This is a genomic window from Winkia sp. UMB3158 (assembly GCF_030217145.1).
Taxonomy (GTDB): Bacteria; Actinomycetota; Actinomycetes; order Actinomycetales; family Actinomycetaceae; genus Winkia; species Winkia anitrata.
Map to the genome: position 1 here is coordinate 56,705 of NZ_JASONH010000003.1, position 57,671 is coordinate 114,375.

Annotated in this window: 48 protein-coding genes and 1 pseudogene (2 of these 49 running past the window's edge); 24 read left to right on the forward strand and 25 right to left on the reverse strand. The window is 59.4% G+C overall.

The window, feature by feature from the left end; all coding sequences use genetic code 11:
- The 6 genes from QP400_RS03815 to QP400_RS03840 all read right to left on the reverse strand — a co-directional run.
- Positions 1-917 carry the 5' portion of an ABC transporter permease gene (locus QP400_RS03815; protein ID WP_004807252.1) on the reverse strand. 298 nt of this gene lie to the left of the window's left edge, so 917 of the gene's 1,215 nt are visible here — the first part of the coding sequence; its start codon is at positions 915-917; its stop codon lies beyond the left edge, outside the window.
- A gap of 3 nt (positions 918-920) precedes the next feature.
- Complete coding sequence (locus QP400_RS03820) at positions 921-2,195, reverse strand: ABC transporter permease (protein WP_285462537.1); 1,275 nt, start codon at positions 2,193-2,195, stop codon at positions 921-923.
- A 10-nt stretch (positions 2,196-2,205) separates the two neighbouring features.
- Complete coding sequence (locus QP400_RS03825) at positions 2,206-3,504, reverse strand: Fe-S-containing protein (RefSeq protein ID WP_004807255.1); 1,299 nt, start codon at positions 3,502-3,504, stop codon at positions 2,206-2,208.
- Positions 3,505-3,530: 26 nt separating this feature from the next.
- Entirely contained in the window at positions 3,531-4,181 is a 651-nt protein-coding gene (locus QP400_RS03830) for an iron transporter (protein ID WP_004807257.1), read from the reverse strand.
- A 29-nt stretch (positions 4,182-4,210) separates the two neighbouring features.
- A complete protein-coding gene (locus tag QP400_RS03835) occupies positions 4,211-5,797 on the reverse strand; it encodes an FTR1 family iron permease (RefSeq protein WP_004807258.1) in 1,587 nt (528 codons plus the stop codon).
- 195 nt (positions 5,798-5,992) lie between these two features.
- A complete protein-coding gene (locus QP400_RS03840) occupies positions 5,993-6,925 on the reverse strand; it encodes a DUF3152 domain-containing protein (protein ID WP_004807260.1) in 933 nt (310 codons plus the stop codon).
- A gap of 249 nt (positions 6,926-7,174) precedes the next feature.
- On the opposite strand from QP400_RS03840, the gene ppdK reads away from it, so the two are divergent.
- The 4 genes from ppdK (at position 7,175) to QP400_RS03860 (ending at position 17,566) form a co-directional block, all read left to right on the forward strand.
- Positions 7,175-9,880 carry a pyruvate, phosphate dikinase gene (ppdK, locus tag QP400_RS03845; protein ID WP_004807262.1) on the forward strand — a complete coding sequence of 902 codons (2,706 nt, stop codon included), beginning with the start codon at positions 7,175-7,177 and terminating at the stop codon, positions 9,878-9,880.
- 255 nt (positions 9,881-10,135) lie between these two features.
- Complete coding sequence (locus QP400_RS03850) at positions 10,136-13,288, forward strand: FG-GAP repeat protein (RefSeq protein ID WP_070425062.1); 3,153 nt, start codon at positions 10,136-10,138, stop codon at positions 13,286-13,288.
- 136 nt (positions 13,289-13,424) lie between these two features.
- The gene (locus tag QP400_RS03855; RefSeq protein WP_004807266.1) at positions 13,425-16,313 is read left to right on the forward strand and encodes an FAD-binding and (Fe-S)-binding domain-containing protein; all 2,889 of its coding nucleotides are present in this window, start codon (positions 13,425-13,427) and stop codon (positions 16,311-16,313) included.
- Between the two features lie 53 nt (positions 16,314-16,366).
- Positions 16,367-17,566, forward strand: coding sequence for a hypothetical protein (locus QP400_RS03860; protein WP_004807269.1), 1,200 nt, complete (start codon positions 16,367-16,369; stop codon positions 17,564-17,566).
- Here QP400_RS03860 and QP400_RS03865 read toward each other — a convergent pair.
- From QP400_RS03865 to QP400_RS03875, 3 genes are all read right to left on the reverse strand, one after another.
- Positions 17,563-18,699, reverse strand: coding sequence for an alpha/beta fold hydrolase (locus QP400_RS03865; protein ID WP_004807272.1), 1,137 nt, complete (start codon positions 18,697-18,699; stop codon positions 17,563-17,565). The two genes, QP400_RS03860 and QP400_RS03865, sit on opposite strands and share 4 nt — an antisense overlap.
- Positions 18,696-19,808, reverse strand: coding sequence for a homoserine O-acetyltransferase MetX (metX, locus tag QP400_RS03870; RefSeq protein WP_040315323.1), 1,113 nt, complete (start codon positions 19,806-19,808; stop codon positions 18,696-18,698). The genes QP400_RS03865 and metX overlap by 4 nt, the downstream gene beginning before the upstream one ends.
- 212 nt (positions 19,809-20,020) lie before the next feature.
- On the reverse strand, positions 20,021-21,319 hold the full coding sequence (locus QP400_RS03875) for an O-acetylhomoserine aminocarboxypropyltransferase/cysteine synthase family protein (protein ID WP_004807275.1): 1,299 nt from the start codon (positions 21,317-21,319) through the stop codon (positions 20,021-20,023).
- A gap of 454 nt (positions 21,320-21,773) precedes the next feature.
- Here QP400_RS03875 and QP400_RS03880 point away from each other — a divergent pair, with 454 nt between their 5' ends.
- A complete protein-coding gene (locus QP400_RS03880) occupies positions 21,774-23,153 on the forward strand; it encodes a C40 family peptidase (RefSeq protein WP_004807277.1) in 1,380 nt (459 codons plus the stop codon).
- 35 nt (positions 23,154-23,188) lie between these two features.
- On the forward strand, positions 23,189-24,142 hold the full coding sequence (locus QP400_RS03885) for a PfkB family carbohydrate kinase (RefSeq protein ID WP_004807278.1): 954 nt from the start codon (positions 23,189-23,191) through the stop codon (positions 24,140-24,142).
- Positions 24,143-24,316: 174 nt separating this feature from the next.
- Here QP400_RS03885 and QP400_RS03890 read toward each other — a convergent pair whose 3' ends face one another.
- The gene (locus QP400_RS03890) at positions 24,317-24,853 is read right to left on the reverse strand and encodes an inorganic diphosphatase (protein WP_004807280.1); all 537 of its coding nucleotides are present in this window, start codon (positions 24,851-24,853) and stop codon (positions 24,317-24,319) included.
- Positions 24,854-24,954: 101 nt separating this feature from the next.
- Between QP400_RS03890 and dacB the strand changes: the two genes are divergently transcribed.
- The 5 genes from dacB (at position 24,955) to folE (ending at position 30,801) form a co-directional block, all read left to right on the forward strand.
- Positions 24,955-26,430 carry a D-alanyl-D-alanine carboxypeptidase/D-alanyl-D-alanine endopeptidase gene (gene dacB / locus QP400_RS03895; protein ID WP_004807281.1) on the forward strand — a complete coding sequence of 492 codons (1,476 nt, stop codon included), beginning with the start codon at positions 24,955-24,957 and terminating at the stop codon, positions 26,428-26,430.
- Positions 26,431-26,435: 5 nt separating this feature from the next.
- Positions 26,436-27,506 carry a tRNA lysidine(34) synthetase TilS gene (tilS, locus tag QP400_RS03900; protein WP_004807284.1) on the forward strand — a complete coding sequence of 357 codons (1,071 nt, stop codon included), beginning with the start codon at positions 26,436-26,438 and terminating at the stop codon, positions 27,504-27,506.
- 62 nt (positions 27,507-27,568) lie between these two features.
- On the forward strand, positions 27,569-28,120 hold the full coding sequence (gene hpt, locus QP400_RS03905; RefSeq protein ID WP_040315281.1) for a hypoxanthine phosphoribosyltransferase: 552 nt from the start codon (positions 27,569-27,571) through the stop codon (positions 28,118-28,120).
- Positions 28,121-28,207: 87 nt separating this feature from the next.
- Positions 28,208-30,226, forward strand: coding sequence for an ATP-dependent zinc metalloprotease FtsH (gene ftsH / locus QP400_RS03910; RefSeq protein WP_004807287.1), 2,019 nt, complete (start codon positions 28,208-28,210; stop codon positions 30,224-30,226).
- A 5-nt stretch (positions 30,227-30,231) separates the two neighbouring features.
- Positions 30,232-30,801: a GTP cyclohydrolase I FolE gene (gene folE / locus QP400_RS03915; RefSeq protein WP_004807290.1), complete on the forward strand. Its 570-nt coding sequence runs from the start codon at positions 30,232-30,234 to the stop codon at positions 30,799-30,801.
- On the opposite strand, the gene QP400_RS03920 is transcribed toward folE, so the two are convergent.
- The 3 genes from QP400_RS03920 to speC all read right to left on the reverse strand — a co-directional run bounded on the left by QP400_RS03920 (position 30,791) and on the right by speC (position 35,520).
- Entirely contained in the window at positions 30,791-31,699 is a 909-nt protein-coding gene (locus QP400_RS03920; protein WP_048706778.1) for a DMT family transporter, read from the reverse strand. The two genes, folE and QP400_RS03920, sit on opposite strands and share 11 nt — an antisense overlap.
- Positions 31,700-31,823: 124 nt before the next feature.
- Positions 31,824-33,275 (reverse strand): putrescine-ornithine antiporter, encoded by a 1,452-nt coding sequence (potE, locus tag QP400_RS03925; protein WP_004807294.1) that lies wholly within the window; start codon positions 33,273-33,275, stop codon positions 31,824-31,826.
- 43 nt (positions 33,276-33,318) lie between these two features.
- Positions 33,319-35,520 (reverse strand): ornithine decarboxylase, encoded by a 2,202-nt coding sequence (speC, locus tag QP400_RS03930; RefSeq protein WP_048706779.1) that lies wholly within the window; start codon positions 35,518-35,520, stop codon positions 33,319-33,321.
- 518 nt (positions 35,521-36,038) lie between these two features.
- Here speC and folP point away from each other — a divergent pair.
- The 4 genes from folP (at position 36,039) to QP400_RS03950 (ending at position 39,365) form a co-directional block, all read left to right on the forward strand.
- Positions 36,039-36,890, forward strand: coding sequence for a dihydropteroate synthase (gene folP / locus QP400_RS03935; protein ID WP_004807297.1), 852 nt, complete (start codon positions 36,039-36,041; stop codon positions 36,888-36,890).
- Positions 36,887-38,146, forward strand: a complete 1,260-nt coding sequence (gene folK, locus QP400_RS03940; RefSeq protein WP_004807299.1) for a 2-amino-4-hydroxy-6-hydroxymethyldihydropteridine diphosphokinase — start codon at positions 36,887-36,889, stop codon at positions 38,144-38,146. Before folP ends, folK begins: the two co-directional genes overlap by 4 nt.
- Complete coding sequence (locus QP400_RS03945) at positions 38,146-38,622, forward strand: DUF3180 family protein (RefSeq protein ID WP_004807302.1); 477 nt, start codon at positions 38,146-38,148, stop codon at positions 38,620-38,622. Before folK ends, QP400_RS03945 begins: the two co-directional genes overlap by 1 nt.
- A 170-nt stretch (positions 38,623-38,792) precedes the next feature.
- A complete protein-coding gene (locus QP400_RS03950; RefSeq protein ID WP_004807304.1) occupies positions 38,793-39,365 on the forward strand; it encodes a DUF4232 domain-containing protein in 573 nt (190 codons plus the stop codon).
- On the opposite strand, the gene radA is transcribed toward QP400_RS03950, so the two are convergent.
- From radA to QP400_RS03965, 3 genes and pseudogenes are all read right to left on the reverse strand, one after another.
- Complete coding sequence (gene radA / locus QP400_RS03955; protein ID WP_004807305.1) at positions 39,362-40,753, reverse strand: DNA repair protein RadA; 1,392 nt, start codon at positions 40,751-40,753, stop codon at positions 39,362-39,364. The two genes, QP400_RS03950 and radA, sit on opposite strands and share 4 nt — an antisense overlap.
- Positions 40,754-40,788: 35 nt before the next feature.
- Positions 40,789-41,460, reverse strand: coding sequence for a potassium channel family protein (locus tag QP400_RS03960; RefSeq protein WP_004807307.1), 672 nt, complete (start codon positions 41,458-41,460; stop codon positions 40,789-40,791).
- A 33-nt stretch (positions 41,461-41,493) separates the two neighbouring features.
- Positions 41,494-42,981 (reverse strand): annotated as a pseudogene (locus tag QP400_RS03965) (TrkH family potassium uptake protein).
- Positions 42,982-43,171: 190 nt separating this feature from the next.
- Between QP400_RS03965 and QP400_RS03970 the strand changes: the two are divergent.
- Together QP400_RS03970 and QP400_RS03975 are read left to right on the forward strand one after the other, a co-directional pair.
- Positions 43,172-43,387, forward strand: a complete 216-nt coding sequence (locus QP400_RS03970) for a helix-turn-helix domain-containing protein (RefSeq protein WP_004807312.1) — start codon at positions 43,172-43,174, stop codon at positions 43,385-43,387.
- A 66-nt stretch (positions 43,388-43,453) separates the two neighbouring features.
- A complete protein-coding gene (locus QP400_RS03975) occupies positions 43,454-43,552 on the forward strand; it encodes a 30S ribosomal protein bS22 (protein ID WP_003792170.1) in 99 nt (32 codons plus the stop codon).
- 63 nt (positions 43,553-43,615) lie between these two features.
- On the opposite strand, the gene QP400_RS03980 is transcribed toward QP400_RS03975, so the two are convergent.
- Positions 43,616-44,449, reverse strand: coding sequence for an HAD family hydrolase (locus QP400_RS03980; RefSeq protein WP_004807314.1), 834 nt, complete (start codon positions 44,447-44,449; stop codon positions 43,616-43,618).
- A gap of 34 nt (positions 44,450-44,483) precedes the next feature.
- On the opposite strand from QP400_RS03980, the gene QP400_RS03985 reads away from it, so the two are divergent.
- On the forward strand, positions 44,484-45,149 hold the full coding sequence (locus QP400_RS03985) for a histidine phosphatase family protein (RefSeq protein ID WP_004807316.1): 666 nt from the start codon (positions 44,484-44,486) through the stop codon (positions 45,147-45,149).
- Here the strand turns inward: QP400_RS03985 and QP400_RS03990 are convergent.
- The 4 genes from QP400_RS03990 to QP400_RS04005 all read right to left on the reverse strand — a co-directional run bounded on the left by QP400_RS03990 (position 45,146) and on the right by QP400_RS04005 (position 47,036).
- Positions 45,146-45,514: a PLDc N-terminal domain-containing protein gene (locus QP400_RS03990; RefSeq protein WP_004807318.1), complete on the reverse strand. Its 369-nt coding sequence runs from the start codon at positions 45,512-45,514 to the stop codon at positions 45,146-45,148. The genes QP400_RS03985 and QP400_RS03990 overlap by 4 nt on opposite strands.
- Before the next feature lie 40 nt (positions 45,515-45,554).
- Positions 45,555-45,701, reverse strand: coding sequence for a hypothetical protein (locus tag QP400_RS03995; protein ID WP_155855899.1), 147 nt, complete (start codon positions 45,699-45,701; stop codon positions 45,555-45,557).
- 64 nt (positions 45,702-45,765) lie between these two features.
- Positions 45,766-46,071, reverse strand: coding sequence for a hypothetical protein (locus tag QP400_RS04000; RefSeq protein ID WP_004807323.1), 306 nt, complete (start codon positions 46,069-46,071; stop codon positions 45,766-45,768).
- Entirely contained in the window at positions 46,071-47,036 is a 966-nt protein-coding gene (locus QP400_RS04005; protein WP_004807325.1) for a hypothetical protein, read from the reverse strand. Before QP400_RS04005 ends, QP400_RS04000 begins: the two co-directional genes overlap by 1 nt.
- Before the next feature lie 277 nt (positions 47,037-47,313).
- On the opposite strand from QP400_RS04005, the gene QP400_RS04010 reads away from it, so the two are divergent.
- Together QP400_RS04010 and QP400_RS04015 are read left to right on the forward strand one after the other, a co-directional pair.
- Entirely contained in the window at positions 47,314-49,686 is a 2,373-nt protein-coding gene (locus QP400_RS04010; protein WP_004807328.1) for a carbon starvation CstA family protein, read from the forward strand.
- 5 nt (positions 49,687-49,691) lie between these two features.
- A complete protein-coding gene (locus tag QP400_RS04015; RefSeq protein ID WP_004807330.1) occupies positions 49,692-49,880 on the forward strand; it encodes a YbdD/YjiX family protein in 189 nt (62 codons plus the stop codon).
- 74 nt (positions 49,881-49,954) lie between these two features.
- On the opposite strand, the gene QP400_RS04020 is transcribed toward QP400_RS04015, so the two are convergent.
- From QP400_RS04020 to QP400_RS04035, 4 genes are all read right to left on the reverse strand, one after another.
- Entirely contained in the window at positions 49,955-50,830 is an 876-nt protein-coding gene (locus tag QP400_RS04020) for a 1,4-dihydroxy-2-naphthoate polyprenyltransferase (protein WP_004807332.1), read from the reverse strand.
- 53 nt (positions 50,831-50,883) lie between these two features.
- Positions 50,884-52,020: an AMP-binding protein gene (locus tag QP400_RS04025; RefSeq protein WP_004807334.1), complete on the reverse strand. Its 1,137-nt coding sequence runs from the start codon at positions 52,018-52,020 to the stop codon at positions 50,884-50,886.
- The gene (locus QP400_RS04030; RefSeq protein WP_004807336.1) at positions 52,017-53,312 is read right to left on the reverse strand and encodes a YkvI family membrane protein; all 1,296 of its coding nucleotides are present in this window, start codon (positions 53,310-53,312) and stop codon (positions 52,017-52,019) included. The genes QP400_RS04025 and QP400_RS04030 overlap by 4 nt, the downstream gene beginning before the upstream one ends.
- 151 nt (positions 53,313-53,463) lie before the next feature.
- Complete coding sequence (locus QP400_RS04035; RefSeq protein ID WP_004807339.1) at positions 53,464-54,444, reverse strand: 1,4-dihydroxy-2-naphthoyl-CoA synthase; 981 nt, start codon at positions 54,442-54,444, stop codon at positions 53,464-53,466.
- A 69-nt stretch (positions 54,445-54,513) separates the two neighbouring features.
- On the opposite strand from QP400_RS04035, the gene QP400_RS04040 reads away from it, so the two are divergent.
- The 4 genes from QP400_RS04040 to QP400_RS04055 all read left to right on the forward strand — a co-directional run.
- Positions 54,514-54,846 carry a hypothetical protein gene (locus tag QP400_RS04040; protein ID WP_040315282.1) on the forward strand — a complete coding sequence of 111 codons (333 nt, stop codon included), beginning with the start codon at positions 54,514-54,516 and terminating at the stop codon, positions 54,844-54,846.
- Positions 54,836-55,819, forward strand: a complete 984-nt coding sequence (locus QP400_RS04045) for an o-succinylbenzoate synthase (protein ID WP_004807342.1) — start codon at positions 54,836-54,838, stop codon at positions 55,817-55,819. Before QP400_RS04040 ends, QP400_RS04045 begins: the two co-directional genes overlap by 11 nt.
- Complete coding sequence (menD, locus tag QP400_RS04050; protein ID WP_004807344.1) at positions 55,819-57,537, forward strand: 2-succinyl-5-enolpyruvyl-6-hydroxy-3-cyclohexene-1-carboxylic-acid synthase; 1,719 nt, start codon at positions 55,819-55,821, stop codon at positions 57,535-57,537. Before QP400_RS04045 ends, menD begins: the two co-directional genes overlap by 1 nt.
- A gap of 78 nt (positions 57,538-57,615) precedes the next feature.
- Positions 57,616-57,671: the 5' end (the start) of a S1C family serine protease gene (locus QP400_RS04055; protein ID WP_004807346.1), read on the forward strand. 1,429 nt of this gene lie beyond the right edge of the window; 56 of the gene's 1,485 nt are visible here — the first part of the coding sequence; the start codon lies at positions 57,616-57,618; its stop codon lies beyond the right edge, outside the window.

Here is a 57,671-nt window from a genome sequence, read left to right on the forward strand (position 1 = left end):
TCAGTCACTACCGCCATCATGGTGGTGGACACGCCGATCATGATCAGTGCCAGCACGATCACCGTGATGATGACCATCAGCGAGCGCAGCATGTCCAGCACGGATGCATCCGAGTGGGCCAGTCGCGCTACCGGGGTGGCGGTGTAGTCGGCGTTCTTGGACACCTTCTCCGACAGGCTTTGCAGCGAATCCGAAGAAGCCGCAATCGAGAATTCGGCTACGGTAAGCGCAAACGGGTGCCCGGTCAACTGTTGCATGTCCTGCGGGAACATGTAGACGAAGCCGTCTTCGGGGCCACCAGTTTCGACGATGCCGGCCACCTCAACTGTTAGCTTTTGCGTCTTCCCGCCAGCTCCCGGGGCAGACTTCGAATAGTCGATGCTGCCGTCCTTCGCGGTGGGGGAGGGCTGCTTGGGCTGCGAGCTTTGCTTTTCAGCCAGCTTGGTCAGTTCGATCTGCGAGCCGCGCTTTGCCTCTGTTGCGTTCGCAATCTGCTTGCCAAGAAGGACGCTACCGGCCTTCTTCGGCCAGGCACCATCTACGTACCAGTACGGGGACATTTTGCGGACCGCGTTCAGGTCTGCGCCCACCGACACGTAGGGGAGGTCGTTGATGGTGATGGGCTGGTATTCGTAGCCCACAGCGCCTACCAGCGAGCCGTCCGGCACCTGCTTGGACACGTCCTGGACGACTTTCTTGTCCAGCGTCTTGCCTTCGCCTTGTGGCAGCACCACCATGTTCGCGCCGTAAGAGCGCATCTCCCGGGCCATCTGCCGGGGCACGTCCACCGCAATCGTGGCGAGGGCGGACAGGGTAGTAGCGCCAATTGCTACAGCCAGCATCGCTACCAGCACGCGCGAGCGGCGGCGCACGATGGAGGCCATGACCATGCGCAGAAACATTTTGCGTTTGTTCACGATTTACCTCCCGTGGAGCACTTCGGTCGGACGCAGCTTCAGCAGGAAGCGCACTGCTGGGATGGACCCGCCTACCACTACCAGTAGGGCGAGGGCGGCTACGATGCCTGCCACTGCGGGGATTACCGTGATGGACGAGCCGAAGACCAGGTGGCCGATCAGCTGGGCGAGTCCGATTCCCGCCCCATAGCCGACGAGCCCGCCGACTAAGCCGATCAGAACGATTTCGGTAAGTAGCAGCCCGGCCACGGCGCGGTCGCGTGCGCCCAGGGCCTTTAGGAGCCCAATTTCGCGGGCGCGTTCCATTACGTTAGCGGTCACTAGGTTGGCAATGGCGAGGGCGGATCCTGCCATTGACAGGACCGTCACCAAGACCATCAACAACTGGGTCTTTTCTAGTATTGTGCCTTCCGACTGGGCCACCGCGCGCACCGGCCTGGCTACCGAGTCGGGGATCGCCTCTTCAATCTGGTAGGCGATGGAAGAGACGTAGGCGGTGCAGTACCAGGTTTCCTTCTCGGAAATTGACAGGGACTTGGGGTCCTTCGCTGCCTTGCGGGCCAGTTCGTTGTCAGGGGTAGTAAGCGCCGAAACTTCTACCTGCCCCACGGCGCCGGGCTTCTTCAGCAACTGTTGTGGCACCGAAATGTCGGCGTACACCTGCCGGTCCTCTTCGCCTCCGGTATTTACGATCGCGCGAGCGGTCACGGCAGCGGAAGCGCCTTCCTCGGAAATGGTGAAAGTATCACCCACCTTGATGTTCGCATCCTTGGCCACCTTCGCACCTACGATGGCGCCCCTGGTGTCTCCCTTCACCGGCCAGTTGCCCTGCAGCTTCCACCAGCCCCGCAGATTTTCCAGGCCCGTGTCATACTTTTCGCCCGACGGTAGATCCATGTGCTTGTTGAACCAGGTGCCAACCACGCGCACAGTGTTACCGCCAACCTGCGCGTCAGTGTCCAGCAGGGGAGCGAAATCCAAAATGTTGTAGGTCCAGAAGATCGTCTTGATGTTGCCCAGAGAATCTTCCTTCAAGTAGGACTGCTGGCGTTGACTCTGCTTGAAGTTGTACAAGTCCTGAATCACCGCGGCGCCCTTGGGGCGAACCACAATATTTGCGCCGTAAGCCTTCAGTTCCTGGGAGACCTTGTCGCCAACGCCGAACATGACAGACAGCATTGCGGTAGCCACCGAGGCGCCCAGAGCTACCGTTGCCATGATCATGAGCCTTCGCCCACGTTGGCGGAATAGGGCTCCTTTTATCATTCGCAAAAACATATATTCCGCCTTACTTGAAAATCTTTACCGAACCTTCGAGGGCGGACTTGGGGACGGTAAGTTTGCCCTCAGTCACCGAGTACTCCAGTGGGATGGGGTTACATCCGCCCTTGAACCCGATGGTCGCAATGTTCATTGCTACTTCGCAAAGCTTGCAAATGACATGCCCATCTTTTTCGTAGTAGCCGGAGGCGCCGCAAATGTCGCAGGCATCCAAGCCTACGCCGTAGGCGCTGCCGGCCTTCTTGATGACGATGAAGCGTACCTTGGTGCCATCCTTGGTCGGGTACTCGAAGCGGTGCAGGTGTCCGTCGTCAATCTGCTTTAGCGGGATCACCACGTTGGTGCCCTCTTCCTGGAATGCCTCCGGAGGGGACAGCTGGATCTCGCCGCTAGCAAAGTGAGCGCCCACAGTCAGCACGATCAGCGAGATGACCATGGCAATTACGTTGGTCCAGCCTGCCCTGCGCATCGAGCGCGAGCGGGCCCTCTTGAGCCTCTTCGCAGCCGGGTTCGGCCCGGAAATCTTTAGTGCCCGTCCTCGTACGTATAGGTAGATGGCGGCGCAAACGGTAATAGCCACGGCTGCGAAAGTGAGCATCGGTTCGTGGTTTACCAGGAAAGTCAAAAATGCTACGCCGGCAGGAACCAGGTAGATCGCCCTGATCGAGTACAACAGGCGCAGCAGCAAAAACACGTGCCCGGAGCTAACGAGCAGCATGAACAGGGTAGTAATGATTAGCGCGAAGGTGGGACGCACGCGGCACATGCGGGCGACCCCCAGTCCGGCCACCAGCACCAGCGCTAGTCCCAGGCAGTAGCCCACAATGTTCAAGAAAGTGGGAGTGGAAAAGAAAGTGGCACCCACGGGAACGAAGGTGCGTGCCTGCATGTAAACCTGCTGGCTGGCCCTGAACACTGTTAGGACAACCCACAGGGAACCGCACAGCTGGGCTGCCAGCGCCCACGGGCGGCGGACCGGCCTATCAGAGGGCGAAAGCGGCATCGCCTTCAGCGTTTTCCGCCCATTGATCCAGATGAGCACCAGCGTTACCAGCCCCAAGCCAATAGTCGGCTCCAAGGTAGTCAGCGTTAGGTGCTGCCGGTCAAAACGAATAATGGAATACAGGTGCACAATGACCATCGCCAGCCCCAACAGGGCCCCCAGCACCGTGCCCCACAAGACAGGGCGGGAACCCGGACGAACCGGGTCCCCGCCACTTGCCAGTGCAAGGGTAGGCGACAGTGCTCCCAACGTTAGGGACACGAGTAGCAGTGAAGCGACTACTTGTACCAGTTGTTCGAGCACTATCTTTCCTACCTATCTAGATTGATTTACCACCACGGGGAGGTCGCGGGATCCCAGTGCCAATTCTTGAACTCAGCAACGATCGGCTTGGTCCAGAACCTGCCCGGAACGCCAGTTTCCTTGTCGGTGTGCAGCATCCAGCCGTTGGCCTCAGGCGATTCTACGCTGACGCGCAGGGTGTAGTCGCCGGCCTCCAGCTTAGGCAGGTTTAGGCCGTAGTGCGGGCCGTCGGAGGCGTTCATGGGCATGAAAGTGCCGTCCTGAACCTTGTTGCCGTCCTTGCCGAGGATCTCGTACTTGACGGTCAGGCCAGGAATGAAGTCACCTGCGCCGTAGCCAAGCTTGTTGTCCTTGACTGCTGCGATGTCTGCTTCAAGGTGCATGGAAGCTTCAGCAGCAGAGACACCCATCTTGGGTTCCATTTCGACGGGCTGGAAGTAGACGGCCGAGATCTTGATGGGGCCTTCGTAGACGTCATCGCCGATCGGCTGTTCCTTGAAGCCGCCCTCGTCGCCTCCATCCTTCTCCTCGTCAGCCTTGTCGTCAGCCTTCTGCGAGGTAGAGGAATCCTTAGCGGAGTCGGCACCCTTGTCATGGCCTGCCGAGCAAGCGGTCATCGAGCCCGCCAGAGCAAGCCCCGCCACCAGCGCGGTCAGACGCTTCAGAGAGGTTTTCATTTATATCTCCATGTTGTATTGAGACGGTACTATTTTGTTTCATCTAGCGCGCGTGCACGCCTCTGCTTGAGGTAGGCATACACGAACAGGCCGCCAATGATCACGAGAACTATAGCTTGTGCAAGCAGGTTCTCGACTCTGGGGTAAATTCCCAAGAGGTCTACGGTGGGCCAGCCATCAAGCGGGGTAGCAGGCAAGGCGTCTGCCTCCTGCAGTTCCTTGATGCCCGAGCCGGTGAAGGTGAACGCCATGATCGCAAGGAAAATGGAGGTCACGATGAAGAACGGGCGCAACGGGATGCGCACGCTGAAGATGCGGATGAGGGCGTAGATGATGACTAGGCAGACAACGCCCACTGCCAAGCCGATCCACACCAGGTGCATGTCGTCGCCTGCCATGGCGATAACGGGCTGGTAGAACAGGATGGTTTCTGCGCCCTCGCGGAGCACTGCCAAGAAGGCAACGAATGCCAGCGATATGAGCGAGCCGCGGGTAAGGGAAGTGTCCGTCTTGTCTTTGATGAACTTGTCCCACGCCTTCTGGTTGGATTTGCCCAACATCCAGTTAGAGACCCAGATCAGCATTGCCACGGCAACCAGTGCGGTTAGACCTTCCAGCAGCTCCTGGTTCTTGCCTGCCAGCGAGGCGAGTTCTGAGAAGGCTACTGCTAGGCCAATGGACATCAAAAGCGCGATAGCCGCGCCCATCCACACGTACTTGGTCTTGTTGGCGTGACCGGCCTTCACCAGATAGGCGATGACGGCAGCTACCACCAGGATTGCTTCCATGCCTTCGCGCAGGATCACTAGGAACGAGCCAAGGAAGATGGAAGTTGATCCGCCGGCGGACTTGCCAGAACCATCGAAGCCGTCAAGCTTGTTGGCATCTTCGATCAGCTGGGGCTTCAGCTGATCGATACGCTGGGCTACCTCGTCGGTCTTCTTTTCGGAAATAGCCTTCTTGATCAGCGAGAATTCAAGCTCGATAGAGGAAACGCGGGCGCCGTTGACGCGGGCGCCGGTCATTTTTTCAAAGCCGGTGGTCTCGTAGTGGCCGTAGTAGGCCTCGTTCACCTTGTCTTTAGCGGTGTCGGCATTGCCCTTCTTGGACTCCTTTACCGCCTGATCCAAGATGCCGTTCATGGTGGTGGCCACCTGGCCCCACTTGCCGTTGCTGACGCGCAGGTCCTTGGTCTTGACAGTGCCGCCGTCTAGCACCCTCGCGTTGTCGCTGATGTGGGATTTTAGACCGTCGATAATCCTCTTGGCCTCGGCGGTGTCGCCCTTCTTGATGGCCTGGCTGAGGGCGCCGAACTCCATGTCCGAATGGGACGCGTCTCCACCCGAGATCTTGCCGTTTACGGCAGACTCAAAGCCGGTGCGAACAAATTCGCCGTAGCGGGCCTCCTGCATGGCCTCTTTGGCGCCGTCCTTGTCGCCCTTGTCCAGGGCTTTCTGGGCCTTGTCTAGGTTGGTTCCTATTCGCTCTGCTACCTGGGTCCACTTTCCGCCCTCGTCGGCTAACGAGTTAGGAGCTAATGAGAATACTAGTAAAGCAACAAAAACTAGCAGTAGAAGACCGCGCAGTTGCGTCTTCGATGACCGCGTAGGGCTCACAGGATTTCACCTCTTATTAGATAGGATCAACAGTGCTCCATAAGGTAAGGCAACACTATCTAAGGGTGATCATAGGCATTTCAAATTACAGATCGCAAGAAAGCAAATTAGCGCAGTTTAACGTATTTTTGCGGAAAATAAGCTGTCTGTGCGCCGGCGCCCCTAAATTTTCAGATTAGGTTAGGTGGACCTAGTTTACGGCTTCGCGGTGGGGTTTACCCACCCGTTCGGAGTGCACTGGGTGACCATGCCGCCGGTCTGCTGCATCATCACTTTGGCAAGCCCGTCCTCGCGGCATTCAAAATCGTGCCCATGACCCAAAAAGTGGCCTACTTCATGCGAGACTAGATAGATTCTGTAATCGTCGTCGCTCTTACCCGCATTGCGCCACAGGTCAGCGGAGGCAGTCCACCGTTTCGCGTTGAGGGCGACGAAGTTGCCGTTGTTGCAGCTGTATTCGCCATCTGTATCTAGCGGGGCACAAATGGAATCGATCAGGGTGGGCGAGCCGAGCACAATCCGCATCTGCGGGTTCTTGTCAGTGCGCGTAAACGATACTTGCCCTCCTTGGGACCAACCGCGCGGGTCGTTCAAGATCTGAAAAATCGAGTCGGCCGCCACCTGCTTGTCAATGGGGAGTCCGTCTTCGACCTCGACGCTAAAAGTGATCTGGCGGTCGGCGCTGAGGCCGGCGATAGTACCCGTTACCGCTGGGTGGGCGCCCGTACCCGACGCGGGGATGGCCTTGCCGTTCCAACCCGTGGGGACCTTATTTCCCTGTAAGTGATCCGAGGGCGTGAGGCTCATTTTGGGTCCGTCCTGAGCTTCCTTCTTCACGCTCTTCGAAATAGTGGTCGGAGGGTTGACGGAGGCTGCCCTCTTTTGCGCCGCCCCGGAATGGTTGCCCGCCAGCGCGCCAATGCCAACGCCCGCCACCAGTGTCAGCACGGCCGCAATTGGGAGGAGGCGGGGAATCGAGTGAGCGCGAGGAGCGCGGCCCGGGCGCGGGGGCGCTTTATGGGAAGTCGGCTTAGGCTTCGGCGAAGTGGCGCTACGCCGTAGACCGCTGTAAGGAGCGGGAGGAGTTCGCCGCTGCGGGGAGTGCCTTATTTCTACCTCTTCCGACATGCCCTCAGTATAGGGCTGTTATGTAAACGTGACCTAAATTCGCGACTGCGTAGCATGCCATACTACCGTTCGGTAAGGAATCGAGTGGGACGAACATCACAGAGTGGATGTGTTTGGGATGGGATGTTTATGCAGGTGAGACTGTTTGTTTTCAAAAATAGTGTCTTACGTCCCAAAGTTGCTAGAATCTACCCGGAAGAAGCGAATTGCATTTTTCATCAAAATTGAACCAATGGAGGCCAATTAACGATGGTCAAGTACGTCTACGACTTCTCTGAAGGCGACAAAGACATGAAAGACCTGCTGGGTGGCAAGGGCGCTAACCTGGCAGAAATGACGCGGCTAGGCTTGCCCGTTCCCCCGGGATTCACTATCACCACCGACGCTTGCCGCGCCTACCTGAAGGACGGCGAAGTCCCCGAATCTTTGGGTACTGAAGTAACCCGCTACCTGCGTGCAGTAGAAGACAAGCTGGGGCGCAAGCTGGGCGATGCCAAGGATCCGTTGCTGGTATCGGTCCGTTCCGGCGCAAAATTCTCGATGCCCGGCATGATGGAGACCGTCCTGGACGTTGGCCTAAACGACAAGTCGGTAGAAGGACTCGCCGAGGTAGCAGGGGATGCCCACTTCGCTTGGGATTCCTACCGCCGACTAGTGCAGATGTTCGGCAAGACAGTGCTGGACCTAGACGGGGACCTGTTCTCTGACGCCCTCGAGGCAATGAAGGAAAAGCGCGGCGTCAAGCTGGACATGGACCTCAGCACCGACGATCTGAAGGAACTGACCGAACAGTTTAAGGAGATCGTCAAGGAACAGACTGGCAAGCCCTTCCCGCAGGATCCGCGCGAACAGGTAGATCAGTGTATTGAGGCCGTGTTCCGTTCCTGGAACACCGAGCGCGCCCACATTTACCGCCGCCGCGAGCGCATCCCGCACACGCTGGGCACGGCGGTAAATATTTGCACCATGGTGTTTGGCAACATGGGCGAGACTTCCGGTACTGGTGTTTGCTTTACTCGCGACCCCTCTTCGGGGCACTCGGGCGTGTACGGCGACTACCTGATGAACGCTCAAGGCGAGGACGTGGTTGCCGGTATCCGCAATACGCACCCGCTGTCCGACCTCGAAACGCAGGACAAGAAGTCTTACGACGAGCTGCTGGGCATCATGCGTACGCTGGAGACGCACTACAAGGACATGTGTGACATCGAGTTCACCATCGAGCGCGGCAAGCTGTGGATGCTGCAGACCCGCGTGGGCAAGCGTACTGCTGCGGCGGCATTCCGGATTGCTACCCAGCTGGTAGACGAGAAGCTGATTACTAAGGACGAGGCGCTCGAGCGCGTCACCGGTGCGCAGCTGACTCAGCTGATGTTCCCGCAGTTCGACGTCAGTGCTGATCGCACCATGATCGCTAAGGGCATGGCTGCTTCGCCGGGTGCTGCCGTTGGCGGTGTCGTCTTTGATAATGACGAGGCCGAGGCATTTGCCGCCGAGGGTAAGAAGGCGATTTTGGTGCGCCGCGAGACTAACCCCGACGATCTGCCGGGCATGGTGGCGGCCGAGGGCGTACTCACCGCTCGTGGCGGAAAGACTTCGCACGCGGCAGTGGTTGCGCGCGGCATGGGCAAGACCTGTGTTTGTGGCGCCGAAGCCCTGCACATTGATGCCAAGGCGCGGGAGCTGCGCATTGGCGATAAGGTCTTCCACTCTGGCGACACCATTGCGATCGACGGCACTACCGGCGAAGTGTTTGAAGGGGAAGTGGCAGTCGAGGATTCCCCGGTTACCACTTACCTGACCCACGGTCTTGATGCCGGTCTGGAAGCTTGCAAGGGCAAGAAGGAAGACGAAGACCTGGTGCACGCGGTAGCACGCATCATGGAACATGCTGATTCGCGGCGCGCCCTGGATGTGCGTGCCAACGCGGATACTCCCGAGGACGCGCAGCGAAGCGTAGACTTCGGCGCACAGGGAATCGGCCTGTGCCGTACCGAGCACATGTTCCTTGGCAAGCGGCGCAAGCTGATTGAGCGCGCTATTCTTTCCGAGCCCAATTCGCAGGCACGCCAGGATGCCCTGGACGAACTGGAAAAGTTGCAGACTGGCGACTTTGAGCAGATGCTGCCGATCATGGATGGCAAGGCTATGACCGTGCGTCTGATTGACCCGCCGCTCCATGAATTCCTGCCTGACCTGGTCGACCTCGAAGTGAAGGTGGCCGTGGCAGAAGCGAAGGGTGAACAGTGCGAAGAAGATAAGAAGATGCTGCTGGCAGTGCGGCGCATGCACGAAGCTAACCCGATGCTGGGACTTCGTGGCGTCCGCCTCGGCCTCTACTTCGACGGCCTATTCGAACTGCAGATCCGCGCGCTCATCGGCGCTGCCGCCAGGCTAAAGAAGGAAGGCAAGGATCCGCGTCCAGAAATCATGGTGCCGCTAGTCGGGTCCGTGAACGAACTGCGCTATGTACGCGAGGAAGCCGAGAAGATCATCGCTTCCATCGAGGAGGAATACGATGTGAAACTCGATATTCCAATCGGTGCCATGATCGAGCTGCCGCGCGCCGCCCTCACTGCGGAAGCGCTTGCCGAAGAGGCCGACTTCTTCAGCTTCGGCACTAACGATCTGACCCAGACCACTTGGGGCTTCAGCCGTGACGACGTCGAGGGCGTGTTCTTCCCCGAGTATCTAGAAAAGGGCATTTTGGGTGTCTCCCCGTTCGAAACGATCGACCGCCGCGGTGTTGGCCGCATGGTCGAAATGGGTGCGCAGAACGCCCGCTCTACAAAGCCGAACATCAAGCTTGGGGTTTGTGGCGAGCACGGCGGCGACCCCGAATCGGTGCGCTTCTTCGACGAACTGGGCATGGCTTACGTGTCCTGTTCGCCGTTCCGTGTTCCGGTAGCCCGGCTCGAAGCGGGCCGCGCCACCGCAATGCGTGAACACGCCTAAATAAAAGCGCTAAAGGAGGGCGGTCCTTGCCGGGGCCGCCCTCCTTTTTGCTTTCGGCAGCTTTCGCGAGCCTTGGTCTAGTTTCGTAAACCTTGGTCGACAATGCCATGTTTCGCGTGTTCGACTTGGTTTCGTGAAGAAGCGCCAAGCCTAGCGGCACAACACCAAACATTGCGGCAGGTGCCCCAAATGCAAATAAGTAGTAGCTTAGGCTACCCTAAGTAGGTCTTATTTGTTTCTTGGAAAGGACCTTGCGTGGAATTTGCAAGATTCCGCAGGGGAAGCGCAGGCATCGCTGCCGCACTCCTTTGCGCAACCATTATCCCTGCGGCAAATGCTGCAGAGAAACCTGCAACCGGAGCAGACTCAAACCTGCCTAAGTGGTCAGCCGTAGACGGCACCCGCTTCAACGACGTGGCTCGCCGCACCGATAGGGTTACCTACCCCGACGCTGGTCACGTGCCCGCGGTAGGGTGCGATATTACCGGTGACGACCTGGCAGACATGATTTTCACCAACCCGCAAAAGCGTAAAACCTACGCGGTTCCATATATTCCGTACGGGTCTGACAATGACGAAGTAACTCGTAGTATCGAAGAACAGAATGCGGTGAAGACTGTCTCAGAAGAGGCGGAAGGGTACGGCCTTGCAGCAGCCTGCCTACCAGATTCGACTCGTCTTGCCGTGGCAGCGAAAAATAAAATCTTCATCTACAGTGCCGGACTGAAGAAGGCCGCAGAAGTCGAGGTCGCGGGCATCCGCGCCATGGCCAGCAGTGGAAATAGGTTGGCAGTAGCATCCGGACACAAGCTCTACTTCTACGATGCCACCGGCGAGCGCCAAGGAAAGCCCCTCGATCTGGGCGCAAATATTGAAGTGGTAGTTGCACTAAGTGACGGCACGTTCGCGCTCGGAATGTCTGAGGTGGGAAAAGTACAAATTGTAGAACCGCGCTCAGGCGCGATCACCATGACCGCAACTGGGGACGCAGACGCTCGTTTCGGGGCCGCCATCACCTCTACCGGTGACCTAAATGGGGACGAAGACGACGACTTGGCAATTGGCGCACCCCTGGCCAACAATGAAACCGGGGCGGTAGCACTAATTACTGACCTAAATAACGATGTCAAGGTAGACGTCACCTCGACTGATGACAGCCCGGTCACGGCAGATGGGAAATCAGTAGGGTACCTGCTGCGGGCACCATTGCGCGCTCACCTTGGGGCATCCCTCGCCTGGGTGGACGGCGGCGACAAACCCGGTGCGCTGGTGGTAGGCAAACCGGTGGACGAAGAACACACGGGCGCCCTCGTTATATCTGCGCAAGCCCTAAACAAGAACTACAACAACGGGCTCGGTATCGACGGCATTGGCGAAAAATACAAGCTGTGGCTGGCCGGTGGTGACGAAAAAGATGATGCAGGAGTGGAAGTGGGCGTGATGCCCCGCCGCGGAGAAGACACTCTAAACGGTATCTTCACAGTGAACTCCACTGGCAAAGTGGACGTGTGGACCATCGATCTGACTCATCAGGGCGAACCGAAGAAACAAAAGATAGACCCGCCATATCCGGCGCCGGAGCCCGAAAAGCGCGAATCGGCCGTGCAATCGCTAGATACGCCAGAGAAGAAAATCTGGAAGGGAGAGTTCTCTTCCGGTCTTGGCTCGTCGCTGGTCAAGGGCCAATGCGACGTGACCGGTGACGGCAAGGCAGACATTATCGCTGGCATGCCTACCCGTTCGGAATGGAAATTTGACCCCTTCTATCTGGACTCGACCTCGACCCATGGATGGCTTCCCAATGTAACTGGCGGAGTGCAAATCATTCCCGGTGGCACCAAGGGCAAAGACGTGCCGGCAGCAGACACGATCGCGCTTAACGGTCCGAAAGAGACAACCGACCCCGGCACGGATTCTTCTGTTGGATTGTCGGTAGCCTGCCTTGGCGACACGAATGGTGATGGTATCGCCGACCTGGCGGTCAACTCGCACACGATGGCACGAGCCTGGGTCATCTACGGCGGGCCTCACCTTGCCAAAGTGGACCTGAACAACCTGCATCCGGATCAGGGGTGGTGGATTGATCTGCCCGAATATGGTTCCTCTCCGGTGCAAATATCCAGGGCCGGCGATGTGAACGAGGACGGATTGGCCGACATTGCCGTAACGCTAGGCGACGCCAATCTAGCCAGGGGCGAGAAGGGGCACAAGGGCGCCCTCTACATTTTTGCGGGCAAGAAGCATGCGGCCAATGTGGATATGAAAAAGATGACCCCGCCCGAGGGCGCGGTAGTGAGAACCGTCTTTGCTCCCGAAGGGCATTTCCTTAGCCAGTCCGTTCCCGTCGGCGACGTAAACGGTGACGGTGTGGTCGACTGGGTGTTGACGGACTTCCAAGCTGAGCAAGGCGGTGGCATATATCCGGGCAAAGCTTGGTTGGTCTACGGGTCTACCGAGAAGGAGGTGCAAGTTGCCCCCGGTAATTCCTTTGAGCTGACCATGTCTCCTGATGCGTCGCACCGGCTAGGCGCGGGAGCCTCGGTGGCGCCCGTTGGCGATGTGAACTCCGATGGTTACAACGATTTTGTCATTGGCTACGATGGCGGCCAGATTATGCACCAAAGCGAGGGCGGGCTGCTACTTGTTTACGGGCACAAGGGACAACGCACGAAGGTGAGCGTTTCCGTTGCAGATGGTGCTCGAAATGAGGGCGTACGAGTGGTGCGCGGTCCGGCAAAAAACAGCGGTTTCGGCTGGGCAGTAGATGCCCTCCCGGGGAAGAAGAAGGCGCTCATTGCGGTCGGTGCCCCCACCATGGAAAAGGATGGACGCGTTTTCCTCTTTGACACTTCGGTGTTTAAAGAGACTCCGACCACTCTGCCGGAATCGGTGAGCGTGATTCGCTCCCCCGGCGAGCAGGCACGCTTCGGGCGCGCCCTCGCCTTTGTAGGCAACGTGCTAGAGGGGCCAACCCTTGCCATTGGTGCGGACGGGGTCATTTCGGAAGAGGGCGAAGGCCGCGAAGGGTTTGCCAATTCAGCGCATGTGCTGGCAATGCGCATAAACCCGTGGGAGGAAGAGGAGTCCTCTGACTCTTCGGAAAGCTCGGAGCCGGCAGATGCCGAAAAACCTGCAGAAACCGATCAGGAAGGTAAGGGCCATCTTCCCGCCGGTGCAGAGCAGGCAGACGAAAGTAAGAATGATGCTGCTCCCAAGCAAACCGGCGGCAACAAGCTAGGTGCTGTGAACACTCATGCGCAGGAGAGAAGGCCAGGCGTGGGGAGTACTGTCATAGTAAAACAGGGGCAGCTAGCTCATTCGGGCAGTGTCGCGTTACTGGCTGGTGCGATGGCGCTAACGCTGCTTGCTGTAGGGACGGGAATATACATGCTAAGGCGAGAGCACTGATTTGGCCTGTGTGGGTGTAGTCGAGGGCGGCTTAAGCCGCCCTCGACTACATTCTCGAAGAATACGGGTGATGCAGGTGGAACAAAACTGGTTGGTAGTGCAACATTGGGGCCACAAACAGTGAGAGCATTGAAACATGGGATCATCGGGGACGGCGCAGGCAATGGCACAGCATCTGCCAGTCCAAATGCGCTCGCAATTGGACACTAGTCGGCTTACGCGCGGCATGTACTCGACCGATGCCGGCATCTACCGGGTTATTCCCGCAGCCGTCTATTTTCCCCGCAACAAGCAAGAAGCCATCGCTGGAATAAAAGCCGCCCTGAAAGCAAAACTGCCATTGACCAGCAGGGGAGCGGGCACTTCCTGTGCCGGCAACGCCATAGGGCCCGGAGTGGTAATCGACTTTAACAAGCACATGAACCAGGTGCTGGATATTGATCCGCAACGGTGCACCGCCCGCGTGCAACCAGGATGTGTAGAAGCAACGTTGCAGGCGCGTGCCGCCCAATACGGATTGCGTTTTGGGCCTGATCCCTCTAGCCAGAACCGGTGCACTATCGGCGGAATGGTAGGAAATAACGCCTGCGGGCCGCATGCAACAGCGTGGGGCAGGACGGCGGTAAACATTGTGTCGCTAGAGTGCGTGGACGGGGTTGGCAATATCTTTACTGCCCGAAACGACTCGCTCGCCCCGCGAGAAGACTTGCAAGCGCTGATTGACCAGAACCTGGCCACCATCCGCAAGGAATTCGGTAAATTCTCTAGGCAAGTCTCGGGTTACCAATTGGATATGGCCCTACCAGAATCGGGGCGGAATCTGGCCGGGTTTTTGGCGGGTAGCGAGGGCACTCTGGTGACTGTACTCGAAATAGAAGTAAAACTTGTGCCCATACCTGCTTCTCCGGTGCTCATGGCGTTGGGCTATGCGGACATGATCGAAGCGGCCAGGGACGTTCCCACCGTGTTGGCGTTTCGGCCTCTTTCTGTCGAGGGGCTCGACCGCAACCTGGTAGAGGTAGTCAAACAAAACCGCGGCCAGGTTCCCGCACTGCCCAAGGGCGGCGGCTGGCTAATGTGCGAAGTGTCGGCAGCAGATGAGCCGCAATCTTTAGCACTGGCGAAAAAAATAGCCGGCGCCGCGCACACGGATCAGGTAGCCATCTATCCTCCCGGCGAGGACGCAGCCGCCCTCTGGCGCATCAGGGCCGACGGGGCCGGCCTGGGCGGGCGCACCCCAATTGTCCGAGACGAGCATGGCAACGTAACTGGCGGCGAGCAGGCGTGGGCAGGTTTTGAAGATGCTGCCGTCCCTCCGCAAAAATTAGCCGACTACTTAGAAGACTTCACCACCTGTATGAACAGGCGCGGCATCAACGGCCTCCTCTACGGGCACTTCGGGGACGGCTGCGTGCACGTGCGCCTAGACTTTCCCCTGACCGAGCCGCAAGGCGTCGCCCGTACCCGCGCCTTCTTAGAAGAAGCAGCGGACATCGTTGCCCGACACGGCGGTTCCATCTCGGGCGAGCACGGGGACGGGAGGGCCCGCTCAGAACTGCTCGCCCGCATGTATTCGCCCTCGGCGCTAGCACTATTTAGCCAGGTAAAAGGCATCTTTGACCCGGATGGGTTACTAAATCCCGGCGTGCTGGTAGATCCCGAACCGATAGATGCACACCTACGCCGCCCAGCAGCAAAAGCCATTCCTGCTCGCGGCGGATATGCTTTCGGCGCCGACCACGGCGACTTCACCACCGCAGTGCACCGCTGCACCGGCATTGGCAAATGTCGAGCCCAAAGCAAAGGCGTATTCATGTGCCCGTCCTATGCTGCTACCGGCAACGAAAAGGACTCCACTCGCGGGCGGGCTCGCATCCTAGAAGAAGCGGCAAACGGAAACCTGATTGAATCCTTCGCTTCCCCAGAAGTACTGGAAGTGCTCGACCTGTGTCTGGCCTGCAAAGCCTGCAGCGCCGACTGCCCAGCCGGGGTGGACATGGCAAAATATCGCAGCGAGGCCTACTACCGCATTTACCGAGGGCGACTTCGCCCACCCAGCCACTACCTGCTGGGCGCCCTCCCAAGGTGGGTGGGGCTGGCAACGCGCCTGCCCGGCCTCGCTAAAGTCATAAACGCCGCGATGGCCACCCCGCTACGTAAAATCGCCTTCAAAGTTGCCGGCCTAGATACGCGCCGGCAAGCACCCCGCCTAGTCACTGAACGATTCAGCAAATGGGCAAAGCGGGTAGGAATAGAGCAGGCGCTCGCGGGAGCGCGCCCGCAGGATAGGTACGTCGCACTCTGGGCAGACTCCTTCAGTGAAACACTCGATTCGGTGGGCGCAAAGGCCACTGTGAAGGTTCTGCACGAGGCCGGATACAAGGTGCTGCTCGCGCCCCCTAGCTGCTGCGGGCTGACTTGGATTTCCACGGGGCAGCTTCCCGCTGCAAAGAAGCGCCTCCGCCAGCTGCTAGAAAACCTGGCCCCACTGGCCGCAGCGGGGATCCCGATCGTAGGGGTGGAACCGTCCTGCAGTGCCGTCCTCCGCGACGATCTTCCAGAACTACTGCACCAGGACAGGCGGGCGCACCTGGTGGCGAAGAACGTTTACACATTGGCAGAACTGCTTAGCACTCCCGCGCCCATAGGCCCAACTAACTGGAAGCTACCTGACTTGCACGGCCTAAAGGTGGTTGCTCAGCCACACTGCCACCACTATTCGGTGATGGGGTGGCAGCGGGATCGGCAGCTGCTGCGCCGCGCTGGAGCCCAGGTGATAGAGGTTTCTGGCTGCTGCGGGCTGGCAGGAAACTTCGGCATGGAAAAGGGTCACTACGACGTGTCGGTAAAGGTGGCAGAAAACGACCTGCTGCCCTCGCTGAGGGCGAACCCCGATGCGGTGTTGTTAGCCGACGGATTCTCTTGCCGCACGCAGGCGCTGCAACTGGCGGGACGCAAAGGTATACACCTGGCTACGCTGCTTGCAAACGGAAGCGCACACCCCGAAACAACTGCACTAAACTGAGCTGATCCGTGGAAGAATAGAAGACACGTGTGCCAGCAGCAGGAGGAACGATAATGCCACTTTTTGAACTTGATCAGGGCCGGCTAGTCCCAGCACAGTTCGGTCGTCCCGTGGAACGCGGATTTAGTGCAGATGTTCTGGAGTCCGTGCGGGCACAAGTCCTAGAAGTGATATCCCGTCCCCTGTTTCCCGTTGCCTGGGATCATGACGAGGCCGACGAGGTTTCCGGCCCGCACCGCCTTACCGCCCTGGACGCGTCCGGGCAGGTAGTGGCCGTGGAAGTGCTGGGCCGTCTGGATGCCATTTCTCTTATTGCGGCACTGTCTAGGTTGGGCGACATCTCCTCGATGGGGTGGCTGGACCTTGCCCACATGTATCCCGGTGGGGCCGAACGTTTCCGTTCCGGTTGGACCGAGTTCCGCGAATCCATGCCCCCGGATGCCAAGCCGGGCCCACGCATGATCATTGTTGCTGCGGACATCGACCCCTCTGTGCGCCCCTCCCTGGACGTACTCTTCTCCTCGGGCCTAGAGGTACACGAGATCGCAATGCGCGCCATGGCGAACGGGCGCCGCTTCCTAGACGTGCAACCGGTTGGGCCTAGCTACTGGTCGCCGAACCCGGCACTGATGCGCGCCCGGCATTCGCGCCGCCCTCGACTGTCGCAGTATTCAACAGACGATGGTCGTATCGAAGGCCCATCCGCTCCCGGGTCCACGGCCCCCGAGCCGCAGCAGGACGAATCGGATGTACCCGCGCAGCCGGCCGCCCCCAAGGTGGAAGAACAGCAGATGCGTTCCCCGAAACAGGAGGATCGCATTGTTGGTGGCATCCATTACCCGCAGGTCTACGCGGTGGGTGACACGGTGGTGGCCCAGGGCTTCGACAAGAAGCAAGAAGAGGAACCGCCGGCTACTACCGGCGAACACGAGGCCGTGCAAAAAGAGGTCCCGGCGGTGCTTGGACACGACGCCGAAGGGCTGGCAGCTATTGCTTCCGTGCTGGGTTCTGACACCCCAATCGTGGCGGTGGGAGCCGATTCGTTCAAGGAAGCTACTTTGCTGGCAGGTGGGCAGATCAGCTACAACGGCGGCCAGCAGACCACCGATGCTGATCAGGCAATTGAAGAACTGCTGGGTATCAGCGCCGACGGCTGGGTACACTTCCGCCTAGGCCACGCGGAAGGCCCGTCTTTGGCCGAAGCAATCCTCGAGATAAATGAGGAGATTGACCGCGAATCCAAGGCCCGCTAGGGGCAAATCTGGGTGCAGGCCGCCTCGCCTAATATCGAGGGCGGGTTGGCGGCCTGCGGCAGAGCCATAGGCAGCCAGGCGTGGAAGGAAGCCCACGCGCTCTGGCGCACGTCCGGGTCAGACAAGATTACGTCGTGCAGCGATTCAAACCGGCGCAAGGTTACGTTGGTAGAAAGCTTGTGCGCGGTAGCAGCTACCTTGTCCGCATCCAAGACGGCATCGCGGCGGCGGGCCAGTAGGTTCCATTTGCCGCCAAAAGATCCCACAGATGCCCACACCAGGGTCGGGCAAGTAAGCTGCAATCCCTTAGCTATCTCCGTGTGCCCAGCTAGGATGGCCTGGAGCCAGCCCGGCCTGATGGGGGCAGATTTAGACGTCTTCCACTGCGGGATCAGATTCCAGCCGCGCACGGAAGGATCCTCCCTCCACGGACGCAAGTAGTCCGGAAGAGGCCCGTCCTCGCTGTCCCAACCCGCCAGCGAGCGGGCGTAGATGTTTTCGCCCTCGGGCATGGGCACCACCTGGCGGGGGGCCCGCCAAGACCACGCGCGCACCAGTGGGGTAACCACCGTTTTCGAAGTGTTGTCGTACTGCCAGGTGATCCAAGGCGAATTTAGGAGCAGGGCAGAAACCTGGTCGCGGTGCCGGTTCGCCCACAGCGCCGCCGACAATCCGCCGGTGGAGTGGCCCATCAGGAGTAAAGGCAGGTGGGGGTGTTCCGAGCGAATCAGCCGCAGCGCCGCATCCAAATCCTCGTCGTAAGTGTCTAGCGAATCGACATACCCGAAGGACTGGTACAGCCGCCACGACCTGCCGTACTTGCGCAGGTCGATCGCGTAGAAAGCGCCCCCCGCAGCGGCCACGTGGCGGGCCTGCTCGCGCTGGAAAAAGTAGTCATTCCACCCGTGAATGTAGAGCGCCACGAACCCCGGTTCTTTAGGAGTACCCGCGATGGCCTGGGGATCGGCCTCGGCGCGGTGCGCGACCAGGGTAGCCATGACGGGCCCCTCGGAATCGGCATGCAAAGAGAGCGTTTGCGCCTCGAATCCGGGCCCTAAAATGTCGGGGCCCCACTTGCCTTGCGGCGGTGCCTCATCGGGGACTTCCGTGGGCAGAGGGCGAAAATCGGTCATTCTAGTTCTTCCATAAACTCCGCGAGGATGGCATTGACTTGGGCAAATTCTATCAAGAAGCCGTCGTGGCCAAAGGGGGTGTGAATCTGGGCGAAGCGGCCACCCGGAAGTGCCTTCGCCATCTTTTCGCAGTCGCGGGCGTAGAACAGCCGATCCGAATTTACTCCAACCACTAAGGCTGGTCCGGAAAAACGAGCGAGCGCTTCGGCCACGCCGCCCCGTCCTCGGCCCACGTCGTGGGTGATCATTGCCTTAGAGAGGATCCGGTAGCTGCCCGCATCAAAGCGGGCCGCCAATTTGCGGGCGTGGTAGTCCAAATAGGACTGCACCGCTAATCTACCGCCGGCCAGTGGTTCCTCGTCGCCCTGGCGGTTTCGCCCGAATCGCTCGTCCAGTTCCAGTGGGGTGCGGTAGGTGGTATGGGCGATCTCGCGCGCAAGCCCTAACCCGCGCACCGGTCCTTCGTCGCTGTGGTAGTAGTCGCCACCGTTGAAATGCGGATCCAGCTCGATGGCGGCAATCTGCGCGTGGGCCCATGCCGCCTGCTCGGCGGTGGTGCATGCTGCCGTTGCCACCAAGATCAGCGTGCGGGTCCGTTCCGGGTAGGTGACAGCCCATTCGACTGCCCGATGCCCGCCCGCAGAAGGGCCCACGATAGCTGCGAACTGGTCAATGCCCAGCAGATCTGCCAAGCGGGCCTCCGCCCTGACCATGTCGCGCGTGGACAGCTGCGGGAAACGCGACCCCCACTCGCGCCCATCCGGGGCTAGCGAGGAAGGACCGGTAGAACCCATGCACCCGCCCAGCACGTTTGGTGCCACGATGAAGTACTTGTCGGTATCGAGCGGGAGCTTCGGCCCCACCGCCTGCGCCCACCAGCCGGGAGTGGGTTGACCCGGCCCGGCTGGGCCGGCGACGTGGGAATCCCCAGTCAGAGCGTGAAGGATCAAAATGGCGTTGTTCCTGGCCGGGTTTAACTTGCCCCACGTTTCATAGGCAAGACGAACCGCGGGCAGCTTCCCGCCGCCCTCTAAAGGCAGCGGCCCTAATTCGGCGTACATGCGGGGGCCGCGAGCCTCGTCCTCGCGCCAAGCCCCGGTTACAGGCAGAGCGTCGCCCTTGGCAACGGCGGAAGCATCAGTTGCTGGTGCGCTGGCCCAGTCACCTTTGGGGGGTTTCAGTAAAGAAGCAAAGGGGAGGGGAGTGTTGGTTCTGGAAATGCCGGGAGCTGCCCGGTCGGATGCACCGTGCCGGGCAGCTCTTTGGGCAAGCACCGTAAGGGGTGGAAGGTCATCCCACCCCTTACAACACGCCTCGTTGCTCACAGGCCCACAGCCTTGAACGCGGTTTCGAGGGCGTCGATCAGGTCTTCGACGTTTTCGATGCCAACCGCAAGTCGGATCGTGCCGCCGGTGATGCCGGCCTTCTTCAGCCCTTCCTCTTCCAACTGCGAGTGGGTGGTGGAGGCAGGGTGGGCTACTAGCGAACGCACGTCGCCGATGTTTGCCAGGTTCGAGAAGAGCGGCAGGTTGTCGACGAACTTCTCGCCTACCTCGCGGCCACCGGTGATGTCGAAGCTGACCAGGGCGCCCGCACCGCGCGGGGTGTACTTCTTGGCGAGCTCGTAGTAGGGGCTCGACTCCAGGCCGGAGTAGCTGATCGCGTCCACGCCGCGGCCCTCGTTCTTGCGCTTTTCTAGGTACTGCGCGATCTTGAGGGCGTTGTCCACGTGCCGTTCAATGCGCAGCGAGAGCGTTTCGATGCCCTGTTCAATTAGGAAGGCATTGAACGGGGAGGCGCTGAAGCCTAGATCTCGCAACCCCTGGGCGCGTGCCTTCAGGATGAAGGCCTGATTGCCCAGGTCGGGGCCGTAGGTGAGGCCGTGGTATGACGGGTCGGGCTGGTTGAACTGGACGAAGCGTTCCGGTTCCTTGGTCCAATCGAAGTTGCCCGAATCGACGATGACGCCTAGCACGGAGGTGCCGTGTCCGCCCAGGTACTTCGTGGCCGAGTGCACCACAATGTCTGCACCCCATTCGATCGGACGCAGCAGGTACGGGGTCGGCACGGTGTTGTCGACGATTAGCGGTACGCCAACTTCGTGCGCCGCCTTGGCTAGCGGTTCTAGATCCAGAATGTCTCCGGCCGGGTTGGGAATGGTTTCCCCATAGAAAGCCACGGTGCGTTCGTCAGCGAGGGCCTTCCACGATTCGATGTCGTGGGGATCTTCGACCAGGCGGGTCTCGATACCGTACTTGGGCAGGGTGTGTACGAACAGGTTCGTGGTGCCGCCATATAGCGAGGGCGAAGCCACAATGTTGTCTCCGGCCTGGGCGATCGTCAGAATCGACAGGCTGATTGCGCCCGCGCCAGAAGACGTGAGCAGGGCGCCGACGCCGCCCTCCAGAGTTGCCAGTCGTGCCTCGACCACATCCCAGGTGGGGTTCGTCAGGCGCGAGTAGATGGGGCCTTGATCTTTGAGGGCGAAGCGGTCAGCCGCCTGCTGGGCGGACTCGAACACGTAAGAGGTGGTCTGGTAGATCGGCAACGCCCTCGCCCCGGTGGTGGGGTCGGGCTGCTGGCCGGCGTGGATCTGGTTAGTTTCAAAATTCCAAGACATGAGGGTTCCTTATAGGTTCAGATGGTATTAGGGGCCCCATGAAAATACAGAAAAGCCGTGCAAGGCCCCTTGAGGACTGCACGGCAGACACGATGTATGGCTTCTTGAGCTTTGGCTGACGCGCAGTCAGCTGAACATTCGTGTAAACATGCCAAAACCATACACCGACCGTGATCGGGGATGGCAAGTCCAATTCGGAAAATGTCCGAGCTGTGGGATTTACGCATGAATTTTTGGGGTGATGCTGCGGAAGAGGTGTCTGTGCAAATTAAGGAAGAGTTCCCCCTCCTCGGCGTGTTGAGTGGAAGTTGACTTATAAAAGCTAGCCAAAGCTTGGCCAGCCAGTGTATGTTGTTACTGTGAAAATTGTTGTTGCTGTGTAACGTGTGGCTAGTGTGTCTAATGAGTCGCACCATTCTGGGCTGCAACAACACCCTTTTTCAGGAGACGAAACGTGAGTTCAAAGAAATTCTCTTTGCGCGGGCGCGCACTTGTAAGCAGCCTGATCATAGGCGGAATCGCGCTGTCCGGACTAGGCGGTACCTTCGCCCTGGCTGCGCCCTCGGATGACGACATTGCCCGGGCAAAGCAGGCCGAAAAGGCGGCGGCAGGATCGGTCGCTGACATCGAAGTAAAGCTGGCACAGAACACTGCCAAGTCAGAAGAGGCACTAACTGCGGCTCAGCGTGCAGGCGAACGCTTCGCCCAGGCGTCTGTGAAGGCGGATGCGGCTTCAAGGGCGGCAGATAAGGCCCGCAAGGACGCCGACCAAGCCAAGAAGAAGGTAGAAGAAGCCCGCAAGTCCCTAGGGGATGTGGCCACCACCGTTTACCGGCAGTCCGGTTCACTCTCGTCTGCGGTGCCCTACCTAAATGCCGACGGGCTCGAAACTATTGAAATGCGCCGCGTTGCCATCGAACTATTCGGTGGTAAGGCCGATCAGAAGATGCAGACCTTCTCGGCCATGCAGCAGGTCGCCAACGTCATTGAAGAGCGCGCTACGAAGGCGGAAGCCACCCAGAAGGCCGCCGCCTCCGCAATGGAATCGCGCGCGAGTGCTGCCCAGCAGGCTGCAAGTGCCGCCGAAGCTGCCCAGCGTTCCACCGCGCAGCGCCGCAGTGAGCTCATTGCTCAGCTGGCTGCTGCCCGCGGTACTACCAAGGAACTGGAAACCAAGAGGCAGGAAGAGCTAGAACGCCAGCGGCGCGCCCGCGAGGCAGAAGCCGCCCGCCGCGCCCTGGCCACTCAACGGGCGCAAGAGGAAGCGCGTCGCAAGGCTGCCGAAGCGGCGGCCGCTCAGCAGGCGGAAGCGCAGCGACAGGCAGCAGCCCAGGCGCAGGCCCAAGCTCAGGCGCAGGCTCAGGCGAACGATTCCAGTGCCGAGGACGAAACTCCCGCACCCGCACCCGCTCCCGCACCTGCTCCCGCACCGGCCCCGGCCCCAGCTCCCGCTCCCTCGGGTGGCGGCGGCAATGCCGTGGTAGCTGCAGCAGCTAGCCAGATTGGCGTTCCCTACGTGTGGGGTGGTGCGGCACGGTATGCGGGCCTGGATTGCTCTGGCCTGTCCATGACTTCGTGGGCTCAAGTGGGTGTCGACCTGCCGCGTACTGCCGAGCAGCAGTACCTGTGGGGCGTAAATTCCGGACGCGGTGTCTCAATCAATAACCTTCGCGCTGGTGACTTGGTATTCTGGGGCGATGCAAGCGGCGTCTACCACGTGGCGGTTTATGCCGGGGGCGGGGAAATTATTGAAGCCCCTTATCCCGGAGCTACAGTGAGGCGAACCGGCCTGTACTATGGCAACTTGATGGCGCTTGGGGTTCGCCCAGCGTAGTCGCCACAAATCGTCTTGCCCGCTAAGGAGGAAAAATGACTGCAAGTCCGCGCGTGCTGTGCGTCGGAGAGGCCCTGATGGACCGCATCGAACGCGACGGTTCCGCAAAGGAATACGTGGGCGGATCGCTGCTGAATGTGGCCCGCGGAATCGCCCAGCTGGGCCATGACACGACCTTGGCCTCGTGGTGGGGCGAGGACGAGCGGGGCCAGCAGCTGGCCAAGGCGCTAGCCGAGGGCGACGTGCATGTCTTGCCAGGTACTTCGGGTGCAGATCACACCACCGTGGCCTACGCGCACGTCGATTCTGAGGGGCGCGCTACCTACGAGTTCGATCTGTTGTGGGACCTGCCGGAACAGGCTCGTACCGACACTTACGATCACCTGCACACCGGCTCGTTTGCGGCAACGGTGGAACCGGGTGGCAAGAAGGTGCTGCGGCTGGTGAAGGAAGCGGCTCTTACCGGGACTGTTTCCTACGATCCGAACATTAGGCCGTCCGTGATGGGTAGCCCGGAACAGGTGCGCAGCCGGATTGAAGAGATCATTTCCTTCTGCGACATTGTGAAGGCCTCCGACGAGGATATTTCCTGGCTATACCCTGACCGCGCGGTGGAAGATGTCATGCGCTCCTGGCTGGCCATGGGGCCCGCCATGGTCATTACGACTCGTGGCCCGTGGGGTGCTTACGCACGGCTAGCCGGCGAACGCGACATGCTGGTCATTGACCCGTTGAATGTGGAACTGGGTGACACCGTGGGCGCCGGTGATTCCTTCATGGCCGGGCTGATCTCGGCACTGCTGGATGCCGGTCTTGCCGGTAGTGGGCAGGCTCGCAGGAAGCTGCGCGAGGCAAAGTGGGCGGATGTGCTTTCCGCGCTGCACCGCGCCACCGTCACCTCGGGCCTGACCGTTTCCAAGCTTGGCGCTTTCTCTCCGAACCGCGCCGACGTAGCTCGGGTAACTGACGGGCATCCGGAATTGAAGTAGGACTTTCCCATCTCATGCCCCTTTGGCGGCCACTCGGCCCCAAAGGGGCTCCCCATTTAAGACGCCTCTTCCCTTGACACCAGCTCGAAGACGCCAGCTTGAGGGCGGCCGGTGGGCGGGGAAAAGAAATGGTCCACGCCGGCGGCGTGGACCAAAACTCTTTTTAGGTGAAGCTTACTGCTCGGGCTCGATCACCGGAACCGGATTTACTGCGTGCCCGCCGGCAGCAATGCGATCCTGTTCGCGCTTGATAGAGACGCGAATTTCTTCTTCCGCCTCTTCGCGGCCAACCCAGTGTGCGCCCTCGACCGATTTGCCGGGTTCTAGATCCTTGTACACCTCGAAGAAGTGCTGGATTTCCAGGCGGTGGAACTCAGAGACGTCCTCGAGCTCGGTACGCCATGCCATGCGCTGATCAGCGGTGGGAACTGCAACAACCTTGTCGTCGCCGCCCTTCTCGTCGCGCATGCGGAACATTCCCAAGGCACGGCAGCGGATGACGCAGCCGGGGAAAGTTGGCTCTTCAAGAAGCACCAGAACGTCGAGCGGGTCGCCGTCCTCGCCTAGCGTGCCGTCGATAAACCCGTAATCGTCTGGGTAACGGGTAGAAGTGAACAGCATACGGTCCAAGCGGATGCGACCAGTTTCGTGGTCGACCTCGTACTTGTTCCTATTCCCTTTCGGGATTTCGATGGTTACATCAAACTCCATTTAAGAGCCCTTTCAACAGTTGGGTCGATGCGATAATAACCCAATGGTACCGGTACAGTTAGACTGGTCGTTACACAAAACAGGACTGTGAGGCGGAATAGATGCGAAAGACAGTAGCGGCAGCCACTATTGGCACGCTTCTGCTAGTGGGCGGTTCAATCACCTACGGCGCCCTGGACGCTTACGACGTAGTTCCGGGCGTGTTTACGCTTTCACCAGCGCCGCCATCGCCGCAACCAGTTCCTACCGCTGCCGCCGTGGCTGCCGAACCGACGCCGGCTCAGGCCGATGCGGCCAAGGGGGAGTTACCGAACTCGGAGCAGGTCCAACAGATCGCAGCTTCCCTGTCGGGAAAGATCAAGAAGGCGGCTACCGACGCGCGGGCCGCGGCTAAAGCGCAGGCCGATGCCGAGGACGCCCAAGAGAAGCCGAATGCGGACCAGGACAAGGGCGAGGTCGAGCCCTCCCTGCGCGTGGGCGTGTCTGTTCTGGACGTGGCCACTGGCAAGGAATTGGCAAATGTGGCCGCAGGTACTCCGCTCACCCCTGCTTCTTCAACGAAGGTGCTTTCGGCGGTGGCTGCTCTGCAGACGTTGCCGGCAGACACCACGTTCAAAACTAAGGCGGTCTTTGCCGGGGACACGGTGACCTTGGTAGCGGGCGGCGACGAAATGCTCGCGGCGGGCTCATCGAATCCCGCCGTCGTCAACGGGCGGGCTGGACTGGCAGATTTGGCGGCCCAGACCGCGCAGGCGCTGAATAAACAGGGCATCGGCTCTGTGAAGCTGACCTATGACACTTCTGCTTTCGGTACCGATCAGGTCAACGCGGACTGGGACGGGTACATGCAGTTTGTTACCAAGATCCAAGGTCTTGGCATGAACGCGGGCCAGGATTCCTCCAAGAATGACTTGCAGACTGATCCGGCGCAACGGGCAGCAGCGGCCTTCAAAGAAAAATTAGCCGCCCAGGGCATCAGCGTGAACGGGCCTACCCCTGGCAAGGCCGCCAAAGCGGCCACGGTCGTGGGCCAGGTAAGCAGCGCTCCCGTTACCGATGTGCTGCGCCACACCTTGAAGCCTTCCGACAACACGATGGCTGAAACGGTTTGCCGAGCAGCGCTGGTATACGCGGGCAAGGAACCCAGCTTCGAAAGCGCCGTCACCATGGTGCGCGAGGCGGTGGGCAAGCTGGGAGTGGATCCCTCCGAGGTCCTCCTGCGGGATTGCTCCGGACTGTCAGACAAGGGGAAGATCTCCCCGCACGCCCTGGCCAAGGTGCTCCAGCAGGCGGCCGTATCAAAGAACCCCACCTTGCGGTCACTGCCGTCGATGCTGCCCGTGGCTGGGCTGGACGGCACCCTGCACAATCGGATGGTTTCGGGTGCGGGCACCGGAAATGTGCGCTCCAAGACTGGCACGCTCGATTCGGCCCGCTCCCTTAGCGGCTACGTACACACCGCTTCGGGGCGTCCACTGGCATTTTCGATCATTGTAAACGGCTACGACGACGAGGCAGCCGGCGGGGTAGTTGAGGCCATCGATTCGGTAGCTACCGAATTCGCAGAACTGAAGTGAGGGGAATGAAGAAGGCAAGCGAACTTGTAGGAGCCACTCCGTCCGCCCAGGTGCGGCCTGTGTCATTGGCGCTGCGGCGGGCAGTAGCTACCTTCGACGCGCTCGCCCCCTCGCTACCCATTGTCGTGGGCTGTTCCGGAGGCGCCGACTCGCTAGCGCTTGCCACCTGCCTGATTGACGCCGGTTCACGAGCCGGGCACGACGTGTACACGATCACCGTCGACCACGGTATCCGCCCCGAATCCACCGCCGAGGCCGAAGAAGTAGTACGCAAACTTACCTGGTTGGGAGCCGACAAGGCAGTGCGCGAGCAGGTGCAGGTCGGCTCTGCCGGAGGCCCCGAAGCTGCCGCCCGCGACGCCCGCTACGAAGGACTAGCCCGAGCGGCAGCCGAACTTTCTGCCGCGGGCGCGCCCATCTGGCTCGGCCACACCCTAGACGACCAGGCCGAGGGCGTCCTCCTCTCGTTAGCGCGCGGCTCCGGCACCCATTCGTTGGCGGGCATGCGCCAGGGCTTCGAGGGCGGCCACGTGCACTCGCGGATTCGCCCCCTTCTAGGGTTGCGGCGGGCAGACACGGAAGCCTGCTGCAACGGGCTTGGGCTCCAATACGTCGTGGATCCGTCCAACAAGGCGGACGGGCCGTGGAAAACTGCCGACGGGCAGGCGCTGCGCCGGGCTGCCTTGCGAGAGCGCGCCCTGCCCGCCCTAGCCCAAGCGCTGGGCAAAGACGCCGCGCCCGCACTAGCCAAATCCGCCCTCCTGGCCCGGCAAGACGACGAGGCCCTGGAAGCGATGGCCCAGACCATCCTCGCCGAGGTAGCGACCGACGAGGACGGGCAGATACTTCTACAAGCAAACGCGCTGGCCAGCCACCTACCAGCCCTGCGCAGACGCGTGCTTCGCCTAGCGGGCGCCCGGGTGGGTCTTACGGAACTTACCGCCACGCACCTGCAGGCGCTCGACGCCCTCGTCAGCAACTGGCACGGCCAGGGCCCGGTAGATCTGCCGGCAGGGCAGGCATTGCGCGAGGCAAAGACGGGCCGGATGTGGCTGCGGGCCACTTCAGAAAGGTGATCTTGTTCTAGTCCGGTACTGCTCGGGCCCACTGGTAGGTATTTATGCCTATTATTAGGAGAGTGGATGCAAAAGATATGGGCACGGACCTAGAAGAAATTCTTATCTCCGAAGAACAGATGCAGGCTCGGCTAGCCGAAATGGCAGCGGAAATCGACAAGGATTACCAGGGCAAGCGCCCGATCGTGGTGGGAGTCCTGAAGGGCGCCGTCATGGTGGTAGCTGATCTGCTGCGCAAGATGCACACCGAAACTCTGATGGATTGGATGGCCGTATCCTCTTACGGTTCCGGCACTAAGTCTTCTGGCGTGGTGCGTATTCTGAAGGACCTGGATTCTGACATTCAGGGTAGGGACGTGCTCATTGTCGAGGACATTATCGATTCCGGTCTTACCCTGTCGTGGCTGGTCACGAACCTGAAGGCAAGGGGTGCGGCTACCGTGCAGATCGCGGCTGCGCTGCGCAAGAAGGAAGCCATGAAGGCTGACCTGGACGTGCGCTACGTCGGCTTCGACATTCCAAATAAGTTTGTGGTCGGGTATGGGCTCGATTTTGCGGAGCAGTACCGCAACCTCCCCTTTGTGGCCACTTTGGCCCCGCACGTATACGCTTAGTGTTCACCGCTAGCGCATAACCGGTAGGGGCAGTTCTACTTCCCGCTAGGCTTTTGTTCATAGTCTCAACTTGAAGGGATCCCATTAATGGCGACGGCTAAGAAAAAGGCGCCCAAGCGTAACTATCTCGCATGGTTTTTGCCGTTTTTGATTATTGCGTTGATTATTTGGGCGGCGACGCGTCTTTTTGCTCCTGCCGAGGTCGACACGTCCGAGGGCGTGGACCTGCTGAAGGGGGACACGGTTGCTCGCGCCGTGGTCAATGATGGATCGCATCTGGTTACCCTGAATCTGAAGAAGGAATACAAGCCGAAGGTTCGCACTGAAGAGAAGTCGTTCTTGGCGTCTGCTCCGAAGCCGACTAAGAAGGTGCAGTTCCAGTACACCGATGGGCAGGCCAAGGATTTGGCGAAGCTCATTTCCGATGCGAAGCTCGACAAGGGCTACAACTCGCTGTACCCGGTGCCGTCTTGGTGGCAGGGCATCGTGCAGATGTTGCTGATGATTGCCGTGTTTGTGGGCATTTTCTGGTTCCTCACCTCGCGGATGCAGGGCGGGGCCGGCAAGATCATGAACTTTGGCAAGTCCAAGGCTCGCATGAAGGATGCCGATGCGCCGAAGGTGCGTTTCACTGACGTGGCGGGGGTCGACGAGGCCGTTGAGGAACTGCAAGAGATCCGCGAATTCTTGTCCACTCCGGGCAAGTTCCACCAGCTGGGTGCCAAGATTCCGAAGGGCGTGCTGCTGTATGGCCCTCCGGGCACCGGTAAGACTCTACTTGCTAAGGCTGTTGCTGGCGAGGCCGGGGTGCCCTTCTACACCATGTCCGGTTCCGAGTTCGTAGAAATGTACGTGGGCGTGGGCGCTTCGCGTGTGCGTGACCTGTTTGATCAGGCTAAGCAGAACGCTCCGGCGATTATCTTTGTTGACGAGATCGACGCGGTGGGCCGTCACCGCGGCACCGGTATGGGCGGCGGCAATGACGAACGCGAACAGACTTTGAACCAGCTGCTCGTCGAGATGGATGGTTTTGACGAGAACACGAACGTAATCATGATCGCCGCTACTAACCGTCCGGACGTGCTGGATCCGGCGCTGCTGCGGCCGGGCAGGTTCGACCGGCAGATTTCCGTTGAGGCTCCCGACATCAATGGCCGCTTCGAAATCTTGAAGGTACATGCCAAGAACAAGCCCATGGTGGATTCCGTGGATCTGCGCCAGATTGCTAAGCGCACCCCGGGCTTTGCCGGTGCTGATCTGGCGAACGTTCTGAACGAGGCCGCGCTGCTGACGGCCCGTTCTAATGCGGACCTAATCGACGAGCGCGCCCTCGACGAAGCTATCGACAGGGTGATCGCGGGACCGCAGAAGCGCACGCGCGTAATGCTGGCGCACGACAAGCTGGTCACTGCGTATCACGAGGGCGGGCACGCGGTTGCGGCCGCTGCGTTGCGGTACACCGATCCGGTCACCAAGGTGACTATCTTGCCGCGTGGGCGCGCATTGGGATACACGATGGTGATGCCGAACGAGGACCGCTATTCGAAGACCCGCAACCAGCTGCTCGACGAACTTGTCTACGCGATGGGCGGGCGAGTCGCCGAGGAATTAATCTTCCAGGATCCGTCTACGGGCGCCTCTAACGACATTGATAAGGCCACCCAGACGGCACGCAAGATGGTTACCGACTACGGCATGTCCGACAAAGTGGGCACCATCAAGCTGGGCTCAGAGGACACCCAGCCGTTCCTGGGCCGCGAGATGGCTTCGGGCTCGGGCATGTCCGGCGAGTTCGCCGCCCTCGTCGACCACGAGGTGCAGGCACTGCTAGAACGCGCCAACAGGGAAGCGTGGCAGGTGCTGTCCGCTAACCGGCACGTGCTGGACCGGCTCGCCGAACGGCTGCTGGCAAAGGAAACGGTACTCGAAAACGAGCTAAACGAGATCTTTGCCGACGTGCACAAGCAGCCAGAGCGGGCCGTGTGGGCTTACAACGCGGACGCCGCGGTGGAGGGTACTACCTTTGGTGACCCAATCGGTAACGACGCGGATGCGCAGACTCCGTCCCAACCCGTTCCCCCGCAGATTGATTCCGCTACCGAATAAAATCCATGAGTAACAATTTCGATTACGAGCGCGCCCGCCAGGCCGCTTATGACCTGCTGTGTGCCATTGGCGAGGACCCGTCCCGGCCGGGACTCGAGGAAACCCCTGACAGGGTGGCGCGCGCCTGGCGCGAACTGTCGGTGGGTCTGCACGAAGATCCGGGCGCCCATTTGGAAAAGCAGTTCGAGGTCGGCACTGACGAGATCGTGCTGATCCGCGATATCCCGTTCTATTCAGTGTGCGAACACCACCTGCTGCCGTTCTTTGGCATGGCGAACGTGGCGTATTTGCCCTCGCACGGCAAGGTCACTGGGCTGTCGAAGATCGCCCGTTGCGTCGAGGGCTTTGCCCGCAAGCCGCAGGTGCAGGAACGCCTTACGGCTCAGATTGCAGACGCCATTGCGGACAAACTGCATGCCGCTGGGGTGGCAGTAGTTCTAGAGGGCGAGCACCTGTGCATGACGATGCGGGGCATCAAGAAGCCGGGGGCAAAAACGGTTACCTCGGCACTGCGCGGGCAGATGCGAAGGAATCAGGCTACTCGTGCCGAGGTATTGCGCCTAATTACGCACTAGGCGTCGAGCTAACCGAGTACTTCTTTGCCTTGCGGGCCGAGGATAATTCCGAGGCGATAATCGCCGCTACGATCAGCCCGCCGCCCAGAAGCAGACGCATCGTTACTGATTCGCCGCCGAATATGACTGCGGTGATCGCTGCGAAGACCGGTTCGGTGGTCATGATGATGGCCACCCTGGTCTGACTAATACGTGATTGTGCCCAGGTTTGCAGCAGCATTGCCAGCGAGCCGCCCAGTAGCGCCATGTAGAACAGGGCGAACCAGGAAAAGGCGGTGTGGGGGATAGTGATGCCGCCCGGCGCCGCTAGCCCCAGCGACAGCAGCCCCATCATGATGAGCTGGGTAGATGCCAGTGTCGAGGAGTCGGCCCGCTTCGAAAAACGGCCGAGCATTACGATATGCAGCGAATAGCAGATGGAGCCCGCAAGGGTGTAGATCTCGCCGATGCCAAAAGAGAATCCGCGCAGCGAGAGGATCGCCAGTCCCAGCGTTGCAACCACAGAGGCGTATATGACGGTTGGGCGGGGAGGCTGTCGGTAGATGACCAGCAGCAAAATTGGGGTCATCACCGCGTACATGCCGGTAATAAAGCCCGAAATGGAAGCATCTACGGTAGCTAGACCGATCGATTCAAGGTATTGCGCGCCCACGTATAGGATCGCCAGAATAAAGCCGTAGAACCAGGCTTTTTTGCTCGCCCTCAATACCTGCTTGTGGAAGATGAGCGCCGTGAAGATGGCGGTGAGCCCGAACCGCCACCCCAGAAAGTCCAGTACCGGGATCTCGGTGGTGACTTTCTTGATCATGAAGAACATGGACCCCCAGATAGTCGTAGCCAGTATCAGGCCCAGGCTGGGGAGCAGAGTGCCGACTGACTTGGTGGGGGAGGAAAACATGGCTAAGAGCTTTCGTTGACTGTTAGAAGAGGGGAACTTTAGTAGTTATTTGTGCTGGTCGCACATAGAAGTGTGGCGCAGCAGCCGAAGCTGCCACGCCACACCTTTTTGGTTCAGGAGCATCCTATAGGGCTTCTGCGCCACCTTCTACCTTGGAAGAACCTTCTGTGAGTAGATCGTCCTTCTTGGGGTCGTAGTGGTCAGAGAGCCTGGAGTTCTCGTCTACCTCGTGCTTGTAGCCCTTCAGGTCCATGACCTTGGGAGCTGCAAGACCGAACAGCAAGAAGCTGAAGAAGAAGACGAGGGCGCCGCCCATCATCGCAGATTCGCCTGCAGTGTAGAGCGCGTAGCACGAGTAAATACCAGCAATAATTGCGACGATATTGGTGATGCGCGCTTCGCGACGAGGAACGTTGGAGACCTTCTGCATTACCATCAACGAGCCCATGCAGAGGATGTACGGGACCACGTTGGTGATAACCGCCAGGTTGACCAACACCTCGAACTGCTCGGACAAACTTGGGCTGATTGTCATCAGCGACAGCAGCGTCTGAGCGATGGTAATGATTACCATGCCAACGATAGGTGCGTTTGCCTTGGTGACCTTGGTGAAGGCCTTCGGCATCATGCCTTCCAGAGCCAGCGAACGGGCCACCTGGGCGATGGTGAACTGCCAGCCCAGCAGGGAGCCGAAGCAGGAGATAACCATCATTGCCAGCACGATCTTGCCGATGGTCGGGTTGAACATCTGCGAGAACGCTAGGCCGAACGGGCCGTTGGAGTTAGCAAGGGCCTTGTAATCGACAATACCGAACATGACGTTAGTGGAAACGATGTACATGGCAGCTGCACCCAAGCAGCCACCCATAACCGCTAGCGGTACGTTCTTCTCGGGGTTCTCGACGGAGTCCGAGTTTGCGGACGCCGACTCGATGCCCAGGAAGCCCCACAGGGTCATTGCAATAGATGCGCTGATAGCGGGGAAAGTACCCATGTGGTGCGGGTTCCATGCGTTTACCCACATGTGGCCGCTGAACCAGAACCAGCCGATGATCGAGATACCTGCGACGGGAATGATCACGCCCCAGATAGTGAAGGTCGACAGCTGGCCGGTAATGCGAGCGCCACCGAAGTTGAGCACGGTAGCTAGCCACAGGGTCACAATGGTAAGAACGCCAACCAACAGCGGGCCGTTGCTCATCTTGTCGGTGTCAACCTGGAAAAGGCTGAGGGCGTAGCCAACCGCCGAGATCGCAATTGCGATGTTAGCGATAACCAACGAGATGAAGTAGGCGAAGTTGGTTAGGAAGTTACCGGACTTGCCGAATGTGTATTCTGCATAGCCGCCCATGCCGCCCGGCTTCTTGGTGTAACGTCCGGCTTTTGCGAATGCGTACGCCAACAAAGTCGCGCCACCAGCGGTGATGATCCACGACAGAATCGAGATCGTACCGACTTGGGCTAGCTTGGTGGGGAGCATAATGATGCCCGAGCCCATCATGTTAACCATGGTGAGCACCGTGAGCTGCACTACGCTCATGCGCTTCTTATCAGGAGCGCTCTTAGTGTCTGACATATCTTTCCTTGTATCTGCGAGATGAGATTACTAAGGGGCTACCTTAGTTTTCCTTGAGCGCTTCTTCCTTCAGCACGTAGCCGTAGGCGCGCTGGCGGCCGTCTTCCTCGGTGACCATGTGGACACCCTGGAGCTCGGGAGCGAATCCGGGCAGAACGTTGATGCCTTCCTCAAGTGCCATGAAGTACTTGAGCTGGGAGTCTCCCCAAACCTCGCCCGGAGCAACACAGATGATGCCCGGAGGGTAGGGCAGAGCGCCCTCGGCAGCGACGCGGCCTTCGGCCTCTTCGATCGGAATGAAGTCGATCTGGCCACGCAGGAAGGCGAAGTTTGCCTTCTGCGGGGAGGTAGCTGCCTTCGGGAAGTGCTCCTCGCGGAACATGTCCTTCTGCAGCTGGGCCACGGTGCGGTCCTTGTAGAAGTCGTGCATCTCCTGGCACAGCTGACGGATGGTGTAGCCCTCGTAACGGTCGCGGTTGGCGGCGTAAATGTCGGGCAGAACCTCCGAAAGCGGAGCGTCCTCTTCCACGAGCTTTTCGAAGCGAACCAGAGCAGCAACCAAGTCCTCCATCTTAGAGAGGGTCTCGGCCGGAGTCATCAGGAACAGAATCGAGTTGAGGTCGTTCTTCTCCGGGATGAAGTTCTGGGTGCGCAGGTAGTAGCAGAGGATATTGGCAGGAATGCCGAAGTCCTCGTACTCGAAGCCGCCGGTCTTGTTGATCAGGCCGGGAGTGGTCAGCAGCAGCTTCATCGGGTCAACGAAGTACTGGCCCTCTTCATAGGAATCGAAGCCGTGCCAGGACTCGCCGGGAACGAACTCGAAGTACTTGCGTTCCTTCGCGATCTCCTCGGTATCTGCATCTTCCCAAGCCTTGCCGTCCACAGTCGGCGGCACGAACGGCTTTATCAGGTGGCAGTTCCGCAAAATCATCTTGCGGGTCTCGATACCGACGCGAATAGCGTCTGCCCAGAGCTTCTCGCCGTTGCCGTTGGCGTGCATCTGAGCGTTCACGTCCAAGGAGGCGAAGAGCGGGTAGTAGGGGCTGGTCGAGGCGTGCATCATGTAGGACGCGTTGAACTGGTCGAAGTTGACGTAACGATCCTGGTCCTTGATGTGCGAATCCTTCTTGTGGATCTGCGAGGCCTGCGAGAAGCCGGCCTGCTGCTTGTGCACAGACTGGGTGACGATGATGCCCGGATCCTCCGGTCCAAGCTCCAGTTTCATCGGTGAGCACGGAGCCATCATTGGGATCCACTGCTCGTATCCGACCCATGCGGAGTCGAACAGGATGTAATCGCACAGGTGACCAATGCGGTCAACTACCTGACGTGCGTTGTAGATGGTGCCGTCGTAGGTGCCTAGCTGGATGACAGCGAGGCGGAACGGACGCTTCGCATCCTTCTTTTCGGGGTTAACCTTGGCGATGCGCTCGCGCAGGTAATCCTCTTCGAAGCAGTGCGAATCGATGCCACCGATCAGGCCGAAGGCGTTACGGCCGGTCTCTAGGTAAACGGGGTCTGCGCCAGCCTGGGTCAGTGCACCAAGGTGAACCGACTTGTGGTTGTTGCGGTCGAACAGTACCAGATCACCGGGGGTGAGCAGGGCGTTCAGCACAACCTGGTTAGAAGCAGAAGTACCGTTCAGAATGAACCAAGTATTGTCAGCGTTGAAAATCTTGGCAGCATTCTGGGTTGCAGCAGCCGGCGGGCCATCGTGGATCAGCAGGTCACCCATTGAAACGTCAGCGTTGCAAAGGTCGGTGCGGAACACGTTGTCGCCGTAGAAGTCGAAGAAACGGCGTCCGGCAGGGTGCTTGCGGTAGAACTGGCCGCCCTGGTGGCCGGGGCAGTCAAATGCGGTGAAGCCCTTCTCGTGGTACTTCACTAGGGAGCCGAAGAACGGGGGCAGGATCTTGTCCTCGTACTTACGGGCCGCTTCTTCAACCTTGCGGCCGTAGAAAGCGGACTGGCCGGCGTCGGCAGAGATAGCCCCATAAATGCCTTCGAAAGACTCTGGAGACTTGTTACCGGCGACAGTGAATACGGGAATGCCCCATCCGGTCTCTGTGATCTCTTGTAGAGTCCCGTTGGTTAGGTCTTCACCTTCCAAAATGACTACGGATACATCGGTGTAGTCGGTGTCCTCGACACGTACCACTTCGCGGTCGGTCGGAACGAATTCATTCTCTTTCTCAAACAGTGTCGAGCTAAGCGCTACTTTGCCCTGTTTGGCCAAAGAACTCACCCCTTCTGAAGTAAGTATTCATATTTCTGGCAACGCCTGAGTCACCAGAGCGTGCACGGATAAATCTCCAAGCTACGCCGCATCTAGTTTTACACTTGTGCATCAATCATGAAAGGACTTAAGTCTAGGAGGCGAGATGGCCAATTTCTGGCTAAATTTCGCCTAATTTGATTAAAAAATACGCAAAGGTAGCAGGTGGCACGGGGTTGCCAGTGTCCTGTACGCCACTTTTTTTTAAAATCTATTAAAAAAGATGTTGTTATGCATATTCTTGTCATTTTCAACTGTTTTTCAGTGTGAGGTTGTATGTACAGCTGCGTTGTTTCCCGGGAACCGGGTTTGTCTTTGTGGGGAAAAATAGTTGCGCAGAAAAGTAAAAAGTGCGATATCGCATGAAGTGCTGGGGCGGCTATTTGTGAGATAAATTGCCATAAATTGCCAAAACCTTCCGGGTGGAATTCTCGCAGGTCTTCCGCGTCAACACTCGTTAAAGGGTTCCTTTTCGCTAGGATTAAAGGGTGAGCAACTCCAGCATGAAAACCCTGTTGATGGCCGTCTGTAACGTCACCCCCGATTCCTTCTCGGACGGGGGCGATCACCAAGATCCTGCTCAGGCGATCGAATACTCCTTGAATGCCATATCCGCCGGGGCGGATCTGATTGACGTCGGTGGGGAATCGACACGGCCGGGTTCCACCCGCATCCCTGCTTCCGAAGAGATCAGACGGATCGGGCAGGTTGTGCAGGAACTAGTGAACAAGAATATTAAGGTTTCGGTCGACACTATTCACGCTGCCACTGCCGAATATGTGCTTTCGCTGGGGGCTTCCATAATTAATGACGTCTCTGGGGGCGCCTACGACCCGGACATGATGTCAGTCATCGCCGATGCAGATTGCGATTACGTGCTCCAGCACATGCGCGGCACTCCGGACACCATGGATCAGCTCACTGATTACCCAGACGGGCTAGTGTCTACCGTGATCACAGAGCTGACGCGCTCTACTGAAAAGTTTGTTGCCGCTGGGGTTTCGCCCTCGCGCATCATCTGGGACCCGGGGCTTGGCTTTGCGAAGACCTCGGCTCAGTCCTGGGCACTCTTGGGGGCAACTGGCGAATTAGTGAAGGCAAGCCCATCAGGAAAAGTGTTGATCGGTACCTCGCGCAAACGCTTCCTGCAGAGCGCAGTAGCTCAGGGGAGACGCCCTCTTCCTGACTGGGACGGAATCCACGCGCACGAGCGTGACCTGGTTACCGCAGCCACCTCCGCCCTCGCCGCTACCTCCGGCGCTTGGGGAGTGAGGGTGCACGATGTGGCCCGCACTAAGTCAGCTTTAGAAATGGCAAAACGGTGGGAGGAAGACGCATGAGCGACCCCAAGGACTGCATTAGCCTGGTTGGCATCACCGGCTACGGCAAACACGGTGTGTACGACTTTGAACGTGAAGAGGGGCAAACCTTCACCGCCGACGTCGACCTGTACACCGACACCCGTACGGCAGCGAGCACTGACAATCTGGAAAACACCATCGACTACTCCGTGCTAGCAGAAGATATTCGTTCCATCCTGGCAGGCCCGCCCTCCAATCTGATCGAACAGGTAGCCGAGCACGTCGCCCGCGTCGCGTTAGAAACCGGAGCCGTTGCTACCCGCGTATGCATTCATAAGCCCGACGCTCCGATCGAGGCCAAGGCCAAAGACGTAACAGTAACCATTTGGCGGGGTGCAGAGGTCGTTCAGACTGTCTCTGACCTGCTGGCTGCTAATAGTGGGGACCTGCCGAACGGTAGCAAAGCGGCTCCGGTTCCGGACTTGGACGAGGCCGCAGCGCGGCTGCCCGCCTCGGGGCAGACGACCCTGGACATCCCTGCAACGCGTACCGCGGTGTTGGCGTTGGGTGCCAATCTTGCCGATCCCATCGTGACTTTGCGTCGAGCGGTTGCCGACCTGGACAAGGTAGAAGGCATTACCGTCCGGCAGGTTTCCCCCCTGGTGCGTTCGGCAGCGGTACTGGAAAAAGACCAGCAGGGACAACCCGACTACCTCGACGCAGTGCTGCAGGTAGAAACCTCCCTGGCTCCGCTGGAACTGCTGCACGAATGCAACAGGATCGAAGACGCTCATGGGCGCATCCGCACCGAGCATTGGGGCCCGCGGACCCTGGACATCGACATCATCACCATAGAGGGAGTCCACAGCCAAACGGAGGAACTAACCCTGCCTCATCCGCGGGCAAGGGAACGAGCCTTCGTGCTGGTGCCGTGGGCACGCATGGATCCGAGCGCCAAGTTGGGCACCGAAGCTATCAGTGACCTGGCCGAAGTCGCTCCTGACCGGGCGGGCATCAAGCGCACGTGGGAAAACTGGTTGGACGTAGTAGAGGCCGCCCGCGAGGACGGTGAACCGGCACCCTTCACCGGTACGCTGCCGCTACCTTCCTGGGAGGCTGTGGTTCGGGGCAACCAAACCATCCGCGTTGTAGACGACGACGGCGGATTCAGCCCGGTAGGGGCAATCCCGAAGATTCCGCAGCCGGCTCCAAAGAAGCGCGGCGTGTTCGGGCGAATGTGGGATTTCCTGCGGCGGGAGCCCACGCCATCGCCAGAGCCGAAAGATGAGCGCTAGTGGTACACCTGAAGTGGTGGGCGTATGCCCTATTAGTGGTTGCTGGAGCCGGAATTAACCTGGTTCTTTCAGCGGTGCTGTTGGCTCTGGGGGAACTGCCCCCAACCCTGCATCCGATAGTGGGGGGCTTGATCGCAATAATGGCGCTGGCGCTGCTGTGGGCTGGGCGGCGGGTGGTTGCCTACCGCAAAAAGAAGAGTTCGATGAGCCCGATTGCTGCGGCCAACATCGCTTTGCTTGCCCAGAGCGCTTCAATTTTTGGGGCGTTCCTGGCGGGCTTTGCCGCCACCGGAATAGCGGTTGCTTTGACCCAGTTGGGGGCGCATCGTGAAAGCGCCGCCGTATCGGGTGGGGTGGCACTTCTAGCAGCAATATTTTTCCTAATAATCGGGTTGCTAGTACAGCACTGGTGCCGCATCGACGATGACGATGACGAGGGCGAAGATGGCCCGCCCCGCACCGCCCAACCTGCTTAAATAAGTCTTCCCGGCGTGCCAGCTCCCGCCTGCCCGCCCCGGCCGGTACGGTCGGTTATATGAGCCCAACTAATCGCAACCGCCCTAAAGCAAAACAAACAAATCGGTCGCGACCAGGTTCAACGCGCCCAAAAAAGACTAGAAAAAGACCCACTAAGGGCCAGTTCTGGGTGCGGCGGATAGTAGCTCTAGCGATCCTTATCGGACTGGTCTGCTTTGCGGTATATGTAGTCAACTGGGCAAAGGGCAAACTGGCTGAGGATCAACAGGTTGCCGCTCACAAGGCTAAGCAAGAGGCGCAAATTGAAATGCCGAAGGATTGCAAAGCGGGAAACCTAGAAATATCGGTTAGCCCTGAACAAACCGTCTACCCAGTAGGCGGGCAAGTAGGGTTGGTACTTTCCCTGAAAAATACCGGGGGTGCGCCCTGCACTGCGGATGGGTCTTTTGCGCAACTGGGCGTGCACATCAAGAGCGGCGATCAGAACGTTTATTATTCCATCCCTTGTAATAAAGATCTGCCCGCCAAGCCACTCCTGCTAGATAAGAATCAGACCTGGCAGGATACCCTGGAATGGGACACTTCCACTGCGGACAACAAATGTCAAGCCACCGGTAAGGCAGCGGCCGGGACATACAAACTTATCCCGGTACAAAACGGCAAAGAATTCCCAGGCCGGCAGGCCATAGTGAACTTGGAAGGCGAATCGGAAAAGGCCCCGTCCGAGGGCGAGGACAACTAGTCCTTCTTCTGCCTGGGCAACCCAGCCCCGACTGCCTGGGCAACGTTGGATACCGGCAGCAGCTGCATGCCCTCTGGAGCCGTAAGCTCGTCGGCGCCCTGGGAGGGCACGATTGCCACCTTGAAACCAAGGCGGGCTGCTTCCCCTAGGCGTCTTTGCAGGCCAACGCATGCGCGCAATTCGCCGGTAAGGGATACCTCGCCGCAAGCAATCCAATGCGGGTCGGCCACCCGGCCCGTAGCGGCAGAAACCACCGCCAGCGCGGTAGGCAAATCTATAGCCGGCTCAACGGCCTTCGCACCGCCGACCGTGGAAACGTACACATCCTGGTGAGTCAGATCCAGCCCCAGCCGGGCCTGCAACACGGCCAAAGTCATTGCCACCCTAGAGCGGTCTAATCCGACGGCTGCCCGCCGCGGCGAGCCGCCCGAGACCGCGGGAGCCACCAGCGCCTGCACCTCGGTTGGCATGGGGCGCCGCCCCGCCAAACTGACCGTGGCACATGTGCCCGGAACGGCCTGGCGATCTTGCGACAGGAACAATCCGGAAGGATCCTCTAGACCGATGATCCCCTTTTCCCCTAGCTCAAAGCAGCCCACCTCGTCAGTGGGGCCGTAGCGGTTCTTGACCGCCCGCAACAGCCGCAGCCGCGAGTGGCGGTCGCCCTCGAACTGGCACACGACGTCAACTAGATGCTCCAAAATGCGGGGACCGGCGATGCCCCCGTCTTTAGTTACATGCCCTACCAGCAACACCGGGATAGAGCGAGATTTGGCTGCCTGGATAAGTGCGCCCGCTACCTCGCGCACCTGCGCGACGCCGCCTGGGGAGCCTTCTACCTGCGCTGACGCGAAAGTCTGGACGGAGTCGGCCACTACCAGCGAGGGCGAATTGGCCTCGATATGACCTAGCACGGTACCCAGGTCTGTTTCGGAAGCAAGCAACAAAGAAGGATCCAGTGCGCCGATCCGCTGGGCGCGCAGGCGCACCTGCGAAGCCGATTCCTCGCCGGTCAGGTACAGGACTTTACCCATGCCCTCCTTGCGTGCCTCCGCTGCCGCCTTGGCCGCCACATCTAGCAGCAGAGTTGATTTTCCAACGCCCGGTTCCCCGGCTAACAACACTACTGCGCCGGGCACTATGCCGCCGCCGAGTACGCGGTCCAATTCGCTAACCCCGGTGGGGCGGGCGGTAGCAGCATCGCCGTCTACCTGCGCAATTGGCAGCGCCTGCTTTACCGGGGTGGTAGCGGCAGATTTGGTGCCAGCCGGGCCGGCCCCGACCTCGTCAACCGTTCCCCACTGCTGACACTGCCGGCACTGCCCCACCCACTTGGGTGAAGTCCATCCGCATTCACTGCACCTGAAAAGCGTCTTTTGTTTGGCCATATTCCCAACCTAGCCGCTGCCACCGACAGATGGCGCTAGGGGCGTTCGGCGAAGCGCTCAAGTAGTTCGGCGTCGCCAGAAACAATAATGATGTCGTTCTTGTCGATGCGCGTATGGGGGGTGGCGTATTCGAAGGGCTGGCCGGGGCTCATTACCCCTAGGATGACCACGCCAAAACGGGCCCTGATGTCCAATTCATCCAGTGTGAAGCCGTAGCATTCCTGCGGCGGCCTCATCTTCACAATCGAGAAGCCCTTGCGGTCCATCTCGATGTAGTCGAGCATGCGCCCGCTTACCAGGTGAGCGGTACGCTGGCCCGCGTCGAATTCAGGGTAAACCACGTGGTGGGCACCGATGCGCTTCAGGATTCGACCGTGTTCACGGCTAGTGGCTTTTGCCCAGATGGAAGGCATGCCTATGTCCACTAAGTTGGCGGTGATCAGCACGGAAGCTTCTAGCGAGGTGCCAACGCCTACCACGGCGTTTTGGAATTCGCGGGCCCCAAGCTGCTCCAGCGCTTCCATGTTGGAGGCGTCGGCCTCGACCAGGGGAAGGCGTCCCTGCCACCGCTGCACAATCGTGGGGTCCTTCTCTACCGCCAGGATTTCGCGCCCCAGCGAATCGAGTGTTGCCGACACTGCGGAGCCGAAGCGGCCTAGACCGATTACCAAAGTTGCGGATGCCTCGGGGGCGTCTTTCTTAGCCATAGGCCAATCCTAAACCGATTTGCCGCCGGCTTCTTAACCAATCGCTGGCCGCTCTTCGGGCATCCGGATCACGCGGCGACGCTCGCGCAGGGCGAGGGCGGCGGCCACGGTCATGGTGCCCATGCGGCCAGAGAACATTAGCGCGGTAAGCAAGTATTTGCCGGCTGCAGGTAGAAGCGGAGTAATGCCCGTGGATAATCCGACGGTAGCGAAGGCCGAGATTACTTCGAAGCTGATTTAGTCAAGTGAAAACTCAGTGAATACCAGCAGCCCGAAGATGGACACCGCAACAAGTAGTGAGCCGATCGATACTACGGCAACAGACAGGCGCACGGTCTGGGGTGGAATCCGCCGCCCGAAAGCTTCGATGTCGCGATCGCCGCGGGCCTCGGCGATAATCGCCAGCACCATCACTGCCAGCGTGGTGACTTTGATGCCGCCCGCAGTGGATGCGGAGCCGCCGCCGATGAACATCAAAATGTCTTGCAAGAACCAGGTGGCGCTTGTTTCGTCGCCGACGTTAATAGTAGAGATGCCCAGGGAACGGGAATTGACGCCCATCAGTATGGACGTGAGCATTTTCGCGTGGGCGGGCATGGGCGAAAGCGTCTTGGGGTTGTCCCATTCGGAGGCGCCCAGAATGGCTGCGGCGCCGATAGTAAGAAGCACGTAGGTGGTTAGCGTCATCTTCGTGTGCAGCGTCCACAGGCGGGGATTGCGCCACCGCCTGGCTATGTCCAAGGTGACGGGGAAGCCGAGGGCGCCCACGAACATGCCCACGATGATCGGCATCATGATCCACCAGTCAGAGAAATAGGCGGTCATGGAATTGGGGAGGACGACGAAGCCCGCGTTGTTGAACGCCGAGATGGCCATGAAGAAGGCGTGCCACACCGCCGTACCAATGGATTCGCCCAGCATGATGAAGCGGGGCAGCATGATTACGAAGAGCAGTCCTTCCATGGTGAAGGACGTGACGATGACGGCTTTGATCAGGGAGCCTACTGCGCCCAGCGAGTCGGTTTTTGTTTCCGTTGCTGCCAGCATGCGCTGGGTTAGCCCAATGTGGCGCGAGACAGCTAGAGCCAGGATGGATGCCAGCGTCATTACGCCCAGGCCGCCGACCTTGATGGCTGCCAAGATCACTGCCTGCCCGAATACTGACCAATAAGAGGCAGTATTCACAGTAGTCAGCCCTGTCACACACACCGCTGAGGTGCCGGTAAAGAGGGCGTCGACGAAGGGGGCGCGTTGGCCAGATTGCGTGGCAAATGGCATCTCTAGCGCAATTGTGACCAACGCAATAATGGTTAGGAAGGTAAGGATTGCGAGCCGGGCGGGGGACTGCTTTGCCACCTTGTCCGCATACAGTTTTACCCGTCCAAACGGGGTGGTGGCGTCCGCGGAAGTGACGTGGTCGCCACGGGTGAAGTCCAGCGTGGGCGGCTCCGCAATTGCGTCTTTAGGGACTTCAAGTGCACTGATGTGTCCAGCGGGCCTAGAGATTGCGCGACGCGGCATAGGTGCCGGCCTCCTTGAAGTGGGAAGACTGGTAAGTGGCGCCCAGCAGAGCGCAATATCAAGAGTACCTACAATAATGCGTTACTTGCCAACAAAGTATGAAACGGGTGGGCAGAGCGAACAAAATGCCATAGAATAACCCTGTGCCGTCACACCGTCGGTAGTTTTTCCAGTCCAAGGTGGAGTTTAAATGTCGCAGCAGCTACCCCGCTTCGTAACCGTAGCCGAGCTAGCTGACCTTATGCGCGTCTCCAAAATGACCGTCTATCGCATGATTCACAACGGCGATATTCCCGCAGTTAGGGTTGGAAAGTCCTACCGAGTGCCACAGGTGGCTGTGAAACAGCTCATTGATGCCAGCATTGGTGACTGGTCTGATAGTGGCAATGCGGCAATTGGCGGGTAGAATCTTTTAGGTTACGTGCCGAAGGGCATGTGAAGCTGTACGAATCCGATTATTTAGGAGGCACCTATGGGCTCCGTTATTAAGAAGCGCCGTAAGCGCATGGCAAAGAAGAAGCACCGCAAGCTTCTGCGCAAGACTCGTCACCAGCGTCGTAACAAGAAGTAGACGCCTCAGGCCCGGGAATTTCCCCGGGCCTTGCCATTTAACGAGGGCGCTCGGGGCGCGGCATTAGCGGAGGATGCGGCGAAGCTGCCGCACGACCAGGCGCGTAAGCCAGATGGCGGCTGCGACCTTAGCGGATCGTTTGGCCGTCTTCTTGGCACTGTTGGAAAGATCGCCGCGTTTGCGCCAGCGCATGTCGTAGATGCGCCAGCCGGATGCCAGTGCGGCTAGGCGCAACTTCGGATCGGGATTGATGGCTGCTGGGTGGCCCACCGCGCGCAAGAGGGGTAGGTCGTTTGCCGAATCTGAGTAGGCGTAAGACAGAGACAGGTCGATGTTGCGTTTGCGGGCTAGCCAGTGAACTGCCCCGACTTTGCCGGCGCCGTGCATGAGCGGAGAGATGAGACGCGGCAGGCACCTGCCGTTTTCATCTAAGGCGACTCGCGTGCCGATGCCTCCGGTGGCTCCGAGCCGGCGGGCGAGAAGGTCGGTGATTTGCGAGGGGGTAGCAGAGATGAGCCACACGTCGTGGCCGCGGCCTCGGTGGTCTTCCAGTAGTTCTTTTGCTCTGGGGAAGATTCGGGACGCGAAGAACTGGTCGTATATCTCTTCGCCAATGGCAATGATTTCGGCCTCTGAGTGCCCTTCAAGGCATTTGAGCGCGCGCTGTACCAGCGCGTCTATTTCTTCTTTGTCCTCGCCAAACAGGACATATTTCCAGGCTCCTTTAGCCGCTGCCGCGATGTCGGCCCAGCCAACTATGCCGCGGCGCCAAAGTTCTTGGGCGAGGATGAATGAGGATGACCCGCGGATTAGGGTTTCGTCGACATCGAAAAATGCTGCGACACGATTAGGGGACGTGCCCTTGGCCGCCAATGCATCATTTTCGGTGTATGTCACGACTTAACCCTACATGGCCAGTTAGGGTTGTTCCATGACCAAAACTATTGTGCACGTTATGCGACACGGAGAAGTGGATAACCCGCAGGGGATTCTATACGGTCGGCGGCCAGGTTTTTCGCTTACTGACCACGGCAAGAAGATGACTGCCGCGGTGGCTGACCATTTCAAGCAGATCGGTGCTGATATTCGCGCCGTGGTGGCTTCTCCATTGCTGCGGGCACAAGAGTCCGCCGCTCCTACAGCGAAGGCCTACGGCTTACCCGTGCTGAATGACAAACGGTTGGTGGAGGCCGGCAATTCTTTTGAGGGCGTCGCGGTAAACGCCAACCGCAAGTCTCTAGCTCAGCCGAAATACTGGTGGCGCTACCGGAACGTATTCGAGCCGAGCTGGGGTGAGCCGTATACCGAGATTGCCCGCCGCATGGTGGCCGGGGTAGCCCATGCGAAGGCAATGGCCGATGGCGGGGAAGCCCTGGTCGTGTCCCACCAGCTGCCAATATGGACGCTGCGGCGTTTTGTGGAAGGGCACCGGCTGTGGCACGATCCGCGCAAACGGCAGTGCTCTTTGGCCTCACTTACCTCATTTACCTTTGAGGATGACACTCTGGTGGCCCTTACCTATTCAGAGCCAGTGGGCTACATGCTTTCGGAAGCTGCCGACATGGTCCCGGGCGAATCCGAGGCGAAGCTGGCCTAGGCGTCGCCCTCTTCTTCTTGGTCGCGCCGTTTTTGTAGGTCGCGCTTCAGCTTGAACAGGAATTCCGGATCGTCATCGGGGGCCATGGTGCGTGGGCGCGTCCCCGGAGCGTTGTGCCGGAAGTTTAGCGGTTCTGCCGAAGACCACATGGTGGCGTCGATCTTGCCGTCGTTGGCCTCTGCCGCCAGCACCCTAGAAATAACGATCCAAGCTAGTGCCCCTAGTGGTGGAAGCAGGATGATAAGTAACAACCAGATGGCCTTTGGGAGGCGTGCCGGTAGTTTGTCTGAGGGAGTGCGCGCGCAGTCTGCAGCCGCATAAATGGTTACTGCCAGCGTCAAGATTGCCATTACTACCCGTGCCATATAGCCAAGTGTAATGGCCGCCTAGGGGAGTCGGCCGGTACTACGCGCGGGGCGAACTGTACTGTCTGTACTGCTGCCTATGCGAATCTTTTTCCTTGTCGATCTTGTTGGTTCGGAAATACCAGCCGAGTCCTGCTACCAAGGTTGTTAGCAGGACTATTACAAGTGCCCAGATTGCCCAATACATGTGTTCCTTCCGTACCCCGGTCATTGAACCAGGGAGAGGTTTACGGTCGGTTAACAGGTGGTGTCTATAGGGAAAGTGGATCCTGGCCGGGTACGTAGGTGATGTTGTCCATTGGGCCCCAACCGCTGTAGTGGTCGCTGATTTTGCCGTCGCAGAATTGGGCGTGCACTTCCAGATAGTGGGCCAAAGTGAGGACGTAGTGGCGTTGACAGTAGGTCAGGGGCGTGACGTTGCCGCTGCCTTCGCGCGTCAGGATCACGTGGGTGGGGCTTTCCGAGCAGTACCCCTCCTCGTAGCAGCACCTAGAGAGGTTGCCGGAAGAGCCCAATATCTGATCGACGTTTACGTCGTCCATTGTGCGCGTGGCCATTATTTTTCCGCTTCCGCTAGTTTGTCCAGGGCGGCCTGCATTTGTGCCTCTACCTGCACGGTGTGGGCGTGTAGTTCTGCCTCGGTGAGAGGCTGGCGCATGTCATACCAGCGGGCCCACCGTTCGTGGTGGCAGCGATGCTCCCGATTGAAGGGAACCATGGTAGCTTCAGCTTCTGTTTCGATGCCGAGGGAAGCTCCATCTTGATCCCAGTGGGCCAGCACTACCTGGTCTTTTGCGGGTACGACGAGGGCGTATGGCAGTTGGGAGGTGTAGATCGCGTAGGCCGGGGTAGGGCCGAGGTAAGAAAGGTCCGTGAGGGCGGGGGACAGGGGCTGGTATTCGACTCCCGCGTTGAGCGCGTAGTCTTCGACTTTCGCCCCATCCATTAGCAGGTCCACAGAACACGAGGGCGGGATCTCGGAGATCGGTACTGAGCCGGGGCGCAGCGCCCGCACATGGAAGGTGGCGGCAGTCTTAGACAGGGCCTTGCGCAGCCACTCTTGCAAGCCGGCGGCATCGGTGAAATTCGATGTGTTGGTGTAAAAGTTTCCGAAGCCCACGATGTCTAGTTCAACGCGGGCCAGGTCGCCCTCGACGCCCTGTTGGCCCCACGGCTGAGTGGATTCGTAGGCACTTTCGCGGGCAACCGCATTGCCAATTGCGTCACGGCGGATGATTAGTTCGTACCATTTTGGCAGTGGCGCTAGCGTGCCCAAGTCTTTAAAGCTATCGGGATCGGTGTAGTGCACGAGCATGCCATCGACACTAAAAGTGGCGCCCTCTTCCTGCAGGGCAAGGATACCTTCACGGCTAGTGCCATCACTGTCGCAATAGCGTACGCGGAAGCTACTCGGGTCGTCTTTGAGCTGCACAAATGAGGCTGGGCTCAGGTTCGACCCGTGAATAGTGAAGCGCCGAGTAGCACTATCGAGCAGCGCGGTGTCGGCCAGAGTGCAAGTCACGAAACCTCCAAATAGCGTCAACTCGGCCAGCCTAGTACATCAGGCCAGCAAAGGGGAATGCCTGCTCGCCCAGCAGTTGCCGGAAAAGGTCACCTACGGTACTGTTTTTTCCGATTTGGTAGTTCGTGACATGGGGCAATGCTTGCAACGAGGCGGTTTTAGGCATTGAGGCCTATATTTCTAAGGCCGCCCTAAGTATTATCGAACTGGTTTGCCCTGAACTCAACTAGTGATGGGTAGGCAATGGTAAACACCATCTAGAAAAGCGAGAAATTAAATGGCAACATCATCGCAGCTTGAGAAGCCATCATATACCTCTGAAGAGGAAAAACTCGTTCTTAGAAATAAGGACGGGGTCCCTGTTGGGGTTAAACCTCACACCAAGTGGACACCAGCAAAGATTGCCCTTTGGGTTGCTATTGCTCTACTAGGAGCCATCGGCTGGACAATGCTAGCCATTGTCCGTGGCGAAAAAGTCGATGCAATTTGGTTCGTAATCACCGCGATTTGTTCTTACGCAATTGGCTACCGTTACTATGCGCTATACATTCAGCGCAAGATTATGAAGCCATCCGATAGGAACGCGACGCCGGCTGAACGTATTAATAACGGTAAAGACTTCGACCCCACTCACCGCGTGGTCCTGTACGGGCACCACTTTGCGGCTATTGCGGGTGCAGGTCCCCTCGTAGGCCCGGTGTTGGCTGCACAGATGGGATACCTCCCCGGCACCCTGTGGATTATCTTCGGCGTAATCTTCGCCGGCGCAGTCCAGGATATGCTCGTCCTGTTCTTCTCGATGCGCCGTGGCGGCCGCTCCCTAGGACAGATGGCCACCGACGAGATCGGCAAGATCGGCGGCACCGTCGCCACAATCGTGGTCTTCGTAATGCTAATGATTGTGCTGGCAGTGCTCGCAATGGTCTGTGTGAACGCGCTAGCAGCCTCCCCGTGGGGCGTCTTCTCGGTAGGTTCCACCATTCCGATTGCGATCGCAATGGGGCTGTGGCTGCGCTACGTCCAACCCGGCAAGATCACCCAAGTTTCCGTGGTCGGCTGCACCCTGCTGATCGTCGTCATCATCATGGGCCGCTACGTAGCAGAATCCAGCTGGGGGCAGCAGTACCTGCACCTATCCCCGACCACCTTGGTTTGGTGCATGGTTGTCTACGGCTTCCTAGCAGCAGTTCTGCCCGTGTGGGTGCTACTCACCCCGCGCGACTACCTGTCCACCTTCATGAAGGTGGGCACGATCTGTGTACTCGCCCTCGGCATTGTGTTCATCCGCCCGATCGTGCAGATGCCCGCAGTAACCGAATTCGCGCTCTCTACCTCCGGCCCGGTATTCGCCGGCGAGCTTTTCCCGTTCCTGTTCATCACCATCGCCTGTGGCGCCCTCTCGGGCATGCACGCCATGGTTTCCTCGGGCACCAGCCCCAAGATGATCCAGAAAGAATCCCAGTCCCGCATGATCGGCTACGGCGGTATGCTCATGGAATCCTTCGTAGCGATCATGGCGCTGGCTGCAGCAGCTTCGCTGAACCAGGGCATCTACTTCGCGATGAACACCTCCGAAGCAACCTCCGACCAGCTGGCTGGTACTTCCGTCACCCAGGTGACTAAGGACCGCGAGGAAATCTCGAACGCTGCATTGGCCAACCTGGGCGTCACCGACGTCAAGGGACAGCCCATCAAGGCAAAGTGGGAATCCTGGGATGACGCAGGCAACCCCAAGACCTTCCACGGTGCAGACGCACTGAAGCAGGTCGCAAAGGACGTAGGCGAGCCCTCCGTCGTCTCCCGTACCGGCGGCGCTCCCACCCTGGCCGTATCCATGTCTCACATTCTGCATAAGGTCGGTGGCGGCAAGGCCATGATGGGCTTCTGGTACCACTTCGCAATCATGTTCGAGGCACTGTTCATCCTGTCGGCCGTGGACGCGGTAACCCGTGTGGCCCGCTTCCAGCTATCGGATGCACTCGGCAACGTGATCCCGAAGTTTGCCGATCCTTCCTGGCGTACCGGTGCGTGGCTATCTACTGGTGTAGTTGTCGCCGCCTGGGGTTCGCTGCTGCTGATGGGCGTTACCGATCCGCGTGGCGGCATTCAGACGCTGTACCCGCTATTCGGTATCGCAAACCAGCTAATTGCCGCGGTCGCGTTGCTAGTGGCACTGGTGATGGTGGTGCGCAAGGGTTATACCAAGTACGCGTGGATCCCTGCAATCCCCTTCGTCTTCGACACGATCGTTACCTTCACCGCTTCTTGGCAGAAGATCTTCAGCACCGACGCCAAGGTCGGTTACTGGCAGCAGTGGCGCGAAGCCCGCGCAGCCCTGCCGGGGCAGACCGGTGAAGAAGCCGAGATCACTGAGGCGATTATTCGCAACACGTTCATCCAGGGCACTCTGTCCATCGTGTTCGTGGTAGCTGTTGCATTCGTGATCGTCTGCGCTGCAATCCGCATCTGGAAGACCGTGCGCACTGGTGACACCACCACCTCGGAAGACCCGTTCGTAGAATCGAACTTCTACGCTCCCGAGCACTTGATCGCGAACAAGCTCGAGAAGAAGCTGGTGGCCGAATACCGCGTGGTAGGCGACCCGAAGCTGATTCCAGGACTGAAGCAGAGCGAGATCGCAAGTAAGTAGGAAAAATGGCACTGATGGAAAAATTGGCGTACATGCGGCGGCTGTGGCGGGACTTCACGGGCGAAAGCGCGTATGACAAATATGTCGAACGCCACCGCCTGGAACACCCCGATCATGAGCCCATGAGTGCGCGAGCCTTCTGGCGAGCCCGCGCCGATTTTGACGAGGAGAATGTTTCCTCAGGGTGCTGTTAGATGCGCTGATGCCCGCGACCAGCTGGTCGCGGGCATCTTTTTGTCTAGGCAGGGTTGCGCGCCCTCGCTACAGATTAGAACAAGGCGGCTAGGAGAGTAATGAGCCCTGCTCCCAAAGTAAGTTTGCCGGTGCTGGCAAGCACTGCCAAGAGTGCCCTTCCCCGGGCTCCTCGCACCAGCGGCAAGCAGATGATTATGCCCGCAACCTCAAGCCCTACCACCGCAGGGATGACGATGGCGCTTGAATGCAAACCGATGCCAATCAGTACGGGCGCAAACACCAGATAGGCAACGTAGGTACGCCGCGACCGGGCATCCCCCAGTCGCACTGCCAGCGTATTCTTGCCAGCCTCCCGGTCAGTGGGGATATCCCGAATGTTATTTACCATCAGCAGCGCGCAAGAATACAAGCCCATGGCCGCGCCCGCTAGCCAAGCACTCATGGGGGCGTGTTCCAACTGCACATAGACGGTGCCGACGGTAGCCATCAAGCCAAAGAAAACGAATACAAAAAATTCCGCAACCCCCAAGTAACCGTAGGGATGCTTCCCCCCGGTGTAGAACCAGGCGGCGATAATTGCCGCGAGGCCAGCTAGCAGGAGCCACCACTTGCCAGACAGTGCCACCAGAACCAGGCCCAAAACTGCTGCCGCTGCAAAACAACCAAGGGCCACTGCCAGCACAATCTTCGGGCGCACCTTGCCGCCTCCCGTCAGACGGGGCGGCCCAGTCCGGAAATCGTCAGTGCCCCGAATGCCATCGGAATAGTCGTTGGCAAAATTACAGCCTATCTGCAGTAGCAACGCCACCAGCAAGGCAAGGAGGGAGCGTGGAAAAGAAAAACCGCCCGCGCCAGCCGCAATACCAGCACCGCCTAGTACCGGGGCAGCCGCGGCGGGCAAAGTGCGCAGGCGGGCGCCCTCGAGCCAATCATTTACGGTAGTAGACATCTAAAACCTTTCGTCCTAGCAAGCATAGGTAGCAATGGCAGTGCGAAGAAAATTTATTTAGCCCAGGTCGGGTGGGCTAGCAGTGCCGTGGCACGTTTTCTATCCAGCTTGCCAGAGGCCAACATGGGGATCTTACCCTGCACAAATAGGCGGGGCGGGGCGGCCTTGCCCAGCTCAGAGCGCACGTGCTTGCGCATTGCTTCGGCCTGCGTAGCCACTGCAAAATCTGCCTCCACAACGGCGCCCACAGCCTGCCCCCACCGGGGATCGGCCACGGGCAGCACAGCTACATCGCGAACGCCCGGAAACTCGCGCAGCAAATCTTCTACCTGCCTGGCAAAAACTTTCACGCCACCAGAAATGATGGCGTCATCGAGGCGCCCAAACACCTGCAAGTAGTCAGTAAAAGCCCCCGCATCAGAAGTAATGTGCCAGCGTCTGCCCTGCTCAAAAGTAAAAGCGGGCGAGCGGGGATCATCTAAATACCCCTGTGCCAGCATCGGCCCACTAAGACAAATCCGCCCATCGCTGATGCGTATATGCACCCCGTCCAAAGGCAGGCCGTCGTAGACGCAACCACCTGCCGTCTCGGTCATGCCGTAGGTGGTAACCACGGGCAACCCTGCCTGCCGGGCGCGGTCCAGCAAAGCCGGCGAGGAAGCCGCTCCACCTACTAAGATCGCGCGCAACGACCGCAGTGGGGCCAAGTCGTCTTCGCCCTCGAGCAGGTCCGAAAGCTGCGTAGGTACCAGAGAAGCGAAGCCGGCCTCGGGAGCAAAAGAAGCCACCTTGCGCTCGCGGAAAGAGCGCCCGGGCGGCGGCAGGATTGGGAAGGTGCCGCCCGCACAGGAACGTGCCAGCACCTGAAACCCCGCAACGTGATGGGCAGGAAGGGCCAGCAGCCAGCGCCCTCGTCCTCCGAAACGCTTGGCAGTAGCAGCTTCAGAGGACGAAAACGCTCCCGCAGTAAGGCCTACCAAGTGCCCGTGCCCGGTAGTCGATCCGGAAGTTTGCAAAATGAAATCGGCCCCGTCCGCATCGCCAATACGGCGCTCAGCGGCAGCGGTGTCTGCCCCGGCGGAAACCGGCATGAGCGGGCCGTACTTGCCTGGATTTTCAAGACGTAGACAGATTAGGTCGTACAGCTCCCGGACGCCTTGAACCTGCGGGCAACAAAAGGTGAGGTTCACTCTGCCTCGGTTTCGGCCTGAGCCTCTTCAATCTCGGGCAGAATATCGTAGTCCACGTTCTCCTCTTCTAGCTGATCGACTGCAGCAGAGCCTACAGTCGAATGCAGGTCCTCCGCGTCGGCCGGAGAATCTTCAAGAGCGGTCTGCAAGGCGGCCTCGTGCTTCTTCGAGAACCTCTTGTCATTACGCATCTTTAGGCGGAACAAACGCAACATCTTGCCACGCCTTGTCGTCTCTTCTCTTATGTCAGAACGAGTCTTCGCGTAGGAAACCAGCATTACGATTACCAGGGCCAGACCGCCCCACCCGGCAATGGGGTAAACGTAGCTGACGACGTTCTGGAAGCCCATGAACGATATGGCAAAGCCAATGCCAGAGAGGGCCACCAATAAAATAATGAAACGCTTCCTAGAAGAGCCGGCATACCGGGTCGCAAGCGCATAGTAGATGCCAATTGAGGTATTGAAGATCATCAGGAAGATGACTACGGACATGAAAGTGCCCAGCCACGGGTGGATCTGATTTACCAAGGTCAGCATGGGCAGATCGTCGCCAGCAACCACATCGATACGGGTCAGCAGTGTCAGGGTGGCAATGACCATCAAGACGCCGAAGACGGAACCGCCAATGATCCCGCCTAGGCCAGCAACCTTCGGGTTGCCGATGTCGCCGCCGATGACAATCGCCATCGACACGGCCAACGTCAATGCTAGCGGAACGTAGTTCAGAATCGACATGGACCAGTGCGGTACTGCGGTATGCACCGACTTTGCCGCCGCATCCATTTCGGCGAAGGAAAGGTGCATGTGGGTAAAGGCATAGCCGGCAGCAATGATGACGAAAATGATCATTATTGGGGTGATACCGCCAATTACTGCGGTCACCTTGTCAACATCTAGCAGGCCAATACCAATGGTTAGCGCCAGCATGATGGCAGAACCCACCCACACGGGGAGGCCGAATTGTTGTTTCAATGACGAGCCGCCGCCAGCCATCATGGCGATGCCCATGCAGAACAGCGAAAAGGTAATGATTACGTCAAAGAAGACTGCCACGTACTTGTGTGTGACTTCGCTGAAGACATCAGAATGGTCGTTGGCAAGTACATATGAACCGAGTTGAACGAAGGCCAGCCCAGAGACGGCGAAAATGATGGCCGAGATGGCTGCTGCCACCACGCCCCAAATACCGAATCCGGCGAAATATTGGACTACTTCCTGCCCGGAGGCAAAGCCTGCCCCGACAGTAATGCCCACGAAGGCCATAGCTACGGTGAATATTCTTTTGTACATAAACTTCTTTCGTAGAGTGCGGGCCCCAGCTTACCGGCACGAGAAGACTTAGGCATTAGTAGTTGGGAAGACTCACACCCCAATGTTGCAGCATTTCGGCCTCTCAGAGGCCTCTCCCGCATCCAAGCCGGGACCGCCCTCGGCGAAGTAGTTAGTAGTAGTAGGGGTAGTCCTGCCAGTTTGGCGTACGGTGCTCTAAGAAAGCGTCCCTACCTTCCTGTGCCTCTTCCGTCATGTAGGCCATGCGGGTTGCCTCCCCAGCAAACACCTGCTGGCCGGCAATGCCGTCGTCTGCCATGTTGAAGGCGAACTTCAGCATTCGGATAGCTTGTGGGGACTTGGTGGCGATGATGCGCGCATATTCGAGGGCTACGTCCTCTACCTTTTCGTGAGGTACGGCCTCGTTCACCACGCCCCAAGCGGCTGCCTGGGAGGCAGAGTATTCGCGGGCAAGGAAGAAGATCTCGCGGGCACGCTTGTCGCCAGCCTGCCTGGCAAGGAGGGCCGAGCCGTAGCCCGCGTCGAAAGACCCCACATTCGCGTCGGTTTGCATCAGGCGGGCGTGCTCAAGGGACGCTACCGCCAGATCGCACACGACCATCAGCGAATGTCCGCCTCCTGCAGCCCAACCGGTGACCGCTGCGATGACTGGCTTCGGCATTGTGCGGATTAACCGCTGTACTTCCAAGATATGCAGCCGGCCTGCCCTTGCCGGATCAATTTGTTCGCGCCGCTGGGACAATTCGGCATCCGGGTTGGCCCCTTCGACCTCGTACCGGTAGCCATCTTTTCCGCGAATGCGCTGGTCGCCGCCAGAACAAAAGCCGTAGCCTCCATCGCGGGCGGACGGGCCGTTGCCAGTCAAAATAACCGCGGCCACATCGGAAGTCATGCGGGCGTGATCCAGCGCCCGATACAGTTCGTCCACGGTCTGAGGGCGGAACGCGTTGCGCACGTCGGGACGGTCAAAGGCAATTCGCACCACCGGCATGTCATCCCCAGCTGGGCGCCCATCCTGTTCGGGGCCGCGAGAGATCCCGCGGTGGTAGGTGATGTCAGAGAAATCGAAGCCTTCTACCTCGCGCCAGCGGGCAGCGGCGAAAGTGTCGGATACAAATGGAAGCGTGCTCATGGGTCCAGTGTAGCGGCGATGTGTAATTTGGCTTCGCCCGCTAGCATTGGTAGGGCGAAAGGGGAGACATTGATTATTGTCGGGTTGATTTTTGGGCTGGCCGCGCTCGCGGTTTCTGCCTGGTTTCGTGCGGGCAAGTCGCCACGAGCGCGTGCGTGGGCACGCGGAAAAGGCATGTTTGACGCGCACTTTGCGTTGCTGCTGTTCCCGGGGCTGGGGGTGGCTGTGCTGGGCCTGTCTCTGGTGGGGATCTTGCAGATGGTCCATGGCCCGATCGGAACTATTGGGTCTGTCCTGGCGCTCCTTCTTACCCTCGCCGGGGCAGCTTGTGGGGTGTGGGGCCTGTTTTCGTTCCGGATCCCGCCCTCGCTTTACCCGGAGTGGGCGCGCGATGATAACTGAACTAGACAACCCCTTCGATCAGCTGAAACGCGTCTTTGCGTACTCGTTGCCGCTGCGGCGAAAGTTCCGTCGCATCACAGTCCGCGAAGGGCTACTTTTCGAGGGCGAAGCCGGGTGGGGCGAGGCAGCGCCGTTTTGGGATTACGACGCCCAAGAATCCTCCCGGTGGTTGCGGGCAGGGCTGGCCGCAGCTACCACCGCATTCCCGGCGGCTAAGCGCGAGCAGGTACCGGTGAACGTGACAATCCCGGTCACCGCCCCTGAAGTGGCTGCGCAGCTGGTGAAGGAATCGGGCGGGTGTACCACGGCAAAGGTGAAAGTGGCCGACCCGGGCTCGAGCCTCCGCGGCGACTGTGAGCGCGTGGCCGCCGTTGCCAGCGCGCTGGGGCCGCAGGGAAAGGTGCGGGTAGATGCCAACGCCGCCTGGGACACGGACCAGGCCGTCAAGGCCATTGGAGAACTGCAGGCGGCGGTACGTGACGGCGGCATTGATGGCTTGGAATACGTGGAGCAGCCCTGCCCAACCGTGTCGGAATTGGCACAGGTGCGCCGGCAAGTCGAACCCAAGATTGCGGCAGACGAATCTATTCGCCGCGCCGAAGATCCCCTGGCGGTAGCCCGCGCAGGGGCAGCAGATGTGGCGGTAGTGAAGGTGGCCCCGCTCGGCGGGATCGAGCGGGCTGTAGAAGTAGCCCACGAATCCGGATTGGAATTAGTCATTTCCTCGGCTCTAGATTCTTCCGTTGGAATCAGTGCCGGCGTGGCCGCAGCGGCCGCCCTCGACCACCTGGATCACGCCTGCGGACTTGCCACGGTAGCGCTGTTTACGCAGGATGTGACTAAAGAATCCTTGCTCCCCACCGCCGGTACGCTGCCGCTTCGCCGCATCGAGGTCGACACCACTCAGGGCCAGGACGCCCCCGCTCTCGCCGCCCGCTGGCAAAAGCGCTTAAAAGAAATGATGAGGTACTAATGCGTTTTGGTTCTGCCCAACCCGAATATGGCACCGATCCGACCGCGCTGCTAGCCCGCAATATCGTTGGTGCCCTGGTAGGCTCCGGGGTGAAACACATAGTGATAAGCCCCGGCTCCCGCAACGCGCCCCTTACCTATGCGGCGGCAGCAGCCGAACGAGCCGGGCTGGTGAAGACGCACGTGCGCATTGATGAGCGCACCGCCGGATTCTTCGCCCTCGGCCTGGCGCGCGGGGAAGCTCTTGGTGGGGAAGTATCCCCGGTTGCCCTGTGCACTACCTCGGGTACAGCCGTAGCTAACCTGCACCCGGCCATTGCGGAGGCCGACGCCAATGGGATCCCGCTCATTGCGGTGACCGCAGACCGGCCCGCCCGCTTGCGGGGTACCGGCGCGAACCAAACCACCTGGCAGGTAGGCATCTTCGGGCAGAACCTGCGGGCCCAGGCCGATCTGCCTGCCACTGACAGTGCCCCCGCAGCGGTAATCGGCCAAGTATTTCGCCTGAGCGCTGCTGCAACCGGGCAGGACGGCCGGCCCGGCCCGGTGCAACTAAACGTGTGCTTAGACTCGCCGCTGGCCGGTATCGCCGCCGAACCGCAAATCTTTACCGCCCCAACCCGGCCGAAAACTGAAGGGGGCGCCCCCGGGTGGCCCGCCGCCCTCAAGAAAGATGCGGCTACGGTGATCGTTGCCGCCGATGACACCGGGGACGGCGCAAATATTGTGGCCCTGTCACGGGCAATGGGGTGGCCCCTGCTTGCGGAACCCACCTCGCCGGCCTGCTACGGTCCTGCGCTCGCACACTACCTGTACTACCTGGACAAGATGGAGGGCATCGAACAGGTGCTCGTGTGTGGACACCCCACGCTGTCACGCCCGATCACCGCCCTGCTTTCGCGCTCAGACATAAATATTGTGGCGGTCAAAGACGCCACCGGCCGGTACACGGATATTGCCGGCACCGTAAACGCCGTGCTCGAGCGCGTGCCGGAAGCCCCGGCAAGCCAAGTGCCGCTGCCGCGCAAGTGGCTCGCCGCGGATAAGGCGGTAGAAAAAGTACTGGCAGAACGCCTCAGCGTCCGCGCCGAGGCCGGAGAAGCCCTAGACCCGCTGCAGGTCGCATGCGCCATTTGGACGGCCCACGCCACCGATCCGCACACCGCCCCACGGCTCCTATTCGGAGCATCCAACACAATCCGCCTAGTCGATCGGGCAGGCCACACGCCGGATAGTGCTGTCAACGCGCTGGCAAACAGAGGACTAGCAGGCATCGATGGCACCATCAGTTGTGGGCGCGGCATTGCCACCGCCACCGGCGCGCCCGTCCGAGTCGTCGTTGGCGACTTAACCTTCCTGCACGATATAGGCGGGCTTATAAACGGCCGCTACGAACAGGACGCCGACCTGCAAATCGTCGTCCTCAACGACGCCGGCGGGTCCATTTTTGCCGGGCTCGAACACGGCGGCAGCAACCATGTAGAGGATTTCCCCAGATATTTCGCCACGCCCCAAAACTTCTCCTTAGCCGCGCTCGCGGCGGGGCTGGGAGCCGAATATCAGATGGTTGGTGACTTAGGCGATCTGGAACGCCTCCTGGCAATGCCCGTGCGCGGCGTCAGCATCATCGAGGTGGATACGGCAGTGCCCGGCCTAGCCCAACTAGACCGAAATGTTGCGGAAAAAATTAGTGCCGCCCTTCAGCCGCTATTTTCATAGAATGGTCACAGCAGCACTAAAGTGCCTACTTATACATGTCTGTTTGACTTAGAGGCACGCTAAGACATGGAGGAATAGATGAGCCAGGATAACTTTTACACGCCCGATCCGAATCGTCCGTCAGAGGGCGAGCG

What these genes read in the sequence shown, in the direction of transcription:
- QP400_RS03820 (WP_285462537.1), bottom strand. Translation starts at nt 2,195, where the DNA reads ATGTTTTTGCGAATGATAAAAGGAGCCCTATTCCGCCAACGTGGGCGA.
- QP400_RS03830 (WP_004807257.1), bottom strand. Translation starts at nt 4,181, where the DNA reads ATGAAAACCTCTCTGAAGCGTCTGACCGCGCTGGTGGCGGGGCTTGCT.
- QP400_RS03840 (WP_004807260.1), bottom strand. Translation starts at nt 6,925, where the DNA reads ATGTCGGAAGAGGTAGAAATAAGGCACTCCCCGCAGCGGCGAACTCCT.
- ppdK (WP_004807262.1), top strand. Translation starts at nt 7,175, where the DNA reads ATGGTCAAGTACGTCTACGACTTCTCTGAAGGCGACAAAGACATGAAA.
- QP400_RS03855 (WP_004807266.1), top strand. Translation starts at nt 13,425, where the DNA reads ATGGGATCATCGGGGACGGCGCAGGCAATGGCACAGCATCTGCCAGTC.
- QP400_RS03860 (WP_004807269.1), top strand. Translation starts at nt 16,367, where the DNA reads ATGCCACTTTTTGAACTTGATCAGGGCCGGCTAGTCCCAGCACAGTTC.
- QP400_RS03865 (WP_004807272.1), bottom strand. Translation starts at nt 18,699, where the DNA reads ATGACCGATTTTCGCCCTCTGCCCACGGAAGTCCCCGATGAGGCACCG.
- QP400_RS03875 (WP_004807275.1), bottom strand. Translation starts at nt 21,319, where the DNA reads ATGTCTTGGAATTTTGAAACTAACCAGATCCACGCCGGCCAGCAGCCC.
- QP400_RS03885 (WP_004807278.1), top strand. Translation starts at nt 23,189, where the DNA reads ATGACTGCAAGTCCGCGCGTGCTGTGCGTCGGAGAGGCCCTGATGGAC.
- QP400_RS03890 (WP_004807280.1), bottom strand. Translation starts at nt 24,853, where the DNA reads ATGGAGTTTGATGTAACCATCGAAATCCCGAAAGGGAATAGGAACAAG.
- dacB (WP_004807281.1), top strand. Translation starts at nt 24,955, where the DNA reads ATGCGAAAGACAGTAGCGGCAGCCACTATTGGCACGCTTCTGCTAGTG.
- tilS (WP_004807284.1), top strand. Translation starts at nt 26,436, where the DNA reads ATGAAGAAGGCAAGCGAACTTGTAGGAGCCACTCCGTCCGCCCAGGTG.
- ftsH (WP_004807287.1), top strand. Translation starts at nt 28,208, where the DNA reads ATGGCGACGGCTAAGAAAAAGGCGCCCAAGCGTAACTATCTCGCATGG.
- folE (WP_004807290.1), top strand. Translation starts at nt 30,232, where the DNA reads ATGAGTAACAATTTCGATTACGAGCGCGCCCGCCAGGCCGCTTATGAC.
- QP400_RS03920 (WP_048706778.1), bottom strand. Translation starts at nt 31,699, where the DNA reads ATGTTTTCCTCCCCCACCAAGTCAGTCGGCACTCTGCTCCCCAGCCTG.
- potE (WP_004807294.1), bottom strand. Translation starts at nt 33,275, where the DNA reads ATGTCAGACACTAAGAGCGCTCCTGATAAGAAGCGCATGAGCGTAGTG.
- folK (WP_004807299.1), top strand. Translation starts at nt 36,887, where the DNA reads ATGAGCGACCCCAAGGACTGCATTAGCCTGGTTGGCATCACCGGCTAC.
- radA (WP_004807305.1), bottom strand. Translation starts at nt 40,753, where the DNA reads ATGGCCAAACAAAAGACGCTTTTCAGGTGCAGTGAATGCGGATGGACT.
- QP400_RS03960 (WP_004807307.1), bottom strand. Translation starts at nt 41,460, where the DNA reads ATGGCTAAGAAAGACGCCCCCGAGGCATCCGCAACTTTGGTAATCGGT.
- QP400_RS03970 (WP_004807312.1), top strand. Translation starts at nt 43,172, where the DNA reads ATGTCGCAGCAGCTACCCCGCTTCGTAACCGTAGCCGAGCTAGCTGAC.
- QP400_RS03975 (WP_003792170.1), top strand. Translation starts at nt 43,454, where the DNA reads ATGGGCTCCGTTATTAAGAAGCGCCGTAAGCGCATGGCAAAGAAGAAG.
- QP400_RS03985 (WP_004807316.1), top strand. Translation starts at nt 44,484, where the DNA reads ATGACCAAAACTATTGTGCACGTTATGCGACACGGAGAAGTGGATAAC.
- QP400_RS03990 (WP_004807318.1), bottom strand. Translation starts at nt 45,514, where the DNA reads ATGGCACGGGTAGTAATGGCAATCTTGACGCTGGCAGTAACCATTTAT.
- QP400_RS03995 (WP_155855899.1), bottom strand. Translation starts at nt 45,701, where the DNA reads ATGTATTGGGCAATCTGGGCACTTGTAATAGTCCTGCTAACAACCTTG.
- QP400_RS04000 (WP_004807323.1), bottom strand. Translation starts at nt 46,071, where the DNA reads ATGGCCACGCGCACAATGGACGACGTAAACGTCGATCAGATATTGGGC.
- QP400_RS04010 (WP_004807328.1), top strand. Translation starts at nt 47,314, where the DNA reads ATGGCAACATCATCGCAGCTTGAGAAGCCATCATATACCTCTGAAGAG.
- QP400_RS04015 (WP_004807330.1), top strand. Translation starts at nt 49,692, where the DNA reads ATGGCACTGATGGAAAAATTGGCGTACATGCGGCGGCTGTGGCGGGAC.
- QP400_RS04020 (WP_004807332.1), bottom strand. Translation starts at nt 50,830, where the DNA reads ATGTCTACTACCGTAAATGATTGGCTCGAGGGCGCCCGCCTGCGCACT.
- QP400_RS04030 (WP_004807336.1), bottom strand. Translation starts at nt 53,312, where the DNA reads ATGTACAAAAGAATATTCACCGTAGCTATGGCCTTCGTGGGCATTACT.
- QP400_RS04035 (WP_004807339.1), bottom strand. Translation starts at nt 54,444, where the DNA reads ATGAGCACGCTTCCATTTGTATCCGACACTTTCGCCGCTGCCCGCTGG.
- QP400_RS04045 (WP_004807342.1), top strand. Translation starts at nt 54,836, where the DNA reads ATGATAACTGAACTAGACAACCCCTTCGATCAGCTGAAACGCGTCTTT.
- menD (WP_004807344.1), top strand. Translation starts at nt 55,819, where the DNA reads ATGCGTTTTGGTTCTGCCCAACCCGAATATGGCACCGATCCGACCGCG.